This is a genomic window from Kitasatospora sp. NPDC041917 (assembly GCF_055589745.1).
Genome location: NZ_JBVJBI010000009.1, coordinates 57,672 through 113,794, shown reverse-complemented (window position 1 = coordinate 113,794; position 56,123 = coordinate 57,672). Strand labels below are relative to the sequence as shown.

The 56,123-nt window shown below is 76.0% G+C and carries 49 protein-coding genes and 1 pseudogene (2 of these 50 cut by a window edge); 17 read left to right on the top strand and 33 right to left on the bottom strand.

All coding sequences use genetic code 11. The features are described 5' to 3' along the window. From ACZ6EM_RS13565 to ACZ6EM_RS13555, 3 genes are all read right to left on the bottom strand, one after another. Nucleotides 1-116, bottom strand: partial view of a PRC-barrel domain containing protein gene (locus tag ACZ6EM_RS13565; RefSeq protein ID WP_359899332.1) — the 5' portion only. The gene continues 181 nt to the left of window position 1, outside the view; the window shows 116 of its 297 coding nt (coding positions 1-116); it begins with the start codon at nt 114-116; its stop codon lies off the left edge, out of view. 4 nt (nt 117-120) lie between these two features. Continuing rightward, nucleotides 121-534, bottom strand: a complete 414-nt coding sequence (locus tag ACZ6EM_RS13560) for a hypothetical protein (RefSeq protein WP_401053035.1) — start codon at nt 532-534, stop codon at nt 121-123. Between the two features lie 65 nt (nt 535-599). Continuing rightward, complete coding sequence (locus ACZ6EM_RS13555) at nt 600-1,076, bottom strand: HAD family hydrolase (protein WP_387733130.1); 477 nt, start codon at nt 1,074-1,076, stop codon at nt 600-602. 165 nt (nt 1,077-1,241) lie between these two features. On the opposite strand from ACZ6EM_RS13555, the gene ACZ6EM_RS13550 reads away from it, so the two are divergent. Next, the gene (locus ACZ6EM_RS13550; RefSeq protein ID WP_452180268.1) at nt 1,242-1,946 is read left to right on the top strand and encodes a DUF4328 domain-containing protein; all 705 of its coding nucleotides are present in this window, start codon (nt 1,242-1,244) and stop codon (nt 1,944-1,946) included. A gap of 35 nt (nt 1,947-1,981) precedes the next feature. On the opposite strand, the gene ACZ6EM_RS13545 is transcribed toward ACZ6EM_RS13550, so the two are convergent. The 6 genes from ACZ6EM_RS13545 to ACZ6EM_RS13520 all read right to left on the bottom strand — a co-directional run bounded on the left by ACZ6EM_RS13545 (nt 1,982) and on the right by ACZ6EM_RS13520 (nt 8,908). Then, entirely contained in the window at nt 1,982-2,581 is a 600-nt protein-coding gene (locus tag ACZ6EM_RS13545; protein ID WP_465772408.1) for a GNAT family N-acetyltransferase, read from the bottom strand. Between the two features lie 56 nt (nt 2,582-2,637). Beyond that, nucleotides 2,638-3,294, bottom strand: coding sequence for a TNT domain-containing protein (locus tag ACZ6EM_RS13540; protein ID WP_401053686.1), 657 nt, complete (start codon nt 3,292-3,294; stop codon nt 2,638-2,640). Nucleotides 3,295-3,519: 225 nt separating this feature from the next. After that, nucleotides 3,520-4,845, bottom strand: a complete 1,326-nt coding sequence (locus tag ACZ6EM_RS13535; RefSeq protein ID WP_465772407.1) for a geranylgeranyl reductase family protein — start codon at nt 4,843-4,845, stop codon at nt 3,520-3,522. A gap of 583 nt (nt 4,846-5,428) precedes the next feature. Further along, nucleotides 5,429-6,529, bottom strand: coding sequence for a calcium:cation antiporter (locus ACZ6EM_RS13530; RefSeq protein WP_452180270.1), 1,101 nt, complete (start codon nt 6,527-6,529; stop codon nt 5,429-5,431). A 91-nt stretch (nt 6,530-6,620) separates the two neighbouring features. Further along, the gene (locus tag ACZ6EM_RS13525) at nt 6,621-8,150 is read right to left on the bottom strand and encodes a protein kinase domain-containing protein (protein ID WP_465772406.1); all 1,530 of its coding nucleotides are present in this window, start codon (nt 8,148-8,150) and stop codon (nt 6,621-6,623) included. Then, entirely contained in the window at nt 8,147-8,908 is a 762-nt protein-coding gene (locus tag ACZ6EM_RS13520; protein WP_359899347.1) for a serine/threonine protein kinase, read from the bottom strand. Before ACZ6EM_RS13520 ends, ACZ6EM_RS13525 begins: the two co-directional genes overlap by 4 nt. Nucleotides 8,909-9,234: 326 nt before the next feature. On the opposite strand from ACZ6EM_RS13520, the gene ACZ6EM_RS13515 reads away from it, so the two are divergent. Then, on the top strand, nt 9,235-9,642 hold the full coding sequence (locus ACZ6EM_RS13515; protein ID WP_465772405.1) for a hypothetical protein: 408 nt from the start codon (nt 9,235-9,237) through the stop codon (nt 9,640-9,642). A gap of 288 nt (nt 9,643-9,930) precedes the next feature. Beyond that, complete coding sequence (gene nagB, locus ACZ6EM_RS13510) at nt 9,931-10,713, top strand: glucosamine-6-phosphate deaminase (RefSeq protein WP_359899350.1); 783 nt, start codon at nt 9,931-9,933, stop codon at nt 10,711-10,713. A gap of 120 nt (nt 10,714-10,833) precedes the next feature. Here the strand turns inward: nagB and ACZ6EM_RS13505 are convergent, their stop codons facing one another. The 3 genes from ACZ6EM_RS13505 to ACZ6EM_RS13495 form a co-directional block, all read right to left on the bottom strand. Next, nucleotides 10,834-11,964 (bottom strand): aminotransferase class I/II-fold pyridoxal phosphate-dependent enzyme, encoded by a 1,131-nt coding sequence (locus tag ACZ6EM_RS13505; RefSeq protein WP_452179906.1) that lies wholly within the window; start codon nt 11,962-11,964, stop codon nt 10,834-10,836. Next, nucleotides 11,961-12,617, bottom strand: a complete 657-nt coding sequence (locus tag ACZ6EM_RS13500; protein WP_380353810.1) for a helix-turn-helix transcriptional regulator — start codon at nt 12,615-12,617, stop codon at nt 11,961-11,963. The genes ACZ6EM_RS13505 and ACZ6EM_RS13500 overlap by 4 nt, the downstream gene beginning before the upstream one ends. A 112-nt stretch (nt 12,618-12,729) precedes the next feature. Then, a complete protein-coding gene (locus ACZ6EM_RS13495; protein ID WP_465772404.1) occupies nt 12,730-14,340 on the bottom strand; it encodes a beta-propeller fold lactonase family protein in 1,611 nt (536 codons plus the stop codon). 313 nt (nt 14,341-14,653) lie between these two features. On the opposite strand from ACZ6EM_RS13495, the gene ACZ6EM_RS13490 reads away from it, so the two are divergent. The 3 genes and pseudogenes from ACZ6EM_RS13490 to ACZ6EM_RS13480 all read left to right on the top strand — a co-directional run. After that, nucleotides 14,654-15,115, top strand: a complete 462-nt coding sequence (locus tag ACZ6EM_RS13490; protein WP_452179905.1) for an RrF2 family transcriptional regulator — start codon at nt 14,654-14,656, stop codon at nt 15,113-15,115. Between the two features lie 73 nt (nt 15,116-15,188). Further along, nucleotides 15,189-16,370, top strand: coding sequence for a globin domain-containing protein (locus ACZ6EM_RS13485; RefSeq protein WP_401055947.1), 1,182 nt, complete (start codon nt 15,189-15,191; stop codon nt 16,368-16,370). Between the two features lie 69 nt (nt 16,371-16,439). Next, nucleotides 16,440-16,880: pseudogene (locus ACZ6EM_RS13480) on the top strand (LutC/YkgG family protein); the annotation flags it as partial. Between the two features lie 6 nt (nt 16,881-16,886). Here the strand turns inward: ACZ6EM_RS13480 and ddaH are convergent. Next, on the bottom strand, nt 16,887-17,714 hold the full coding sequence (gene ddaH, locus ACZ6EM_RS13475) for a dimethylargininase (RefSeq protein ID WP_452179903.1): 828 nt from the start codon (nt 17,712-17,714) through the stop codon (nt 16,887-16,889). A gap of 251 nt (nt 17,715-17,965) precedes the next feature. Next, on the bottom strand, nt 17,966-18,859 hold the full coding sequence (locus tag ACZ6EM_RS13470; RefSeq protein ID WP_401054668.1) for a 4Fe-4S domain-containing protein: 894 nt from the start codon (nt 18,857-18,859) through the stop codon (nt 17,966-17,968). Nucleotides 18,860-19,077: 218 nt separating this feature from the next. On the opposite strand from ACZ6EM_RS13470, the gene ACZ6EM_RS13465 reads away from it, so the two are divergent. Beyond that, the gene (locus ACZ6EM_RS13465) at nt 19,078-19,860 is read left to right on the top strand and encodes an SGNH/GDSL hydrolase family protein (protein ID WP_359899372.1); all 783 of its coding nucleotides are present in this window, start codon (nt 19,078-19,080) and stop codon (nt 19,858-19,860) included. A gap of 12 nt (nt 19,861-19,872) precedes the next feature. Here the strand turns inward: ACZ6EM_RS13465 and ACZ6EM_RS13460 are convergent, their stop codons facing one another. Next, nucleotides 19,873-20,310, bottom strand: coding sequence for a ribosomal maturation YjgA family protein (locus ACZ6EM_RS13460; protein ID WP_465772403.1), 438 nt, complete (start codon nt 20,308-20,310; stop codon nt 19,873-19,875). Between the two features lie 234 nt (nt 20,311-20,544). On the opposite strand from ACZ6EM_RS13460, the gene ACZ6EM_RS13455 reads away from it, so the two are divergent. Next, a complete protein-coding gene (locus ACZ6EM_RS13455; protein WP_465772402.1) occupies nt 20,545-21,993 on the top strand; it encodes a DUF2252 domain-containing protein in 1,449 nt (482 codons plus the stop codon). 40 nt (nt 21,994-22,033) lie between these two features. Here ACZ6EM_RS13455 and ACZ6EM_RS13450 read toward each other — a convergent pair whose 3' ends face one another. The 3 genes from ACZ6EM_RS13450 to ACZ6EM_RS13440 are packed head-to-tail and all read right to left on the bottom strand — an operon-like array spanning nt 22,034 to nt 24,862. Beyond that, nucleotides 22,034-22,729, bottom strand: coding sequence for an alpha/beta fold hydrolase (locus ACZ6EM_RS13450; protein ID WP_452179900.1), 696 nt, complete (start codon nt 22,727-22,729; stop codon nt 22,034-22,036). A 28-nt stretch (nt 22,730-22,757) separates the two neighbouring features. Next, entirely contained in the window at nt 22,758-24,302 is a 1,545-nt protein-coding gene (locus ACZ6EM_RS13445) for an MFS transporter (RefSeq protein WP_465772401.1), read from the bottom strand. After that, nucleotides 24,299-24,862 (bottom strand): helix-turn-helix domain-containing protein, encoded by a 564-nt coding sequence (locus tag ACZ6EM_RS13440; protein ID WP_401053333.1) that lies wholly within the window; start codon nt 24,860-24,862, stop codon nt 24,299-24,301. Before ACZ6EM_RS13440 ends, ACZ6EM_RS13445 begins: the two co-directional genes overlap by 4 nt. A gap of 257 nt (nt 24,863-25,119) precedes the next feature. On the opposite strand from ACZ6EM_RS13440, the gene ACZ6EM_RS13435 reads away from it, so the two are divergent. Further along, complete coding sequence (locus ACZ6EM_RS13435; RefSeq protein ID WP_401049032.1) at nt 25,120-26,370, top strand: DUF5685 family protein; 1,251 nt, start codon at nt 25,120-25,122, stop codon at nt 26,368-26,370. 4 nt (nt 26,371-26,374) lie between these two features. Here the strand turns inward: ACZ6EM_RS13435 and ACZ6EM_RS13430 are convergent, their stop codons facing one another. The 3 genes from ACZ6EM_RS13430 to ACZ6EM_RS13420 all read right to left on the bottom strand — a co-directional run bounded on the left by ACZ6EM_RS13430 (nt 26,375) and on the right by ACZ6EM_RS13420 (nt 27,527). Next, complete coding sequence (locus tag ACZ6EM_RS13430) at nt 26,375-26,572, bottom strand: hypothetical protein (protein ID WP_401049034.1); 198 nt, start codon at nt 26,570-26,572, stop codon at nt 26,375-26,377. Further along, nucleotides 26,565-26,708, bottom strand: coding sequence for a hypothetical protein (locus ACZ6EM_RS13425; protein ID WP_401049036.1), 144 nt, complete (start codon nt 26,706-26,708; stop codon nt 26,565-26,567). Before ACZ6EM_RS13425 ends, ACZ6EM_RS13430 begins: the two co-directional genes overlap by 8 nt. Before the next feature lie 255 nt (nt 26,709-26,963). Further along, nucleotides 26,964-27,527 carry a TetR/AcrR family transcriptional regulator gene (locus tag ACZ6EM_RS13420; protein WP_401049037.1) on the bottom strand — a complete coding sequence of 188 codons (564 nt, stop codon included), beginning with the start codon at nt 27,525-27,527 and terminating at the stop codon, nt 26,964-26,966. Nucleotides 27,528-27,627: 100 nt separating this feature from the next. Here ACZ6EM_RS13420 and ACZ6EM_RS13415 point away from each other — a divergent pair, with 100 nt between their 5' ends. The 3 genes from ACZ6EM_RS13415 (at nt 27,628) to ACZ6EM_RS13405 (ending at nt 30,528) form a co-directional block, all read left to right on the top strand. Further along, nucleotides 27,628-28,110 carry a nuclear transport factor 2 family protein gene (locus ACZ6EM_RS13415; RefSeq protein WP_401049039.1) on the top strand — a complete coding sequence of 161 codons (483 nt, stop codon included), beginning with the start codon at nt 27,628-27,630 and terminating at the stop codon, nt 28,108-28,110. A gap of 137 nt (nt 28,111-28,247) precedes the next feature. Then, on the top strand, nt 28,248-29,330 hold the full coding sequence (locus ACZ6EM_RS13410) for a TolB family protein (RefSeq protein WP_465772400.1): 1,083 nt from the start codon (nt 28,248-28,250) through the stop codon (nt 29,328-29,330). Between the two features lie 130 nt (nt 29,331-29,460). After that, nucleotides 29,461-30,528 carry a trypsin-like serine peptidase gene (locus tag ACZ6EM_RS13405; protein WP_465772399.1) on the top strand — a complete coding sequence of 356 codons (1,068 nt, stop codon included), beginning with the start codon at nt 29,461-29,463 and terminating at the stop codon, nt 30,526-30,528. 72 nt (nt 30,529-30,600) lie between these two features. Here the strand turns inward: ACZ6EM_RS13405 and ACZ6EM_RS13400 are convergent, their stop codons facing one another. Then, nucleotides 30,601-31,185 (bottom strand): hypothetical protein, encoded by a 585-nt coding sequence (locus tag ACZ6EM_RS13400; RefSeq protein ID WP_465772398.1) that lies wholly within the window; start codon nt 31,183-31,185, stop codon nt 30,601-30,603. 59 nt (nt 31,186-31,244) lie between these two features. Further along, the gene (locus ACZ6EM_RS13395) at nt 31,245-31,856 is read right to left on the bottom strand and encodes a MarR family winged helix-turn-helix transcriptional regulator (RefSeq protein ID WP_452179894.1); all 612 of its coding nucleotides are present in this window, start codon (nt 31,854-31,856) and stop codon (nt 31,245-31,247) included. 84 nt (nt 31,857-31,940) lie between these two features. On the opposite strand from ACZ6EM_RS13395, the gene ACZ6EM_RS13390 reads away from it, so the two are divergent. Next, entirely contained in the window at nt 31,941-33,296 is a 1,356-nt protein-coding gene (locus ACZ6EM_RS13390; RefSeq protein WP_452179893.1) for an MFS transporter, read from the top strand. Nucleotides 33,297-33,306: 10 nt separating this feature from the next. Here the strand turns inward: ACZ6EM_RS13390 and ACZ6EM_RS13385 are convergent, their stop codons facing one another. Then, on the bottom strand, nt 33,307-34,203 hold the full coding sequence (locus ACZ6EM_RS13385; protein WP_465772397.1) for an alkaline phosphatase family protein: 897 nt from the start codon (nt 34,201-34,203) through the stop codon (nt 33,307-33,309). 334 nt (nt 34,204-34,537) lie between these two features. Here ACZ6EM_RS13385 and ACZ6EM_RS13380 point away from each other — a divergent pair, with 334 nt between their 5' ends. Beyond that, complete coding sequence (locus ACZ6EM_RS13380; protein WP_465772396.1) at nt 34,538-35,812, top strand: serine hydrolase domain-containing protein; 1,275 nt, start codon at nt 34,538-34,540, stop codon at nt 35,810-35,812. 128 nt (nt 35,813-35,940) lie between these two features. Here the strand turns inward: ACZ6EM_RS13380 and ACZ6EM_RS13375 are convergent, their stop codons facing one another. Both ACZ6EM_RS13375 and ACZ6EM_RS13370 read right to left on the bottom strand, forming a co-directional pair. Continuing rightward, nucleotides 35,941-38,310 (bottom strand): ATP-binding protein, encoded by a 2,370-nt coding sequence (locus ACZ6EM_RS13375; RefSeq protein ID WP_465772395.1) that lies wholly within the window; start codon nt 38,308-38,310, stop codon nt 35,941-35,943. Nucleotides 38,311-38,629: 319 nt separating this feature from the next. Beyond that, entirely contained in the window at nt 38,630-41,278 is a 2,649-nt protein-coding gene (locus ACZ6EM_RS13370; protein WP_401046756.1) for an AfsR/SARP family transcriptional regulator, read from the bottom strand. A 325-nt stretch (nt 41,279-41,603) separates the two neighbouring features. Here ACZ6EM_RS13370 and ACZ6EM_RS13365 point away from each other — a divergent pair, with 325 nt between their 5' ends. Then, entirely contained in the window at nt 41,604-44,465 is a 2,862-nt protein-coding gene (locus ACZ6EM_RS13365) for an AfsR/SARP family transcriptional regulator (protein ID WP_465772394.1), read from the top strand. A gap of 69 nt (nt 44,466-44,534) precedes the next feature. On the opposite strand, the gene ACZ6EM_RS13360 is transcribed toward ACZ6EM_RS13365, so the two are convergent. After that, complete coding sequence (locus ACZ6EM_RS13360; protein ID WP_359899411.1) at nt 44,535-45,173, bottom strand: sigma-70 family RNA polymerase sigma factor; 639 nt, start codon at nt 45,171-45,173, stop codon at nt 44,535-44,537. A gap of 273 nt (nt 45,174-45,446) precedes the next feature. After that, the gene (locus ACZ6EM_RS13355) at nt 45,447-45,824 is read right to left on the bottom strand and encodes a hypothetical protein (protein WP_465772393.1); all 378 of its coding nucleotides are present in this window, start codon (nt 45,822-45,824) and stop codon (nt 45,447-45,449) included. Between the two features lie 273 nt (nt 45,825-46,097). Here ACZ6EM_RS13355 and ACZ6EM_RS13350 point away from each other — a divergent pair, with 273 nt between their 5' ends. Continuing rightward, nucleotides 46,098-47,087 carry a hypothetical protein gene (locus ACZ6EM_RS13350; RefSeq protein ID WP_465772392.1) on the top strand — a complete coding sequence of 330 codons (990 nt, stop codon included), beginning with the start codon at nt 46,098-46,100 and terminating at the stop codon, nt 47,085-47,087. 187 nt (nt 47,088-47,274) lie between these two features. On the opposite strand, the gene ACZ6EM_RS13345 is transcribed toward ACZ6EM_RS13350, so the two are convergent. The 4 genes from ACZ6EM_RS13345 to ACZ6EM_RS13330 form a co-directional block, all read right to left on the bottom strand. Next, nucleotides 47,275-48,519, bottom strand: coding sequence for a S8 family serine peptidase (locus tag ACZ6EM_RS13345; protein ID WP_465772391.1), 1,245 nt, complete (start codon nt 48,517-48,519; stop codon nt 47,275-47,277). Beyond that, on the bottom strand, nt 48,516-51,866 hold the full coding sequence (locus tag ACZ6EM_RS13340) for a right-handed parallel beta-helix repeat-containing protein (RefSeq protein ID WP_465772390.1): 3,351 nt from the start codon (nt 51,864-51,866) through the stop codon (nt 48,516-48,518). Before ACZ6EM_RS13340 ends, ACZ6EM_RS13345 begins: the two co-directional genes overlap by 4 nt. 83 nt (nt 51,867-51,949) lie before the next feature. After that, nucleotides 51,950-53,428: a hypothetical protein gene (locus ACZ6EM_RS13335; protein ID WP_465772389.1), complete on the bottom strand. Its 1,479-nt coding sequence runs from the start codon at nt 53,426-53,428 to the stop codon at nt 51,950-51,952. Nucleotides 53,429-53,520: 92 nt separating this feature from the next. Further along, nucleotides 53,521-53,958, bottom strand: a complete 438-nt coding sequence (locus tag ACZ6EM_RS13330; RefSeq protein WP_380355891.1) for a hypothetical protein — start codon at nt 53,956-53,958, stop codon at nt 53,521-53,523. Here ACZ6EM_RS13330 and ACZ6EM_RS13325 point away from each other — a divergent pair. Further along, complete coding sequence (locus ACZ6EM_RS13325) at nt 53,845-54,240, top strand: DUF4259 domain-containing protein (RefSeq protein WP_465772492.1); 396 nt, start codon at nt 53,845-53,847, stop codon at nt 54,238-54,240. The genes ACZ6EM_RS13330 and ACZ6EM_RS13325 overlap by 114 nt on opposite strands. 13 nt (nt 54,241-54,253) lie before the next feature. Here the strand turns inward: ACZ6EM_RS13325 and ACZ6EM_RS13320 are convergent, their stop codons facing one another. Beyond that, a protein-coding gene (locus ACZ6EM_RS13320; protein WP_465772388.1) for a hypothetical protein crosses the window boundary here: on the bottom strand, nt 54,254-56,123 show its 3' portion. It continues 578 nt past the right edge of the window; only the last 1,870 of its 2,448 coding nucleotides appear in the window; its start codon lies beyond the right edge, outside the window; it ends in the stop codon at nt 54,254-54,256.

The following is a 56,123-nucleotide window of genomic DNA, read 5'->3' as shown; positions in this document are numbered from 1 at the left end:
GCGTCCTGCTCGACCCGGCCGACCGGGCCGTCGGTGGCGTGCACCTCGTACCCGACCAGCGCGAGGTCGGCGGCGGGATGGGAGCCCGGGCGGTACTCCCACAGGTCGGTGGTCATGGCGTCACGCCTCCGGCCGGTCCCAGGGGCGCCGATCGCGGCGCTCCCGGCGTTCCCGGAACTCCGTCGGGTCCGCCGGTGCGATACCGCTGCGGGCCTCGCGCCGGCGGCGCAGCAGTTCGGAGGCGGCGACCGCGGCCCCCACCGTCGCCGCCCAGACCACCCCGAGCGCGACCAGCACGGCGGTGGCCGGTGTCCGGGCGCCCACGCCGAAACAGATCGCCGTCATCACCAGGGCGGTCAGCGTCACCCCCGCCGTGACCCTGCGTCCGACCCCGCGGAGCACGCGCCGGACCCGGCTCGGCGCTTTGGCGCCCATCGTGCTCAGCTTCCGGTCGAGCCGTGTGTCCTGGCGCAGATCGGACTCGATCTCCTCGAGGAGCCGCCGCTCCCATCCGCTCAAAGCGGGACCGTCCATCTCGGTCACCTCCGACACTTCCGGTGACGTGCTCGCACCCGGCGGTTGCCCGGTACGGGCCGGCACTAACCGTTGCGGGCACCGCCTGTTCCGGCGCCGACGGGCCCGAAGGCCCGGGGGCGGGCGAGCAGGCTGTCGTCCAGGACCCCCAACAGGGCGGCGGCGTCGCGGTGGACCTCGGCCGCGCCCGCCGCCCGCAGTTCCGGGCCGGTGTCCCGGCCGGCCGTCAGGGCGACGCACGGCACCCCGGCCCGCCGCACGGCCCGTACCTCGCGCACGCTCCCGGCGACGGCCACGGCGTGCCAGGGCCTGCCGTCCACCAGGTCCAGCGCGGCTCTCACCGGATCGCCCCCGGGATCGGCCACGGTGAGCGCCGGAGCCCCGGCGGGACCGGGGCCGGTCAGCACCACCGTCCACCCCCGGGCGGCGCACTCGCGCAGCAACTCGGCACCGCCGGGCAGCGTGGGCTGCCACCAGTCGGTACCGAAGAGGGCCGCCGAGACCACCGTCATGACCACCGCTTCCGTTCGCGGGCGACGCACCGAATGCTCCCTTCCAGGTTAGGTCGCTCCTCCGCCGCGCGCGCAGCCTGCGCCCGGGCCCCCGGAATCCTTTCGACGGCCCGGAAAAGTAGCTGGTCAGGGGTGATCGTTTGGCCCTAGGGTGTCGCTCCATCACATTGGTCCAGTCCAGGAGCCCGATCCCCGATGCCTTCGCCCGCCGTGTACCGCTCGCCCAGAGCCAGCGCCACCGCCGCCACCGTTCTGCTCGCCGTGAGCGCCGCCACGACCCTCGCCCCGCTCGGCGTGGGCCTGCGCCTGTACGGGGAGGCCGGCGATCTCGCCACCGGCGCCGAGTCCGACGGCTCCGCGCTGATGGACACGGCGCAGCTCTACGACAACGTCGGCTACCTCCAGCTGGTGGCCCTGGTCGCGTCCGCGGTCACGTTCGTCATCTGGTTCCACCGGGTCCGGGTGAACGCCGAGGTCTTCGACCCGCGCGGGCACCGGTTCAAGCGCGGCTGGGCGATCGGCGCCTGGTTCACCCCCGTGGTCGCGCTCTGGTTCCCCCGCCAGATCGCGGGCGACATCTGGCAGGCCGGCGCCCGGCCGGACGCCTCGGGCGTGCGCCCGCAGCTCCCGCAGACGCTGCTCAACCTCTGGTGGGCCACCTTCTGGATCTCCAACGCGACCGGCCGGGTCGGCTCCCAGTACCTCGGCTCGGCCTCGGCGCAGTACGCGGACGGCTACCAGCAGGCCGTCGGCTGGCTGATCGCCTCCGACCTGCTGCTGGTGGTGGCCGCCGTCCTCGCCGTCCTGGTGGTCCGCGGGCTGACCGCCATGCAGGAGGAGCGCTTCACCGAGTCCGCCGCCCCCGCGTTCGGGCTCCACGGCGGCACCGTCCGGGGCTGAGCCCGCTCGGTCGGCCGGGCCCGCGGGCGGGGCGCTCAGTCCGTGAACGGGTCGGAGGCCAGCCGGGCGTGCAGGTGCTCGTCCGTGTAGACGCCCCCGCCGTAGGTGTAGGAGGCGCGCAGGGTGCCCTCGTACGGGAAGCCGGCCCGCGCCGCGACCCGGCAGGAGTCCTCGTTGCCGACGGCGTGGTAGAGCTCGATGCGGCGGGCGTCGGCCTGCTCCACCGCCCAGCGGGTGGCGGCGGTGGCGGCCCGGGTGGCCAGGCCCCGGCCGCGGGCGGCGGCGAGCAGCCAGTAGCCGACCATGACCACGCCGTCGTCCCGGTTGGTCCACTCCAGGTAGGCGTTGCCGCACAGGCGGCCGTCAGCGGCGTCGACGACGGCGAAGGGGGCCGCGGTGCCGTCGGCCCAGCGGGCCTCGCAGCGGTCGAGGTAGGCCTCGGCGTCGACCGGGCCGGAGCCGCTGAGCGGGGTCCAGCGGGCGACGGCCGGGTCGGCCCCGGCGGCGACCAGGGCGGGCACGATGCCGCCGGGCACGTCGAGGCCGTGCCCGAACGGGCGCAGCAGGGCGTCGCCGAGGTCGAGGACGGCGGGGCGGAAGACCCGCCGGTCGGTGGCGGGATCGCTGATGGTCATCCCGTCTTCCTATCCCCGGCGCCCCCGGGCCCGCCAGCGAATTTCCCGGAGCGGGGTCAGATCCGGGCCAGGTAGCCGTTCTCGACCAGCCAGAGCACGTTCGGCCTGGCCGGGCCGCCGGGCAGCAGGGCGCCGTCGAGCTGGTACTGGAGGCCCCAGCCGGGCTGGTTGAACCACGGCGCGATCGGGCCGGCGTGCACCGTGAAGGCCTTGACCACCTTGTAGTCGTGGTAGTTGCAGGCGGCCGGCGGGTTGCTGTCCAGGCTCTGCGGCGGGAGCGCGCGGTTGGCGTAGGGCAGGCCCTCGGGGGCGAGGTAGGCGCCGTACTCGCTGCCGTAGCGGTCGATGTTCTGGTTCGGGTACAGCGTGAGGTCGAACTCGATCGGGCTGCCGTCGGGCAGGGTGACGTAGCCGTCGGCCGGCGGGTAGATCCAGCCGCCCTTGCCGCCGTTGCCGGCCGGGTCGTAGTACTGGGCCAGGAAGGCCTGGTCGCTCGCGCCGCCGGTGCGCTGGTAGCCGGCGAGCTGGCGGCCGACCGGGCCGGTGGTCGGGAGGTCGGCGGGGCCGAGGCGGGCGTCGTCGTGGCGGAAGGCGGCGGAGCACTGGTCGGAGGGGGTGGCCGCCGGGGCCGCGAGGGCGGCGGGGGTGCTCACGGCGGTGAGGGCGGCGGCCGCGGCGAGCGGCGCGACGAGCAGGCGAAGGCGAAGGCGCACGGTGTCTCCGTCGAACGGGTCAGCGGTCGAAAGGGGAGCCACGGAGGGGCGTTGTGCTCACCCTCCGTGGCTGGTTCGACACCAGGCAATCGGATCTTCTGATCATTCGTCAATATGATCCGTACGACTGCCCGTTCGACTGCGCGGATTAGGCCGAACCCGGGACAGCGGGGCCGCCCGTCCAGGAGGATGAACGGTCCGGCGCCACCGGGTCACTTTCCCGGGTCACTTTCCCGGGGCGACCCGCCCGAGCAGGTGGAGCAGCCGGTCGAGGGCGTCCTTGGAGTTCGGCTCGGTCAGGTTGACCATCAGCCGGAACGCCACCTTCAGCAGCGCCGGGTGGCCCAGCCCGGCGGCCCCGGCCGCGCCGAGCAGCTTCGGGCGGCCCAGCAGGTCGGCGGCCAGGCGGCCGAGCGCGAAGTAGCCGGCGTACGCGGAGCGCAGCGCCTGCGGGTAGGCGCGCAGGGCGAGTTCGCGGCCGCGGTCGGTGCGGCGGGCGAGGGCCTGGACGACGGCCTCGGCGGCGAACCGGCCGGACTCCATCGCGTAGGCGATGCCCTCGCCGGTGCCCGGGCTGACCGTGCCGCCCGCGTCGCCGACCAGCAGCAGGCCGTCGGCGTAGTGGGGCCGGCGGTTGAGGCCCATCGGCAGGGCGGCGCCGCGGATCGGCTCGGTGACCCCGTCGGGGGTGTAGCCGTACTCCGGGGGCAGGCCGTCGCACCAGCGGCGCAGCAGTTCCCGCCAGTCCACCTCGGTCCCGGTGGTGTCGAGGACCCCGAGGCCGACGTTGGCGGTGCCGTCGCCCATGCCGAACACCCAGGCGTAGCCGGGCAGCAGGCCCCGGGCCGGGTCGTCGGGGTCGCGCAGGTCGAGCCAGGCCTCCAGGTAGCGGTCGTCGTGGCGCGGGGTGGTGAAGTACGTCCGGTACGCGACGCCCATCGCGCGGTCGGTACGGCGGTGGCGCTTCATCGCCACCGACAGCCGGGTGGAGTTGCCGTCGGCGGCGACCACGACCGGGGCCCGGTAGGCGACCGGCCGGCGCTCCTCCCCCGACCTGGCGGTGACGCCGGTGATCCGGCCGGTCCGCTCGTCCAGCAGCGGGCCCGTCACAGTGACGCGTTCGACCAGCCGGGCACCGGCCGAGGCGGCCTTGCGGGCGAGCAGTTCGTCGAAGTCGGCACGGCGCCGGACCAGTCCGTACCCGGGGTAGGCGGAGAGCTCGGGCCAGTCGAACTCCAGCGAGCGGCGCCCGGAGATCAGCCGCAGGCCCCGGTTGTGCAGCCAGCCGACTCCCTCGGAGACGTCGATGCCGAGGTCGGTCAGCTGCTTGACGGCGCGCGGGGTGAGGCCGTCGCCGCAGACCTTCTCGCGCGGGAAGGCGGACTTCTCCAGCAGCAGGACGTCCAGCCCGGTCCGGGCGAGGTGGGCGGCGGCGGTGGAGCCCGCCGGTCCGGCGCCGACCACGATGACGTCGGCGCTCTCCGCGGCCCGGACGGCCTCCTCGTCCCTGTCGGTCTCCTCGGGCCGGACGGTCTGCTCTGGGCCGGGCATCGCACTCTCCCACGGGTCGGATCGGCTGTACTCGCGACGGATTCCTCGGACTGGGCGGTTCCGGACGGGACGATAGAGAACCCCGGCACCCGCCCGCCGCCCCGACACGCAGGCCGCCGCCGGGAACCGGTCAATACCGGCCACCACGGCCGTCCGGGTTCACCCACCGGACCGGGGAGCGGAGTCGACAACTCGGGCCGCTCGTGCCGCTCGGCGACACCCGGCACCATGACAAGCGGGTGATCGAGTCCCTGCGGGGCGCCGCGGCCGGGCCGAGGCGCCACTGAGCCCCCGGCCCGCGAGCAGCTGCGGGACCAGGGGCTCCTTGTCGTTCCACGGTGCGCACCCCCTGGTCAGGGGGTTCACCGGCGGTCGCACCGGATTCGACGAGGGTCCCCGGCCACGGGGGCGGACCAGGGGCCCTCACCCGGTACCACGGCCGCCGCCGCTCCCCGGGTTCACCCACGGCCCCATCGGCCCCGCCGGCCACACGAGCCACACCGGGCCCGGGAACGCCGGAAGCCCCTGGCCGCACGGGGGAACGGGCCAGGGGCTTCCACTCCGGACTACGGACGGCGGGCCCTCACGGGTTCAACGCCAGCACCACGTACCCCGCCAGCACCGCCAGGTGCACCGCGCCCTGGAGCGGGGTCGCCCGGCGCGGGATGACCGTGAGGGTGAGCAGCATGATCGTCAGGGTCATCAGCACCATGTGCGCCGGGTCGAGGCCGAGGACGAGGGGGCCGGAGAGCCAGCTGGAGGCGATCGCGACCGCCGGGATGGTCAGGCCGATGCTGGCGAGCGCCGAGCCGAGGGCGAGGTTGAGGCTGGTCTGCACCCGGTTGCGGACGGCCGCGCGCAGCGCCGCGATGGTCTCCGGCAGCAGCACCATCAGGGCGATCACCACGCCGACGACCGCGTGCGGGAGCCCGGCGTCGTCCACCGCCTTCTCGATGGTCGGCGACACGCCCTTGGCCAGGCCCACCACCGCCACCAGGGCGACGGCGAGCAGCAGCAGGCTGACCCCGGCGGCCCGGACGGTCGGCGGGGAGGCGTGCTCCTCCTCGTCCAGCACCCGGCCCTCGGGGGTGACGGGCAGGAAGTAGTCCCGGTGCCGGACGGTCTGGGTGGCCACGAACAGCCCGTACACCACCAGCGAGGCGGTGGCCGCGAAGGTGAGCTGGGTGGTGGAGAACTGCGGGCCGGGCGAGCTGGTGGTGAAGGTCGGCAGCACGAGACTGAGGGTCGCGAGGGTGGCGATGCAGGCGACCGCGGCGCCGGTGCCCTCGGCGTTGAACACGGCGGTCCGGTACTTGACGGCGGCGACCAGGATGGACAGTCCGAGGATGCCGTTGCAGGTGATCATCACGGCGGCGAAGACGGTGTCCCGGGCCAGTGTGGAGGACTTGTCCCCGCCGTCGGCCATCAGCGTCACGATCAGCGCGACCTCGATCACGGTGACCGCCACCGCGAGGACCAGCGACCCGAACGGCTCCCCCGACCAGTGCGCGATGACCTCGGCGTGGTGCACGGCGGACAGCACGGCGCCCACCAGGAAGCAGGCGACCACCGCCACCACCCAGCCGGGCAGTTCCTTGTGCCAGGTCAGGACGAGGACGAGGAACGACACCACCGGAACGACGACGGTCCATTGCGCGACGGCCGCGCGGAGCTTCGTGATCATGCCGCCGAGGATCCCAGACCGGAGGCCCGTCACCCGGGTGCCCGCGCCGGGATTCGTAGGGATGTGGCATAACTCATCCCATTTCGCGGCGTCACCCTCCGTAGCCACCAAGGTACTGAAGCACTTTGTCGACATGTGGTCGAACCCGTTCCGGCACGCCCCCGGCGGCCACCACGCTCTTGTCACTGGTGCGGTAGGCCGCCGCGACCAGGGCGGGCAGGTCGCGGGTCAGGCCGCGGTGCTTTATCTGCTGGTCGAGCCAGCAGACGTAGTTGCCCATCGCGGCGATCGCGTCGCCCGGGTCCCAGTACGACGTGGCTCCGGGGTGGGTGGCGGCCTTGCCCCAGGCCTCGAAGACCGAGGGCGTCCACATCGCGATGCCGTACTCGCCGGTCCCCGGGCGGGCCGCGTTCGGGTCGAAGCCGCTCTCGGCCTTCAGCATGGCGGCCAGCAGCACCGGGGTGACCTCCGGCTCGGGGCAGCGCCGCGCCGCGGTCTCGATCATTCCCCGGTAGGCCACCGGGACGTCCGAGCCGGCCGGGATCGCACCGGGCAGCGGGGGCACCGCGCGCCGGGCGGCGCCCGGCCCGCCCGGCTCCGGTCCGCCGGTCAGGGCGAGGACGGCGAGCCCGCAGGCCAGCAGGCCCGCGCCGGCCCGGACGGCGGCGCGGCGGCGCCGGCCCGGCGGGGCGGCGGCCCGGGCGACCAGCAGGGCCAGCCCGGTCCGGGTCCGCTCCTCCCGCCCGGGGGCGAGGCAGGCGGTGACCACGGGCCGCCAGCGCGCCGGCAGCGCCTCGTCCAGCCGCAGCGGCGCGGCGCCCCGCGCGTACGCCTGGGCGGCCAGCGAGCGGGCCCGGGCGGTCGCGCCGAGGAAGGGGTGCAGGCCGCCGGTGAGCAGTTGGTGGGCGATCACGCCGAAGGCCCAGACGTCGGCGCTGGGGCGCACCGCGACGCCGCGGGCACCGGTGCGCTCGGACCACCACTCGGGCGGGACGTGGTCGGGCGAGCCGAGCGGAGGGGCGTAGGCGTGGGTGCCCTCCAGCTCGGCGGTGAGGCCGAAGTCGGCGATCTTGGCGGTGCCGTCGGGCATCAGCAGGACATTGGCCGGTTTCAGGTCCCCGTGCACCCAGCCGGCCCGGTGCATGTGGGTCAGCCCGGCGCAGACCTCGGTCAGGATGCGTTCGGCTCCGGGCGCCGCCGTACCGGGGCGGGCCTCGGCCAGCAGGTCCTGGAGGTTGCGGGCGGCGCGTTCCATCACCAGGGCGACGGCGCCGTCGAGCGCCGGGTGGTCCGGGTCCTCGACGGTGGCCACGGCGAAGGTGCGGATCAGGTGGGGATGGTCGGCGCGGCGGCTGAAGCGCTGCTCGCTGCGGGCCATCCGGGCCACGGTCCGGCGCTGGCCGGGGCTGAACCGGGCCGCGCCGAGGATCTTGACGGCGGCCGGGCCGCCGTCGGGGCCCTCGGCGGCGTACACGCTGCCCCAGGCGCCCGCGCCGAGGAAGGCGCCGAGGCGGTAGCCGGCGATCGGGTAGCCCGCCGGGACCGCGAACGGCGGGCCACCGGGCGCGGGCCCGCCGCCGGGCGGCTCGGGCTCCGGCCCGGGCGGGGCACCGGGCGTCACGGCCGGGCGGCCGGGCGCCGGGGCGGGAGCAGTGCGAGGTGCTCCTCCCGGACGAGGTCGAACCTCAGCGCCAGCGCCACCAGTTCCTCGCGCTTTCCGCCGCCCGGGCCCTCCTCGTACGGCTCGCGCAGCCGCAGCTTGGTCGCCACCAGGTAGTCGATGTGGTAGTTGACCGCCGAGCGGCTCAGTCCGCGGCAGCCGGGCAGGGCGCGCAGCCGGGCGAGCACCTCGGTCACCCCGGGGACGGCCGCGGCGGAGGGCGAGCGCAGTCTGGGCTCGCAGAGCGCGAGCAGGACCAGGAAGTACTTGGCGGTCGGGTCCAGGGCGAACGGGCTGACGGTGCGCTCGCCCTCGGCGCCGCCGGGCCGGCCGTCGAGGTAGGCGTGCTGCGGGGCGAAGACCTTGAAGGCGGCGGGCCCGCCGAGGGCGGGCAGCAGCACCCGGGAGAGTTCGAACGGGACGGGCGCGCCGATCCGGCCGGGCGCGACCTTGACGTGCTCCCCCGCGCCCTCCAGGTTCTCCACCACGTAGGTGGCCGAGGTGCTGAAGTTGGACAGCCGCCAGTAGTCCTCGGCCGCGACCACCTCTCCCGCCCGGCGGGAGACGCCCTGGTCGGGCAGCGGGATGGGGACCGGCCGGCCGGGCTCCCCGCGCCCGAACACCGCGGTCTCGCCCGGGCCCATCCGCAGCAGGCCGGGGGTTTCGCCGGGCGCCACCTCGGGCCCCGGACCGGGAAGTTGCACGATGACCGTGTCCACGCGGCACCTCCGTGGGATCGGGTCGATGGTATCCGTCCGATTCGCCCCGGGGGCAACCCGCCACCCGGACGGGTGAGAGGAGCGCCGGGGCACCGCCAACCCCGCCGGGCCGTGGGCGGGTTGCCGATGCCACCCGCCGCTTCCCGATGAACCGATCGTCCGTCAGGACTGGAGTTGTCCGTGTGCTGAACGGGCGGCAAATGGTTGCAGGATGTAGTTGAACCGTCACCATGAGTGTGACGCAACGCACACACGCCGAGTTCACAATGTGTGCAAGACTCATCTCAAGGAGTGAGATTCCCTTAATTTCCAAGGAGGTTCGCATCATGCGCACTCGGATCGCAGCTGTGGTCATGGCAGCGGCAGGGATAGCTGGCCTGTCGGCGGCCCCGGCCATAGCGGCCACGGCGACGCCCGGAACCGACGGCGCGGCCTGCGCCGCGGTGCTCAACCGACCCTGCGTCTCGCACCAGGCCGACGGCGGGGGCATCGTGGGAGTCGCCCGGGTCAGCGCCGACCGGGGCCAGTTGACGCTGGTTCGGGTCGAGATCCGCACCCAGGCCGCCTGGGGCAGCCCGTGGAAGACGGTCGCCGCCGCGACCACCGTGCGGTTCGGCTCCGCCGAGGCGGTCACCCCGCGGGTGACCACCACCGCCCCCCGCATGATCTGCGCGACCGCCGGCCCCGCGCTGGACGTCGCCCAGCAGGTCACCACCTGTACCAACCCGTTCTGACCGCGGGGCCGCCGAGGCGCCGCACCCGCCCACCCCACGCCGTCCGTACGACCGGGCAGCCGTCCGGACGACCGGTGAGCAGGAAGCCGTAGCGGACACGAACACCGGGCCGGCCGTCGGGACATCCCCCGACGGCCGGCCCCGGCCGTTCCCACCCGGCAGAACGGGCCGGGGCGGAAGATCGCCCGCCAGTCGGACCCGGGTGGACCTGGGGCACCCCTTCACGGCAAACTGGTCTAGACCTCGGAGGTCTAGACCTCAGACTCGCCTCAGAACGGTGGACCCAGTATGGAAATCGTGATCGTCCCTGACGCCCGTGCGGCCGGCGACCTCATCGCCGCGGCGATCACCGATCTGCTGACCGACAAGCCCGACGCCCTGCTCGGCGTGGCGACCGGCTCGACCCCGCTGCCGATCTACCAGGCCCTGGCCGAGCGGGTCCGCGACGGCCGGCTGGACGCCGCCGAGGCGCGCATCTGCCAGCTGGACGAGTACGTCGGCCTGCCCGCCGGCCACCCCGAGTCGTACCGGTCGGTGGTGCTGCGCGAGGTCGTGGAGCCGCTCGGCCTGACCGAGGACTCCTTCCTGGGCCCGGACGGCAACGCGTCCGACATCGCTGCGGCGGCCGTCGCCTACGACCGCGCGCTGGCCGAGGCCGGCGGCGTCGACCTCCAGCTGCTCGGCATCGGCACGGACGGCCACATCGGCTTCAACGAGCCCTGCTCCTCGCTCTCCTCCCGGACCCGGATCAAGACCCTCACCCGGCAGACCCGGGTGGACAACGCCCGCTTCTTCGACAGCATCGACGAGGTCCCGCACCACGTCATCACCCAGGGCATCGGCACCATCCTGGAGGCCCGCCACCTGGTGCTGCTCGCCACCGGCGAGGCCAAGGCCGAGGCCGTCGCGCTCGCCGTCGAGGGCCCGCTGTCCGCGGTCGTCCCCGCCTCGGCGCTCCAGCTGCACCCGCACGCCACCGTGGTGGTGGACGAGGCGGCCGCCTCCCGCCTCAAGCTCGCCGACTACTTCCGCGACACCTACGCGGCCAAGCCGGCCTGGCAGAAGCTCTGACCACTCCCGGGCGGCACCCCTGACGGGCCGGGGTGCCGGCCGCCGACTCCCCTCGGTGGCCGGCGCCCCGGCCGCTTCGCGTCCGCCCCGGGTGCGCACCGGGTCCGCCCCGAGTGCGCCTCAGCGCTTGCGGAGCCAGTCGCCGAAGGCCGCCAGGCCGGGGCCCGGGTCGCGGCGGCCGACGCCGATCCGGAAACGGTCGGCCGGGGTCGGGGTCAGCTCCGAGCGGAAGACGTCGGCGGGCAGCAGCAGCACGCCCGCCTGTTCGACCAGGGCGGTGCAGAACTCCGCCACGTCGCCCGGGCCCCGGTAGCGCGGGTAGGCGACGCAGCCGCCGTCCGGCGCGCGCCACTCGAAGAGGTCGGCGAACTCGGCGAAGAAGGCGTCGAACCGCGGCAGGTTCTCGGCGATGATCGCGCGGTTGCGGGCCAGGATGTGCTCGCGGGCGGTGATCGCGATCCGGGCCAGCACCTCGCTCGGCGCCGAGTTGCAGATCGTGGTGTAGTGCTTGGCCCGCTCCAGGCGCGAGCGCAGTTCCCGGTCCCGGCAGGCGATCCAGCCGATCCGCAGGCCGGGCAGGCCGAGCGACTTGGAGGTGACGTTGAGCGACAGGGCCCGCTCGGAGAGGTCGGCGGCCTGCGGCAGGGTGCGGGCCCGGTCGTGCTCCAGGCCGCGGTAGACCTCGTCCGAGAAGAGCCGGATGCCGCGCTCGTCGCAGAGTTCGGCCAGCCGGACGAAGTCGGCGGCGTCGATCACCTTGCCGGTCGGGTTGTTCGGGAAGTTGACCGACAGCACCCTGGTGTTGGGGCGCAGCGCCGCCTCGACCGCGTCCAGGTCCAGCGCCCAGTCCCGCTCCGCGTCCAGCGCGACGCCGGTGACCTCGCACAGCGAGAGCGGAACGGTCTCGGCGGACTGGTAGTTGGGGGTCAGCACCACCGCGTGGTCGCCCGGTTCGAGCAGCACCTGCATGGCGAGGTTGAGCCCCTCCTGGGCGCCGCCGAAGCAGATCACGTCGTCCTCGCCGACCTGTTCGTACATCCCGGCGACGGCACGGCGCAGCCCGGGGTCGCCGAAGGTCTCGGTGTAGCCGAGGGCCAGGGTGTCCCAGGCCTCGCGGTCCTCGGGGCCGGCCAGGGCGAGCAGTTCGGCCATCGTCATGGTCTGCGCGTCGGAGGCGGTGAGGTGGTACCGGGCGGTGAACTCCCAGCGCGAGAAGTGGGTTTCGAGCCGGAAGTCGGGGAGCTGGGTCACTGGTGGTACTCCTTGGCGGGGCCCGCCGGGTGCTGCTTGAGCTCGGCGAGCAGGCTGTACGCGGTGGAACGGGAGATCCGCAGCGCGGTGGCGACGACCGGGACGGCGCGCCGGACGGCGAACACCCCGGCCCGGTCGAGTTCGGTCAGGACGGCGAGCCGGTCCTCGCGGGTGAACCGCTCCAACGGGCGGCCCCGGTCGCGGACGTACCCGCCGACCACGTCGTTGATCCGCTCGGTCCAGTCGCGCTCGAAGAGCGGTTCGGGGCGCGGCGCGGTGGGGGCGGCGAAGCCGGCCAGCAGGGCGGCGGCCTGCTCCAGCGGGCCCCGGTCGAGGTTGACGCAGAGCACCGCCGTGGGCTTCCCGGCCTCGTCGCGCAGCACGGCGCTGACCGAGGAGAGCCGCCGGCCGTCGGGCAGCAGCTTCTCGTAGGGGCCGTAGACGTCGGGGGCGGAGGGGTCGATCCCGTCCAGTTCGCCGAGCAGCGAGGGGTCGCCGGGGGCCCGGGGGGTCATCGGGTTCCAGATGGCGAGGACCCGGTCGGTGGCGGTGTCGTGCAGCACCACCTCGGCGTACGGGCCGAGCAGCAGGGCCACGGCGCGGCAGACCGGGGACCAGGTCGGCACGCGTGGGTCGGGGTTTTCCGCAGACATGATCGGACTGTACGTCCGGATCGGACACTTCGTCCAGGACTTTCGCGCACCGGGCCCCGCCGAAGGATCTCGGCGGGGCCCGGTGCGGCTGCCCGTGTGCGGCGGGCGGGCGCTACTTGCAGGTGATCAGCAGCCCCAGGACCGCGGAGCAGCTGCGGGTGGCCCGGCTGGTGGCGGGCGACGGGTCGGCGGGCGCCCCGGCGGTGCGGGCCACGGTGACGTCCCAGCTGCGGAGCAGCGAGAACAGGCCGACCCCGACCGAGAAGTGCCGGGTGGTGCTCGCGCCCTTGGCCAGGGGCGTGGTCAGCGCGCAGCCGAGCTTCCCGGCGGCGACGGTGCAGTCGCCGGAGGTCGTGGTCAGTCCGGCGGGCAGGTCGGCGGTGACGGTGGCCGCGGTGACCGGGTCGGGGCCCTGGCCGGTGAGGGTGACGGTGTAGTCGACCCGGCTGGACAGCAGCCCGGTCACCGGGGTCGCGGTGAGCGCGACGCCCAGGTGGGCGGCGGGGGCGGTGTAGGTGAAGCGGTCGGCGGCGACGGCCGCGCTGGTGCCGCCGGGCCCGGTGACCCGCACGTCCACCGGCCCGGTGACGGTGGTCGCGGGGGCGGTCGCGGTGCAGCTGGTCCGGGTGCAGCTGAACGAGGCCGCGGCGCCGGCCGCGCCGAAGGTCACGGCGGTGGCGCCGGCCAGGTCGGTGCCGGTGACGGTCACCGTGGTGCCGCCCGTCCCGGAGCCGCCGTTCGGGCTGATCGCGGTCACGTCCGGCACCGGCAGCGGGAAGTCCACCACGTCGACGGCGTTGCCGGTGAAGTCGGCGAGGTAGCCGTGCCGCCCGTCGGCGGTCAGGGCCAGGCTGTACGGAGCGGCGCCCACCGGGACGGTCGTGGTGACCGTCCGGCTCGCGGTGTCCACCACGCTCAGGGTGTTGTCGGCGTAGTTGGAGACGTAGGCCGCCGCGCCGTCCGGGGAGAGGGTCACGGCGTAGGGGCCGGAGCCGACCGCGACGGTGCCGAGGACCGTACCGGCCGCGGTGTCGATCACCGCGGCGGTGCCGTCGTCGCCGTCGGCGGCCCACAGCCGGGTGCCGTCCGGGCTGAGCGCGAGCCCGAAGGCGCCGTGGCCGACCGGAACGGTGCCGCTCACCGTGCCGCTCGCGGTGTCGACGACGGTGACGGCCTTGTCCCCGGAGGCCGCGACGTACAGCCGCGCGCCGTCCGCGGAGACGGCCAGCCCGTGCGGTTCGGCGCCGACCGGCACGGTCGCGGTCACGGTTCCGGACGAAGTGTCCAGCACGCTCACCGTGTTGGCGGCGACGTTGCTCACGTAGGCCCGGGAGCCGTCCGGCGCGAGGGCGAGGCCCCAGGGCTGGGCGCCGACCGGGACGGTCGCGGTGACGGCGTTGGTCGCGGTGTCCACGACGCTGACGGTGTTGTCCAGATGGTGCGTCAGGTAGGCCCGGTGCCCGTCGCGCGACACGGCGACGGCGTAGGAGCCGCTCCCGGCGGTGAAGGTGCCGGACACCGTGTTGGTCGCGGTGTCCAGCACGCTGACGGCGCCGCTGCTCTGGCTGGTCACGTAGGCGTGGCCGCCGTCCGGCGTCAGCGCGACGCCCGCCGGGTAGGGCGCCACCGCCACGTGCGCGGCCACGGCCGGCGGCGGCGTGACGGCCACGGCCGTCGCGGGCAGCGACAGCAGTGCGGCCGTGGTCGCGACTGTCGCGGCCACGGCCGTCCGGGTACGGGGTGCACGGGGTATGCGGGGCGCACGGGATGTGCGGGGTGTTCTCATGGATCTCTCCTGCTGCTCGGCACGTGCGGGTGGTGCGGATGTGGTGGTGCTCGGAGCAGGGGGAAGCGTAGGAGGCTCTCTGACTTTCCGTCAGGGAGTGACTACTAATGTCGCCAAATGTTCAGATCCGATCGCAGCGCGACACAGCCAGGCCCCGCGCCCGCCTCCCCGGGGGCAACGTGACCACGGTCGCGGTCGGAGTCGTGCAGAAAATTGGAGTTCGAGATTCGTATTCGGTAGCGTTCCGAACGTGAGGCTGACCAAGAGCACCGACATCGCCCTGCGGATCGCCATGCGACTGGCCGTCCTGGGCGAGGGCGACAACCCGACCACCCGCGAGGTGGCCGAGTCGGTCGGTGTGCCGTACACCCACGCGGCGAAGGTGGTCAGCCGGCTGCAGCACCTGGGGGTGGTGGAGGCCCGGCGCGGTCGCGGCGGTGGGCTGATGCTCACCTTCGCCGGGCGCACCGGCTCGCTCGGACTACTGCTGCGGGAGCTGGAGGGGGTCGGCGACGTGGTCGGCTGCGAGGACGACCCGCCGTGCCCGCTGCGGGCCGCGTGCCGGCTGCGCGGGGCGCTGCGGAACGCCCAGGAGGCGTTCTTCGCGGCGCTCGACCACCTCTCCGTCGCCGACCTGGTGGCCTCCCCCACCGGACCGGTCCTGCTCAGCCTCACCGCCGGACCCCCTGACGCCGCCGGACCCACCGGCTGATCGGGCCACCCGGGGCCGCGCACCCCCTTGCGGCCTTTAATGCGAATCTCAGATACCAATAAGGAGTCGTCTGATGCTGTCCGCGAAGTCCGCCGAGGTCATCGAGGCCACCCTGCCCGTCGTGGGCGCCGCCATCGGGGACATCACCCCGCGCTTCTACGACCGGATGTTCGCCGCACACCCGGAGCTGCTGCGCGACCTCTTCAACCGGGGCAACCAGGCCAACGGCAGCCAGCGCGAGGCCCTGGCCGGGTCGATAGCCGCCTTCGCCACCGCCCTGATCGCCAACCCGGACCAGCGGCCGGACGCGATGCTCGCCCGCATCGCCCACAAGCACGTCTCCGTCGGCATCGCCGACGACCAGTACAAGATCGTCCACGAGCACCTGTTCGCCGCCATCGTGGAGGTGCTCGGCGAGGCCGTCACCCCCGAGGTCGCCGCCGCCTGGGACGAGGTCTACTGGCTGATGGCCAACGCGCTGATCGCCGTCGAGGACCGGCTGCGCGCCGAGGTCGCCGCCGGCGGCGACCCGGCCGACCTGTGGCGCCCCTGCACCGTGGTCGCCCGCGTCCAGGAGACCGAGGCCGTCACCACCTACCTGGTCCGCCCGACCGACGGCCGTCCGGTGCCGGCCTTCCGCCCCGGCCAGTACGTCTCCGTGCGCACCGAACTGGCCGACGGCGCCCACCAGATCCGCCAGTACAGCCTCTCCGGCGGCGCCGACGGCGCGCTGCGCTTCAGCGTCAAGCGCGAGGACGGCGGCGAGGTCTCCGGCCACCTGCACGACCACCTGAAGGCCGGCGACCCGATCGACCTGGCGCCCCCGCTGGGCGACATCGCGCTGGCCGACGGCGACGGGCCGGTGCTGCTCGCCTCCGCCGGCATCGGCAACACCCCGATGACCGCCATGCTCGACCACCTGGCCACCACCGGCTCCACCCGGCGGATCGTCTCCGTGCACGGCGACCGCGACCAGCTGAGCCACGCCTTCCGGGCCGAGCTGGCACGGCTCACCACCACGCTGCCGAACGCCACCTCGCACGTCTTCTACGAGCAGCCGCTCGGCGAGTGGCCGGCCGAACGCACCGGCCTGGTGGACCTCTCCACCGTCGAGGTCCCGGCCGGCACCACCGCCTACCTGTGCGGCCCGCTCCCCTTCCTGCGCGCCGTCCGCGAGCAGCTGCTGACCGCGGGCGTCCCGGCGGCGGACATCCACTACGAGGTGTTCGGCCCGGACCTCTGGCTCGGCGCCTGAGATCCCGGGGCCCTGAGGCCTTGAGGTCCTGAGGTCCCCCCGCGGCACCGGTCCGCTCGGTACGATCACGAGCGGGGCAGCCGGACGGTCGTGGTGCCGGCCGGTCTGCCGGCCGGCTGGCTCGCCGCCGCCGAGGCCGAGGGGGTCGCGCTCCTCCCGGACGACGGGACGCCGACCGCCGCCCGGCTGGACACCGCGGACAGCGTGGTGACCGGCTGTGCGCTGGCCGTCGCCGAGACCGGGACGATCGTGCTGGACGCCGGTCCGGGCCGGGGCCGGCGGCTGCTCTCGCTCGTCCCCGACCACCACGTCTGCGTGGTGCGGGCGCCGGAGCAGGTCGTCGCCTCGGTGCCGCTCGCCCTGCCGCGGCTCGATCCGGTGCGCCCGCGGACCTGGATCTCGGGGCCGTCCGCCACCAGCGACATCGAACTGGACCGGGTGGAGGGGGTGCACGGGCCGCGCACCCTGGAGGTGCTGCTGGTCACGGCGGCGGAACGGGACGCCGGGTAGGGCGTGTCACCGCGGCCTGAGTTCCAGGGTGCAGCACTTCGCCCCGCCACCGCCCTTCAGCAGCTCCGAGACGTCCACCGGGACCGGCTGGTAGCCGTGCTCGGCCAGGCGGCCGGCCAGGTTCTTGGCCGCCTCCGGCAGCAGCACCCGGCGACCGTCCGAGACCGCGTTGAGCCCGAACACCTCGGCGTCGGCCCGGTCGGCGAGGACCGCGTCCGGGTACAGCGCGCGCAGCACCGAGCGGCTGTCGGCGTCGAACGCCTCCGGGTAGTACATGACGTGGTCGTCGGCGAGCACCGCCAGTGCGGTGTCCAGGTGGTAGAAGCGCGGGTCGACCAGGGTCAGGCTGACCACCGGGACGCCGAACAGCTCCCCGGCCTCGGCGTGCGCGGCGCGCGAGGTGCGGAAGCCCGTCCCGGCGAGCACCCGGCGGCCCACCACCAGGTGGTCGCCCTCGCCCTCGTTGACATGCCCGGCCCGGCGCACCTCGCGGTAGCCGTGCTCGCGGAACCAGGCCAGGTAGGCGTCCGACTCGGCGGCCCGCTCCGGGTGGCGGAAGGTGGCGACCAGGGCCCGGCCGTCCAGCACCGTGGCGCCGTTGGCGGCGTACACCATGTCGGGCAGGCCGGGCACCGGGTCGATCAGCTCGACGGTGTGGCCGAGCCGGCGGTACGTCCAGTAGAGCCGCTCCCACTGGCGCAGGGCGAGCGCGGTGTCGGTGGGCTGGGACGGGTCCATCCACGGGTTGATCGCGTAGTCCACGGTGAAGTGCGTCGGCCGGCACATCAGGTAGCGCCGCGGCCGGGCCTGGCGCTCCGGTGTCTGCGTGAGCATGACTCAACCATCCTTGGATCGCGGGGAGTTCGTCGCACGGAGTTCGGGGTTCGCGAGGCCGAACACCTTCGTTCCCAAGGCGGCTGCCCCGGCGGAACCGTTCGCACACCCGGGCGGGCGCTCCCGGCGGTCGCACGCCCCCGCGCACCCGGCGCAGGCACCGGCGCACCGGCCCTCCGGCGCCCGCGGGCGGGCCGCGCCGCCCGCGAACCCCGGCCGCCGCAGCGAGCCGCCCTGCCCGTGGACCCCGGCTACCAGCGGACCGCGCCGAAGTCCACCGGCCCGGGCCGCAGCTCCCGGCACCGCTCCGCCAGCGCCCGCAGCCGGCGGTCCGCCTCCTCGGCGGACATCCGGCGCCGCCCGCCGTGGCCGGGCAGCAGCCACTCGAAGCGCAGTACGCCGAGGCCGCGCCGCAGCGAGGCGGCGAGCTCCTCGATCGAGTACCAGGTCACCGATTCCGCCACCTCGATGTCCCCGGTGGTGCGGGACCAGTACAGGCTGTCGCCGCTGAAGCAGTACCGCTGGTCCGCGAGGTAGAGCACGCTGCCCCGGGTGTGGCCGGGGAACGGGTGGGCGACCAGGCCGGGCGAGACCTCCGTCGGCCCGGTGCCGCGCAGCACCCGGTCGGCGTCGGGCGCGGCCTCCAGGTCGCCCTCGTGGATCCAGAGCCGGGCCCCGAGGCGGTCGGCGTACGCCCGGCCGTGCGCGGCGTGGTCGCGGTGGGTGAGCAGGACGTCGGTGACCGGGCCGAGCGCGGCGTACCGGGCGGCCAGGGCCTCGCTGTAGCGCGGCGTATCGACCATCACCCAGCCGGTCGGGCGGCGGCAGAGGTAGGAGTTGGCGCCCGCGATGCGGCGGGAGTTGTGGCCGAGCAGCAGCAGGTCGTCGGCGAGGGCCAGCGGGAACGGGTCCTCGGCCGGGTCCAGCGGCCCGGTGCCGGGGCGGATGGAGCGGGTCGGGCAGGCGTGGGCGGCGGCCAGCAGCTGTCGGCGCTCGGCCGCGTCGCGCGGCTGGCGGACCAGCTCGGAGCGGCCCTCGTGCTCGCGGACCAGGCCGGGCGCGAGCTGCCGGGCGACGTCGCAGTTGGTGCAGCGGTCGTCGATGGACCAGTTCTCGGGCGGGCCGGAGCGCAGGTCGGTGGTCATGGATGCCTTCCCCCAGGAGGACTGCGGCCGGAGCCGGCCGCTCCCTTCGAGCATCCGCCGGACGGGCCGGAAAGCGGAAGGGGGTGCCGATCTTGCGCTTTCCGGGGACCGGGTCTCTGCGGGCGGAAGCGCCCGGTGCGGGTACGTGGCCCATCTCACGTGCCGCCGGGGTCACCTACGGTGGCGTAGGTCACTTGATTGGGTGAACTATCTCTTTCATGCCGAATCTCCAGGAGACCCTTGACCTCGATTCGTACGCCGCCCTCGGGGACAGCTTCACCGAGGGTCTGAACGACCCCGGCATCGATGGCAGGTTCGCCGGCTGGGCCGACCGGCTCGCCGGAATCCTCGCCGACGGACGCCCGCCGGGCGACTTCCGCTACGCCAACCTCGCCGTGCGCGGCCGGCTGCTGGACCAGATCACCGCCGAGCAGGTGCCGCAGGTCCGCCGCCTCCAGCCCGACCTGGTCACCTTCTGCGCGGGCGGCAACGACATCCTCCGGCCGGGCAGCGACCCGGACGAGGTGGCCGGACGCTTCGAGGCCGCCGTCGTCCAGCTCACCGAGAACGCCGGGACGGTGCTGGTCTGCACCGGCTTCGACACCAAGGACGTGCCGCTGCTGAAGCACCTGCGCGGCAAGATCGCCACCTACAACGGACACGTGCGCGCCGTCGCCGACCGCAACGGCTGCCAGGTGGCCGACCTGTGGTCGCTGCGCGCGGTGCAGGACCGCCGCGCGTGGAGCGAGGACCGCCTGCACCTGTCCCCCGAGGGCCACCAGCGGGTCGCCCTGCTGGCCGCCCGCTCGCTGGGCCTGCGCACCGCGCAGGACCCGGAGGCCCCGTGGCCGGACGCCCGCGTGCTCACCCCGGCCGACCAGCGGCGGGAGAACATCCAGTGGGCCCGCGAGCACCTGCTGCCCTGGGTCGGCCGGCGCCTGCGCGGCGAGTCCTCGGGCGACCATGTCGAGCCCAAGCGGCCGGAGCTGCTTCCGCTCTGACGGTCCGTCGGCTCACTCCGCCGGACGGCTGCACCGAACGGCTCCGCCGACCTCTGCGACTCGGGAGGTCCGCAGCAGCCGGTGGAGCGCTCCGGCACAGCCCGCGCCGACCAGGTACCAGAACAGGTCCGGCGGGTTGAAGGTCGAGCCCAGCACCAGCCGGGCCAGGACGCTGTGCCGCCCCCAGGCGTCCGGCAGGCCGGTGAGCTGGAACAGCTCCACGGCCCAGCTCAGCGCGGCGGCCAGGACGGCGGCCCGGCCGGGGCGCAGCCCCGGCGCGGCCAGCACGAGCAGGGCGTACAGCAGGACGGTGTAGAGCGCGTCCCCGGCGTCCTTGGCGAGGTCTCCGCCCAGCGCCGCCCGCACCCCCAGCCCGGCCGCCACGGTCAGCGCGGCGGCGGCCCCTGCCGCCAGGCGCACCCGAAGGCCTTTCCCCCCAAGATCGTTCACCCGCCCCACGCTACCCCGCGCCGCACGCACTCCGCCCCGGCCGCCCGCCGCCCGCCGCCCGCCCCCGGAGCCCACACGCTCCGCGCCGCGCCCGATCCCGACCCGCGCCACCTGCGCCCCGCAACCGGACCTCCTTCCCCCGGAACCACCGCGCGACGCCGCACGTCACTCCCCCCGACGAACGTCCGCGCAGGTCGCGGGCGGGATGAGGACCGGAAGGGACGGGCGGGACACGTGGCGCACGTGGGTGGGGCCGAGGCGGCCGAGGATCGGTCGGGGCCGGCGGCGGGGCGGGACGAGCGGACCCGGCGCGGGTTCGCGGTGGCCGGGTTCGCCCCGGCGCAGGACGGGAGGGCGCGGGAGCGCGGCAAGGAGCTGCGGGCAACGTTGCCCCGGGAGCGGCACGCGGAGTTCGCGCCCGCGCCCGACCGGCCGACCGCCGTGTCCGCGCTGGAGACCTCCAACACGGGCCGAATAGCCCGACTGGTACCGATCCGGGTCGGCCGGATGGCCGCGAGCCCGTTCGCGTTCCTGCGCGGGTCGGCCGGGCTGATGGCCGCCGACCTCGCGGGCACCCCGGTGACCGGGGTCGGCGCGCAGCTGTGCGGGGACGCGCACGCCGCCAACTTCGGTCTGTACGGCGACGCCCGCGGCCAGATCGTGCTGGACATCAACGACTTCGACGAGACCGTCCCCGGCCCCTGGGAGTGGGACCTCAAGCGGCTGGCCGCCAGCCTGGTGCTGGCCGCCCGCGAGGCCGGGGCGAGCGAGAGCACCGCGCGCGAGGCCGCCCAGCACGCGGCCGGCTCCTACCGCCGGACGGTGCGCACGCTCGCCAAACTCCCCGGGCTGGACGCCTGGAACGCCATCGCGGACGAGCAGCTGGTCTCCTTCGCCGAGGCGCACGACCTCGCCGAGGTGCTGCGCAAGGTCGGCGCGAAGGCGCTCGGCAACACCAGCGCGCGGTTCGCCGCCCGCAGCACCGCCCGTACCGCGGACGGCGGTTGGCGCTTCACGGCCGCTCCCCCGGTGCTCACCGAGGTGACCGACGCGACCGCCCGCGCCGTCGCGCACGCGCTCGGCCCGTACGTCGAGACGGTGCCGGCCGAGGTGCGCACCCTGCTGTCCCGCTACCGGGTGCAGGACGTGGCGTTCCGGGTGGTGGGCACCGGCAGCGTGGGCACCCGCTCGTACGTGGTGCTGCTCACCGACCACCGGGACCAGCCGCTGGTGCTGCAGGTGAAGGAGGCGCGTCCCTCCGCGCTTTTGCCGTACCTGCCGGCCGGGCCGCGGTCCGTGCCGGACGGGCACGAGGGCCGCCGGGTGGTGCTCGGGCAGAAGCACATGCAGGTGGTGAGCGACACCCTGCTGGGCTGGACCACGGTCGACGGACTCCCCTACCAGGTGCGGCAGTTCCGCAACCGCAAGGGCAGCGTCGACCCGGCCGCCCTGCAGCCGTCCCAGCTGGACGACTACGCCCGGATCACCGGCGCCCTGCTGGCCCGGGCGCACTCCCACACCGCCGACCCGGGCCTGCTGGCCGGGTACTGCGGCAAGGGCGAGACGCTGGACGAGGCGGTCGCCGCCTTCGCGGTCGCCTACGCGGACCGCACCGAGGCCGACCACGCCGACCTGCTGACGGCGGTGCGCAACGGGCGGCTGCCCGTCGAGCACGGCGTCTGACCCGCCCGGCCGCGGCCTCGCGGCTCACCGGGCCGGCGGCTCACCGGGCCAGGAACGGCGCCACCGCGGCGACGAACTCGGCGGGCCGGGCACCGTGCACCAGGTGCCCGGCCTCGACGGTGACCAGGCGGCAGTCCGGGATCAGCCGGGCGAGTTCGGCGATCCGCTCCTGCGGGATGTGGCTGGCCGGGCCGCCGGCCACCGCCAGGGTGCGGGCCGTGATCCTCGCCAGCCCCGCCCGCCAGGCCGGGTCGGGGTCGTCGAGCTGGGCCCTGACGGCCCGGACCATCGCCCAGTCGAAGTGCACGTCCGGGTCCGGATCCTCGGGCAGCGCGCTCGCCGGGCGCGGGTACAGCGCGGGGATGTCCTCCAGGACCAGCCGGTCGATCCGCTCCGGCGCGGCCTGGGCGAGCAGGTAGGCGACGGCGCCGCCCATCGAGTGGCCGACCAGGTCGACGCGGGCGAGTCCGAGGGCGTCGAGGAAGGCCAGCACGTCGTCCCGCATCGCCTCCAGCGAGTAGGCGGCGGTGCGGGAGCTGCCGCCGTGGCCGCGCAGGTCGAGCGCGTACACGTGGTGGCCGGGGGCGAGCCCGGGCAGGACGGGTGCCCAGTCGGCGGCGCGTTCGCCGAGGGCGTGCAGCAGGACGAGGGGAGGGCCGCCGGGGCGTCCGCTCTCCCGGTAGGCGAGCGTCACCCCGGGCAGGTCCACGGTCCGGTTCCGTACGGCGTCGGTCATGCCCGCCACGGTACGCACGGACCACCGGCTAGCGGACCGGCGTTCGCCCTCGGCGGATCGCGACCCGCTCGCCCTCGCGCTGCTCGCGGGCCGCGGCGCGGCCGGCGAGCACCGAGGCGAGGACGGCGAGTCCGGCCACCGCGGCGCACACCGTGCTCGCCGTCAGGAAGGCCGAGCGGTGCCCGCCGCCGCCGGCGGTCTCCCGCAGGTAGACGCCGGACAGGGCCGAGATCGCGACGGCCGCCGCGATCCGCTGCGCCATCTGCAGGATCGCCCCGCTCACCCCGGCCGCCTCGGCGGGCGCGTGGCGCAGCACGAACGCCTGGTTGGTGGAGCCCATCAGTCCGACCGAGGCGCCGCCGAGCAGTTGCAGCAGCGCCAGCAGCCAGGGCAGGACGGCGGCGGGCGCCCAGTGCGCGAGCAGCCCGCTGAGCAGCATGGCGAGCGCCGAGCCGACCATCCCGGCGGTGACGGTGCGCCGGCCGTAGCGCTGGACGACCCGCCAGGCGAGCGCGGAGGCCGTGCCCATGGCCACGGCGGAGGGCAGCGCGACCAGCGCGGCGCCCATCGGGGACAGGCCGAGGCCGTCCTGCAGGAACATGGTCAGGACCAGCGAGGCCGCGAGCGAGGAGCCGAACTGGGCCATCGCGGTGGCCGTTCCGAGCGCGTACGGCGCGGAGCGGGTGAGGGCCGGGTGGATCAGCGGCCGGCCGCCGGCCCGGGCGTAGCGGCGCTGCCACCAGGCGAGCGCGCCGAGCAGCAGCAGGGCGGTGGCCGCGAAGGCGAGCCAGCCGGTCCAGCCGGGCGGCCGGACGAAGGGCAGCATCAGGGCGAGGGTGAGCGCCCCGACCAGCAGCAGGCCGAGGAGGTCGAGGTTGGCGTCGCGCGCGCTGGGGCGGGGCTTCGGCAGGTGGCGGGCCGCCAGGGCGACGGTGGCCAGGCCGAAGGGGACGTTGAGCAGGAAGGTCAGTCGCCAGCCGTTCTCGGGGCCGGCCAGGGCCAGCACGGCGCCGCCGATCGGCGGGCCGAGCGCGAAGGCGAGGCCGCCGGTGACGGCGTACATGCCGAGGGCGCGGGCCCGCAGCTGGCCGTCGAAGACGTCCTGGAGGGTGCCGATCATCTGGGAGTTGACCAGGCCGGCGCCCGCGCCCTGGAGCAGCCGGGCGGCGATCAGCACCCCGGGCTCGGTGGCGGTCGCGGAGACCAGGCTGACCAGGGTGAACAGGGCGAGGCCGGTGACGAAGAACCACTTGCGGCCCTTGACGTCGCCCAGCCGCCCGCCGGGGATCAGCGCGAGGCCGAAGGCCAGCGAGTAGCCGGCGACGATCCACTGGAGGTCGGCGGGCCCGGCGTGCAGGGTCTCGCGCAGGGCGGGGATGGAGGTGTTGAGGACGGACTGGTCGAGCAGCGTGGTGAAGCCGCCCGCGACGCAGACCAGCAGGATCCGGCGCCCGGCGGCGTCGAAGCGCTCCTTGGGCTTTCCGGATCCTCCGGGCTTCCTGCCGTCCTCGGCCTCCCCGCTGTCCTCGGGCTTCCCGGGCTCCCCGGCTATCGGGTCGGCGGCGGCGCTCACGGCTCGACCACCACCAGCGCGTACCGGGCCTCGCCCGGGCCGAGGCTGCGGAAGCGGCTGGTGACGCCGACGTGGCGCAGGCAGTCGCCGGGGCCGAGCGGCTGCGGCTCGCCGTCCACGGTCAGCTCCAGGTTCCCCTCGAACAGCCACAGGTGGTGCTCCCGGCCGGGCGTACAGGCGCGGTCGTAGGCGATGTCCGCGCCGGCCGGCAGCCGGCCCTCGATGATCTCCGCCCGCAGCGAGCCGTGCGGCGGCGAGACCGACCGGCGGACGAACCCGGTCGTCCCGTCCCGCCAGACCTGCTGCTCCCCGGCCCGCACCAGCCGGGCCGGGCCGGACTCCACCTCGGCGAGCAGCCGCGACATGGTCCGCCCGTACACGGCGCACAGCCGACCGAGCAGCGCGGCCGTCGGACTGACCTCCGCCCGTTCCACCCGGGACAGCGTCGAGCGGCTGACGTCCGCCAGCCGCGCCAACTCCTCCAGGGTCCATCCGCGTTCCAGCCTCAGCTCGGCGAGCCGTTGCGCCAGCCGCTCGTCGGCGGCCGTGTCGATTCCCATATTCGCGATGCTATCCCGGATCTGAGATCATCTCACCGGCTCCGGGCCCACGACTCCGGCCGGCCGGCGCAGCCGGGACGGCGGCCAGGGGGCGGGGCGGGCGGCGGGCGGCGAGTGGCGCACCCCTGGGGAGGTGCGTCCGTCACCTCCGCCCGGTCTCCGGGGCTTGACGGGGCCTCGGCCCGAACGGGGCGCCGATCATATGATGTGCGGCGGATCGTGGCCGGTCGGCGGCCCGTGAAGCAAGGGGGACCAGCGTGTTCGGCATCATCAGACCGTGCAGGCACCGATTGTCGGAGCGCCTGCAGACGTCCTGGATGGCCCACCTGTGCGGGCTCTGCCTCGCGCTGCGGGACGACCACGGGCAGCTGGCGCGAACGGCGACCAACTACGACGGTCTGATCATCTCCGTGCTGGTCGAGGCCCAGGCCGCCCGGGAGGACTCCTCCTGGCGCCGCACCGCCGGGCCCTGCCCGCTGCGCGGCATGCGGACCGCCTCCGTCGCCAAGGGCGAGGGCGCCCGGCTCGCCGCCGCCGTCTCGCTGGCACTCGCCTCGGTCAAGATCCGCGACCACGTCGAGGACCGCGACGGCGTCTTCGCCCGCCGCCCGGTCGCGGCCGGAGCCCGTGCCGTCACCCGGCGCTGGGACCGGCAGAGCGCGGGCAGCGCCTCCACGGTCGGCTTCGACACCGCGGTGCTGCTCGACGCGGCCTCCCGGCAGGGCGAGTTGGAGCGCTCACTGCGGCCCGGCGGGTCCGTCCTGCTGGTCACCGAGCCCACCGAGACCGCCACCTCGGCCGCCTTCGCGCACACCGCCGTGATCGCCGGGCGCCCCGGCAACGCCGCCCCGCTCGCCGAGGCCGGACGGCTGTTCGGCCGGCTCGCCCACCTCCTCGACGCCGCCGAGGACCAGGCCGCCGACGCGGCCTCGGGCGCCTGGAACCCGCTGACCGCCACCGGCACCGACCACGCCGAGGCCGAACGGCTCTGCCGCGACGCCGTCCACGGCATCCGGCTCGCGCTGCGCGAGGTCGAACTCGCCGACCGCACCCTCGTGCACGTACTGCTCGCGCACGAGACCGAGCGGGCGGTGGAGCGGGTCTTCGGACCGGCCCGGCACGGGGCGGCCTGCCGCCGCCCGGACGCGGCGGGCGCCGCCACCGGCGACCACCCGCACCAGGCGCCGCCGCAGCAGACGCCGCCCGGGCAGGCGCCGATCCCGCCGTGGGTGCCGCAGGGCCCGGGCTTCACCCCGCCCGGCCAGAAGCCGCCGAACCCCCGCAACCTGCTCGCCGGGTGCGCGATGTGGGCACTGATGGCCTGCACCTGCCAGCTGCTCTGCTGCGACCACGAGGACCCGTTCAGCCGCGAGCGCCGCGAGGGCTTCTGCGTGCGGAACGACTGCGAGTGCGGTGACTGCAGCGGCTGCGGCGACTGCTGCCAGTGCTGCGACGGGGGTTGCTGCGACGGGTGCGACTGCTGCTCGTGCGACTGCGGCTGCAGCTGACCGGTCAGTCCCTCCGGTCGGCGCCGCCCTCCCGCTCCCGACCGCCCACCACCGGCCCGGGGTGCCCCCGCAGCACCCCGGGCCGGTCCGCGTTCCGCTCCTGCCCGGCCTCCCCGCGCCGCCAGAGCGGCAGGACGGCCACCGGCAGCACCGCCACCGGACCCGGCCCGGCGCACTCGGGCGGCTCGGCGCACTCAGACATCGCGCCCCGCCGCCTTCCGGTCCACCACCAGCGAGTCCTCCAGCCGCGCCAGCAACCGCCGGAACCGCTCGGTGTCCTGCTCCGTCATCCGCCCCTCGGGCGACGCCCCCGGCCGCTCGGCCGCTCTCTCGTCCATGCGCCCGAGGCTAGGCGGTGGCGATCAATGGGCGATAAACGCGCGTTCGGGCGAAAAGCACTCGCCCGGTGCGGTTCGGCCGGGAACGGTCGCCCCTCATGGCGTCCCCTCCGCACCGCCGGCACCGCCGACACCCTCGGCACCACCCGCTGCCGCCCGGCACCGCCCGAGGCCGACGGGCAACGACGGCCTGTACGCGGCGGTCGCCACGGGCGACGGGGTGCGCTCGCCCCCGCCCCCGGCTCCCTCCCCCGACTACCGCCCCGGCGTCGCGGCCAGCAGCAGCCGGGCGGCCTCCCTCGCGTCGGCGGCGGCCGTCGGATCGCCGTGGACGGCGGCGCTGGTGATCGCCCCCTCGGCCAGCAGGGTCAGGTGGACGGCCGTGGCGGGCGGGGCTCCGGCGGCCCGGGCCAGGCCCGCGAGGTAGCTTCCGAACTCCGCCTTGTGGTGCCGGGCGGCGGCCACCACCGCGGGGCTGACGGCGCCCAGTTCGCCGAGCGAGTTGACGAAGGCGCAGCCCCGGAAACCGGGTTCGGCGAACCACCGGCCGAGCCAGTCGTAGACCGCGAGCAGCTGCTCCCGCGGGTCGCCACCGGTGCGCGAGACGTACTCGGCGAGGCTCGCCCGCCAACGGCCGTCGCGGCGCAGCAGGTAGGCCTCGACGAGCTCGCCCTTGGACGGGAAGTGCTGGTAGACGCGGCGCATGGTCATGCCGGAGGCGGCCCGGACGGCGTCCATGCCGACCGCCTGGATGCCCTGCCCGTAGAACAGCTCCTCGGCCGCGTCGAGGATCCGGGTCCGCGGGTCTTCCTGCTCCATCTGCCGTGCCCTTTGCGTGAGAACGATGGTTCTCCTATCGTAGCCACCAGAGTGAGAACGATCGTTCTCACCAGCGGAACGCCCATTCCGAGGAGCATCCATGCCCGAGACCGGCACCGAGCAGCGCCCGCCCCTGCCCCCGTTCACCGAGGAGACCGCCCGCCGTAAGGTCCGGGCCGCCGAGGACGCCTGGAACACCCGCGACCCCCGGCGGGTCGCCCTCGCCTACACCCCGGACAGCCGCTGGCGCAACCGCTCCGAGTTCCTCGCCGGCCGCGAGCGGATCGCCGACTTCCTCACCCGCAAGTGGCAGCGCGAGCTCGACTACCGCCTGATCAAGGAACTCTGGGCGTACGACGGCGACCGCATCGCGGTCCGCTTCGCGTACGAGTGGCATGACGGCGACGGCCGCTGGTACCGCTCCTACGGCAACGAGAACTGGGAGTTCGACCGCGACGGCCTGATGGCCCGCCGGCACGCCTCCATCAACGACCTGCCGATCACCGCCGAGGAGCGCCTGTTCCACTGGCCGCTCGGCCGCCGCCCGGACGACCACCCGGGCCTCACCGAACTCGGCCTCTGAACCGCCCCCGCCACGGGGCCACGGCGCTCCCCCCGCTGTTCCACGGCTGTGACACGGCACGCATCCGCCGCTGACCTCGCACTGCGAGGCTCCTGGTCGAAGGCGAACAGCACACAAGGGGGACCAGGAAGATGTCCGTGCGCAACAGTTCCGTGCGAAACCGGTTCGGCACCACCGCGGCGATCGCCCTGGTGGTCGGCGTCGGCGCCGTCCTGGTCTCCGCCTGCGGCCCCGAGAACGGCGACTCCGCCCCCACCGCCGCTCCGACCGGCGGCGCCGCACCGACCGGCTCCACCCCCGGGGCGGCGTCGCCGGGAACGGCCGCGCCCGGCCCCTCCGCCCCCTCCGGCAGCGCCGCGCCCGGCGGCGGCAAGGAGGTCAACGGCACCTCGGCCGCCAACCACCTGACCATCTCCACCGGCACGGCGACCGTCGCACTGAACGGCACCACCGTCGACTTCGGCACCGTCGTCCGCGACCTGGCCTGGTCCCCCGACGGAAAGAAGGCCGCCTTCGTCAACGGCGACGGCGACCTGATGACCGCCAACCCGGACGGCACCGGCAAGGTCGTCCTCGCCAAGAACCCCGGCGGCGAGACCTGGTCCCACCCCACCTGGCAGCACGCCACCGCCGACCCGAGCGTCACCGCCGGCGGCGAGGCGCTGGATCGGTTCGCCGCGATCGTCCTCACCTCCGACAAGGGCGGCACGCTGCGGCTGGAGAAGGTCCCCAGCAAGTCCCCCGGCGCCACCCCCGAGGTGCTCACCCCGCACATCTCCGAGGGCGGCGGCGATCCGGTGCCGCAGCCGCCGCAGACCGGCAACACCTGGGCCAACGCGGGCGGCCACCGGGGCGAGATCGTCTACGCCAACACCCCGACCAACGAGGTGTACCTGTACGACGACTACATCCGCCCGGCGACCCGGGACCTGGGCAAGGGCTCGCAGCCGGCCCTCGCCCCGGACGGCGAGCACCTCGTCTTCGTCCGCTCGGTGAACGGGCACGACCACCTGTTCACCCGCTCCACCCAGATCGACCAGAAGGCCGAGAAGGACCTCACCCCGTCGGCCACCACCGACTACACCCAGCCCGCCTGGTCCCCCGACGGCAGGACCATCGCGGTCCGCACCTCGGACGGCATCAGCACCCTGCCCGCCGACGGCTCGGCCGCGCCGACCCAGGTCTCCACCGTCAAGGGCCTGCCCTCCTACCGGCCCTGACGGCCGCCCGGCCCGGTCGTCGGCCACCGGTACAGGACCGAGACGCCGTTACCGGAACCTGATCGTTTCGACGGCCGGCCGAGACCCGATCCACACGGGAGCCTGACGTCCCGTGCCTACGGTGCCGTGCATGCCGAAGACACCCGGAACACCGACCACCGGCCGCGTACTGCCCCGCAGGCTCGCCGCCGTGGGCGCCCTCCTGCTGAGCGCGACCACGGCGGCGGTGCTGCTGCCGAACGCCGCCCTCGCCGCGGATCGGGAGACCGTCACGACGCACGCCGGCGCCACCACCGCACCGGAGCGCGACCTGGTCGACGCCTACTGGACCCCCGCCCGGATGAAGCTGGCGGGGGCCATGGTCCCCGAGATCACGCCCGTACCCGAGGACGACAACACACCCGACGACCCGCGGCCGCTGCCCGCGGACACCCCGGACCCCGGGGCCGTGTGGACCCACGGCGGAGCGGTGACCCGCAGCGTCGGCCGGCTCTTCTTCACCTTCTCCGACGGCTACGACGGCAGTTGCACCGCGACGGTCGTCGCCGGCGCGAACCGCAGCACCGTCGTCACGTCGGCCCACTGCCTGCGGGGGGTCGGAGCGCCCGCCGCCGCCGACACCTGGAACCACAACCTCTACTTCGTGCCCGGGTACCGCAACGGGACCAAGCCGCTCGGCGGCTTCAGCATCAGGACCATGGCCACCTCCTCCCGCTGGGACTCCGCGCCGAGCGGGACCGGGTCGGACGAGGTCGCCGTGGCCGGCCACGACACCGCGGTCCTGGTGGCGAACCGTTCGGCCGAGGGGCGGCGGGTCGCGGACGTGACCGGCAGCCAGCGGATCGCGTTCACCCCGCCCGTCGAGGGCGAGTTCGTCCACGCCTTCGGGTATCCGAAGGACCGGCTGAACAACCCCGACGGCAAGTACACCGGTTCGCGCCTGATCCACTGCGCCGGACCGAGCCACCCCGGGCCCAAGGCCCCGCTGCTGTGGGGCGAGCCCTGCGACATGTCGCACGGGGCCAGCGGCGGCCCCCACTTCACCGGGTTCGACCCCGCCACCGGGACCGGCACCCTCGTCGGCGTCACCACCACCTCCGAGGAACTCGCGGGCGGCCCGGCCGGCACCTCGTACGCCACCCGTCTCGGTGACGGCGCCCGCCGCCTCTACGACTGGGCGCAGACCCGGGCGGTCTGACCCCTCGGCCCCGAACCCGCCCGGCCGGCAACTCCGCCGGCCGGGCCACCGGGGCCGCAGGGGCCATGGGAGCTACAGAGGCTTCGCCAACTCGGCGCGCAGCTCGGCCAGGTGCTCGTCGGCCGACTCGTGCGGCAGGAACTCGACCACGTCGAGGAAGCGGAACAGCACCCGGGTCCCGGTGACGGCGTACTCGTAGTCGCCGAACCCGACCACCGCGCCCGTGCCGCCGCGCGCCGCGCCCCGGACGGCGGCCGAGGTCAGCTCGTCCGCCGTGTCCCCGGCGCTCGCCCGCCGCCGGGCGTTGGGGCGCGCCAGGTACGGGCAGACCATGGCGGCGTAGAGCATGCAGGGCCGGTGGCCGGGGCCCTCCATGGTGGGCGCGAGGTTGCGGTACGGCTGCCCGGCCGCGAGCGCCCCGGCGATCGCCGCGCTCTCGGCGGCGCCGACCACCCGCCAGACCGGTCCGCGGTCCATGAACCGCCCGCACACCGAGCACCGCCGCTCCAGCGCGCAGTCGGCGCTGCGCCTGTAGTCGGTCAGCGCGAACTGCGGGACGTCGCCCTGCCACGGCGTGATCGCCGGCACCGGGTAGCCCCGCCCGTCCCTGGGCCGCGCCCCCACGCCGTCCGGCACCGGCACGAGTTCGAATCGCACGCCCCTATCGATACCAGGGGCGGACGCCGCGGGTCGACCCCGGCCGGCTGCCCGGGGGCCTACCGCTCGCCCTCCTGAGCGAGCATCACCTTCCGCAGCAGGTCCGCCAGCGTGCGCCGTTCCTCCTCGGAGAGCACTCCCAGCAGCCGCCGCTCCTCCCGGCCCACCACGTCCAGGGCCTCCTGCCAGGCGGCGCGGCCGGCCTCGGTCAGCACGATGTCGACCTTCCGGCGGTCCTCCGTGGACGGCGTGCGCAGGACGAAGCCGCGCCGTTCCAGGGTCTCCAGCCGGCCGGTGACCGAGGCGGGGGCGAGGTTGAGGTCGGCCCGGAGGTCGGAGGGGGCGGCGTGGCCGCCGCGGCCGGCGAGCACGTGCAGGGTGTCGAACTCGTGCTTGTGCAGGCCGTAGTCGGCGACGCCCTGTTCGCGGACCCGGCCGAGGTGGCGGGTGAGTCGCGACATCCGGGTGACGGAGGCCTCGATGTCCGGGTCGAGGCCGGGCAGCACCGGCTGCCAGCGGTCGAGGTGGCCGTCCGTCCAGTCCCGGGCCTCCGTCCAGTCCCGGGCCTCCGTCCGGTCGGACGTCCCCGTCCGGTCCCGGGCCTCCGTCCGGTCACGGCTGTCCGTCCGGTCGCGGGGCGCAGTGGGCTGCTCTGGAGGGTGCTCGGCCATGGGAGGAGTCTACAAACCGCGGCGGAAACAACGGCACCAAAATATTCGTTGCCGAAATTTTGGCAGCGAAATACAGTGCGGCGCGTGACACGACACCCCTTGAACCTGAGCGGCTTCCGCCTGCTCTTCGTCGGACGGACCCTCTCCACCCTCGGCGACGCCGTCGTCCCGGCCGCCCTGGCCATCGCCGTCACCCGCGCCACCGGCTCGGCCGGCGCACTCGGCCTCGTCCTGGGCTGCGCGATGGTGCCGAGACTGCTCCTGCTGCCGGTCGGCGGCGTGGTCGGGGACCGCTTCGACCCACGTCTCGTCGCCCTCACCACCGACCTGGTCCGGGCCGCCGCCCAACTGCTGGTCGGACTCGAACTGCTCCGCGGGGACCCGGACCTGACGCACGTCGCGCTCGCCTCGGCGGTCGGCGGCACCGCCTCCGCCTTCGCCATGCCCACCGCCTCGCCGCTGGTCGCCGCCACCGTCCGGGGCGAGCTGCGGCTGCGCGCCAACGCCCTGCTCGGCTCCACGACCGCCGCCGCCCGGCTCGGCGGCCCGGCCCTCGCCGGGCTGCTGGTGTACACCGCCGGGCCCGGCTGGGCGTTCGTGCTGGACGGCGCCTCCTTCGCGCTGAGCGCCGCACTGCTCACCCGGCTCCGCATCGACCACGTGCCCGGCGAACCGCGCTCGCTGCGCCGGGACCTCGCCGAGGGCTGGAGCGAGGTGCGCTCCCGGGACTGGTACTGGACCAGCCTGATCGCCCACGGGGTGTGGAACGGTGCGAGCTCCGTGCTGCTCACCCTCGGCCCGCTGATCGCCGCCACCCGGCTCGGCGGGGACGGCGCCTGGGTGGCGCTGACCCAGGCGGGCGCGGTGGGTCTGCTGGTCGGCTCGCTGATCGCCGGACGGCTGCGGCCCCGCCGCCCGGTGCTGGCCGGGAACCTCGCCCTCGCGCTGTACGGGCTGCCGCTGCTCGCGCTCGCCCTCCCGGCCCCGGCGCCGCTCGCGGTGGCCGCACAGGCGGTGGCGATGGCCGGGCTGGGCTTCCTCAACCCGGTCTGGGAGACGGTGGTCCAGCAGGAGTTCCCGCCCGGGGCGCTGGCCCGGGTCACCTCGTACGACTGGCTGCTGTCGCTGGCCGGAGCCCCGCTCGGGTACGTCCTGGCGCCGTTGGCCGCCGACGCCTGGGGCGACCGGGTGCCGCTGCTGGCGGTGGCGGGGCTGGTGACGGCGGTCTGCGCGGGCACGGCGGCGGTGCCCGGCGTCCGGCGGTACGGCGCCCGGCGGGCCGCCGGAACCGGGTCCGGACCGGCGGCCGAACGGCCACCGGCCCGGACCCGGGCTCACGATCGGGCTCGGACCCCGGATCAGGAGCCGGACCAGGCCCGGGAACAGGCCCCGGGACGGGACCGGACCCCGGAACAGGACCCGGCCGGGATCAGGGCCTGACCGCCGCCGTTCAGTTCCAGATGCCGGTGATGTCGGCGGCGGAGGCCGCGTTGCCCGCGTGGCCGGAGGTACCGGCCAGGTCCTCCAGGGTGCGCAGCACGTTGTAGTGGTTGTAGGTGGTGGCGCTGCTGCTGCCGGGCGTCACGTGGGCGCCGTAGATCACGGTCGGGATCCGGTTGCCGGACAGCTTGTTGTCCTCGTCGAAGGTGACGACCAGCAGGCTGTTGTGGGTCTGCGCCCAGGTGGCGTACGCGCCCAGGTTGTTCTTGATCCAGGTGTCGCCGGTGCCGACCGAGCAGTCGTGCATGTCGCTGCAGAGGTTCGGCACCACGAAGGAGACGTTCGGCAGGGTGCTGTAGTCGGTCGGGAACTGGGCGAAGGTCTTGGCGGAGCCGAGCGGGACGTTGCCGAAGCCGAACCAGGGGTTGTGCTTCTGGGCGTAGCTGCCGCTGCTGCACACGGTGCTGCCCTGGCCGGGCAGGGACTCGTTGTAGCTGCCCCAGGTCTTGCCGGCGGCGATCACCTCGGAGGCGAGGTTGGCGGCCTGGAAGCCGCCGACCGTCACACAGCTGTCGTCGACGGTGCCCTGGGTGGAGCCGGAGAACAGCGCGTAGTAGTTCGGCTCGCTCGGGTGGGTGATGCCGAAGGACTGGGTGAGGTTGGCCCCGCCCGCCTTCAGGGTGTTGTTGATGTACGGGGCGTTGCTGCTGCCGATGACCTGGGTGTAGGCGTGGTTCTCCATCACCACGACGACGATGTGGTCGGGCGTGGGCAGCGCGGCGGCCTGGGCGGTGGTGGCGGTGGCCGCCCAGAGGCCGGCGGAGGCGGCGAGCAGGGCGACGGCGGAGCCGATCGCGGTCGCGGTGCGGCGGGAGCGGGGGCTCAGGGCCTTCGTGGACGAAGTCATGACAATTCCTCGGGTGGAAGACGGCCCGGCGAGCCGGGCTCGGGACGGGAGGTGCCTGCCGCCGGTATGCGGCGTCCGGGGTGCGGCGCCCGGGGTACGACCGGGCGCAAAGCGCCCGAACAGCATCGGGCGCCGAGTTCGACGCGGGTAGACGACGGCAGGTGAAACCTTGGCCCCGGCGCGGGAAACGAACGGTGCGGCCGCCGACCGCCGCATCGACAACGCGAAATGCGGGCGAACCGGTTCACATTGCCACGGACCGCCCGGGCCGGTGATAGTGATCTTCGAACGACGCGGTCCGACACCGCGTCAGCTCACGAGAGAACCGAGGAACATGGCGAAGACCAGCCTTCTGCGCCCGCTCGCGGTGGCCGCCGCCGGCGCCGTCCTGGTGGCGACCGGTGCCCTGCCCGCCGCGGCCGCCGGCCAGGACACCACCGCCGCGACCGCCCCCGACCTCGCCGGTGTGCGCGCCGCCCTCCAGGCCACCGTCTCGGCCGGCGCCCCGGGCGCCTTCGCGGTGATCCGCGACCACGACGGCGGCGACCGGACCCGCTCGGTGAACGTCGGCCTGGCCGACCTGGACGGGACCCCGATGAACTCCTCGTGGAGGTTCCGGGTCGGCAGCAACAGCAAGATGTTCACCGCCGTTCTCGTGATGCAGCTGGCGCAGGAGGGCCGGATCGACCTCGACCGGCCGCTGCGCGAGTACCTGCCCGCGGGCACCCTCCCGGAGGGCTGGACCATGACGGGCCGCCAGGTGCTGGAGCACCGGGCCGGGATCTTCGACCACACCAACGACCTGCTGGAGCAGGCCGGCGAGGAGACCACCAGCGCCTTCGAGGCCCGCATCCGCAGCACGGTCTACGACCCGCGCGAGCTGGTCGCGATGTCGGTCAAGCACGGCCTGCAGTACACCCCCGGCACCCGCTACTCCTACTCCAACACCGACTTCGTGCTGATGGGCCTGGCGGTCGAGCACCTCACCGGCCAGCCCTTCCCGGAGGTGCTGAACGAGCGGATCATCCAGCCGCTCGGCCTGCGCAAGACCTCCTTCGTGGTGCCCGACCAGGCGATCCGCGGCGCCCACGTCACCGGCTACCTCACCAACGACGACCGCACCAAGCCGCTGCTGAACTCCACCGAGCAGAACGGTTCCTGGGTCTGGGCCGCCGGGGCCGTCATCTCCACCGCCGAGGACCTCGACCGCTTCCTCACCGCGCTGACGGCCGGCGACAACGGCGGGCTCGTCTCGACCGCCTCGCTCCAGCAGATGACCGCCGCCCTGCCCACCCCCACCGCGAAGATCTCCTACGGCCTGGGCCTGCGCCGCATCTCGCTCTCCTGCGGGGACGTGTACGGGCACGGCGGCATCGTGCAGGGCTTCAACAGCCAGTCCTTCACCACCCCGGACGGTCGGCGCAGCGTGGTGGTCTTCGCCAACGCCTCCAACAACGGCTCGGTGACCCAGGGTCTGATGAACACCCTGGAGCCGGCCTTCTGCGGCAAGCAGCCCACCGTCGCCCCGCGGACGGCCTTCGCACCCGCCTCGGCACCGGCCTCGGCACCGGTCGACTCGCTGCCGGTGGTGGAGGACACCCGGATCTGACCGGTCCCACCGGCCGCTCCGGCCCGCGCGCCCGCCCGCTTCCGGTGAGACCGGAGGCGGGCGGGGGCGTTTCCGGCTACGGCCGACCGGCTCTGGGCGCCACCGGCCGGGCCCCTCGGGAGAACCGGTCAGTGCCGGGCGCCCGCCGCGCGGGGGCCCTCCGCGCTCAGGTCGGTGAGCGCCTCGGTCAGCAGCTCGCGGGCCTCCTCGGCGCGGCCCTGCTCGATCATCGCGGTGCCCAGTTCGGTCAGCGTCTTGGTCATGCTGTCCGGGCGGCCCACCGCCTCGAAGTGCACCAGGGCCTGCCGGTAGGCCTTCTCGGCGGCCGGCCAGCGCCTCAACGCCGCGCGGTCCAGGCCGAGTTCGTGCGCGGTCATGGCCGCCAGCAGGTGCATCAGCGGCGAGGACCAGCGCTCCACCAGCTCCAGCGCCCCGGCCAGGGCCCGCCGGCGCGAATCCACCGCCTCCTCCGCCCGGCCGGACTCCCGCAGGCAGTTGGCCGCGCCCCGCAGGGTGACCAGCCGGCCGATCATCGCCGAGCGGCTGGCGAGCTCGGCGAAGGCGTCCGCCGCCCGATGGAAGGCGTCGGTCGCCTCCCGGTGCCGCTGGAGGTAGCGCAGGCCCGAGGCGAGGTAGGTGAGCGCCCAGCCCTGCTGCTCCCGGTCGCCCACCGCGAGGGCCAGCTCCAGCCCCTCGGTGGCCAGTTCGATGCCGCGCTGGTAGCGGTGCAGGCAGGTGATGTACGTCCAGGCCAGGTAGTTGACGTGCACCGCCTCCACCCGCCGGTCCCCGGTCGCGCGGGCGGCGTCCGCCGAGAGCTGGAACACCTCGGCCCAGATGCCCCAGCTCAGCAGCCGGTCGGAGAACCAGTGCATCGCCTCGGCGGTGTCCACCACCTCCCGGTAGCGGCCGGCCCGTTGCGCCTGGTGCAGGGCGGCCAGCCACTCGGGGTGCTCGTACTCCAGCCAGGCGGCCGCCTCGGTGAGGTGCGGGGGCGCGGCGCCGCCGGTGCTGGCCGCGTCCGTGGCGTGGTCGGGGTCGAACCGCAGTCCGTACTCGGCCGCCCGGCCGAGGATCCAGCGGCCGGCCCGGGTGCGGGCCTCGGCCAGCTCCTGGCCCGTCTCGTCGGCGGTCAGCCGCTCGCCCGCGTAGAGCCGCACCAGGTCGTGCAGGCGGTAGCGGTCCGGGGTGGCCGCCTGCATCAGCCCGGCGTCGACGAGCTGCTCCAGCACCAGCTCGGTGCGGGCCGCCGACAGGCCCGCGTAGGCCGCGGCGATCTCCGCGGTGAAGTCCTGCCCGGCGGTCAGCGCGCAGCGGCGCAGGACCAGTTGGGACTCGGCGGGCAGTCGCCGGTAGGACAGCTCGAAGGCCGGGCGGACGGCCAGGTCGCCGGTCTCCAGCAGGTCCAGCCGGTTCTCCTCGGCGGTGAGCTGGCGCACCAGGTGGGCGACCGGCTGCTGCGGGCGGGCGACCAGGCGCTGCCCGGCGATCCGCAGCGCGAGCGGCAGGTAGCCGCAGAGCCTGGCCAGCTCGGCGGTGGCGTCGGGCGCGGCCTCGATCCGCTCGCGGCCGGCGATCCGGGCCAGCAGTCCGGCCGCCTCCGCCGGGGAGAGCACGTCCAGGCTCAACCGGTGCACCGACTCCAGGCCGGGCAGCACGTTGCGGCTGGTCACGATGGTCACGGCCGGGCCGGAGCCGGGCAGCAGCGGACGCACCTGGCCCTCGTCGGCGGCGTTGTCCAGCACCAGGACGAGCCGCCGCTCGCGCACCAGCGCCCGGTAGAGGCCGGCCCGCTCCTCCGTCCCGGCGGGCACCGCGGCATCGGCCACGCCCAGGGCGCGCAGCACCTGGCCGAGCGCGTCCCGGGCGGGCAGCGGCTGCGAGGACATGCCGCCGAGGTCCAGCGAGAGCTGGCCGTCCGGGAAGCGCGGGGCCAGGACGTGGGCGGCGTGCAGGGCGAAGGAGGTCTTGCCGAGGCCGGGCTGGCCGCTGACCAGCACCACGCGCGGGTGGGCCGGGCGCTCGTCCTCGGCCAGCCGGGCGAGCAGGGCGAGGGCGTCCTCGCGGGCGGTGAAGTCGGCGATGTCGCGGGGCAGCGCGAGGGCGCTCTGGCCGGTCTCGGCGGCGGGCACCGGCGGGGCCGCGGCGCGCGGCGCGTCCGTACGGGCGGCGGCCTCGTGCGCGGCGGACCGGCGGGGCCGGGCGCGGCCCCCGGCGGGCGCCGAGCCCGGCCGCACCCCGCGCGGGCGTCCGGACTGCGCGGCCCGGTCCAGCGCCTCCGCCTGCACGCCGTCCAGCCCGAGCGCCTCGGCCAGGGCCCGCACGGTGCGCCGCTGCGGGCCGCGGGTGCGACCGCGCTCCATGTCCCCGAGGGCGCGCAGGCTGACCCCGGCGGCCGCGGCGAGCTCCTCCTGGGTCAGGCCCGCCACCACCCGGTGCCCTGCCAGCAGACAGCTGAACTCGTTCGCGTCCGTGTCCGTACCGCCCCCGGCCGCCATGCCCCGCCCCCACTCACTCGGTCCTGCGCAGTTCCGCACTTCTGCCTGGAGTCGCCTCCGGCGGTTCGTTCCAGGCAGAAGTATGCCCGGGCGGACGGATTCCTCCCAGTCGCCCCTCCCTCAGGATATCCGCCCAGGTCAGGAGGGATGCTTGCGGGCGGGGCGACGCAGGCGGGGGCGGTTGCGCGGGAGCGGACCGCCGATAGTTCCGCCTGTGGTTCCGCCGGCCGATCAGCGGTTTTCCGCCACGGACGGCCGGTCTCCGGCGGCGGTTTCCCGCCACGGGGGCGGCCGGGGCAGGGCCCGGCGGGCGACGGCCCTACACCAGGCGTCTCGCCTCCGCGCCCTCGACGGTGCGGCCGAGGGCGTCCAGCAGGTCGGCGAGCAGGCCGTGGGAGCGGGCTTCGAGGGCCGGGTCGCCGACGGTGCGGCCGAGGGCGACGGCGAGCCGGGCCGACGAGAGCGCGGCGTCCCGGCGGCCGAGCGCGTGCAGGGCGCGGGCCCGGCTGTGGGTGGCGAGGACGGCCTCGGCGCCGCCGGAGCGGGCGGTGGCGGCGCGCACCGCCTCGTCGGCGTGGCGCAGGGCGGGCCCGGGATCGCCGGCCAGGACGAGCGCGTCGGCGAGGTCGGTGAGCGCGCGGACCAGCAGGTGGTCGGTGGCCGGGGTGCGGGCGGCGGCCACCAGGTCGCCGAGCATGGGCACCGCCCGCTCGTACCGGCCGGTCCGCAGCAGCGCGGCCGCCACCCGGCTGCGGCAGTGGTGGCGCAGCGCCGCGTCGCCGGCCCGGTCGGCGGCGTCGACCGCCCGCTCCAACTGGTCGGCGGCGGTGCGGTGGGCCGCGCGGTCGACGTGCAGGACGGCGAGGTCGGTGCCGAGCCGGGCGACCGCCGCCTCGTCCCGGTCCGCGTGCGCGGCGCGCAGCCCGGCCTCGACCACGGCCCGCCAGTGCGTCCGGTCGTGGCCGGTGGTCTCGTACAACCGGCCGACCCGGTGGGCGAGTCGCCAGGCCGCGGTGGGCCGTCCCTTCTGCTCGGCGCAGAGCACGACGGCGCGCAGGGCGCTCTCCTCGCGGCGGAACCAGGCCGCCGCCGACCCACTGCTCCCGGCCGCCGCGCCCCCGGCCTCCGCCCCCTCGCCCGCCCAGTCCGCGGTGACGTCCAGGTAGTGGGCGATCAACCGGTCGAGGGCCAGGTACCGCTCGTCGCAGGCGAGTTCGGCGGCCTGCGCGGCGGCGTGGCGGCGGACCAGCTCGCGCCGGGCGTACCGGCCGGGGCTGGTCTCCTCCAGCAGGTGCACGGCGTCGAGCCGGGTCAGCAGGGTGCGGGCGGTCGCGGGCGGGAGGTCGGCGAGGGCGGCGGCGGTGTCGGTGCCGATCTCCGCGCCGGGGTGCAGGCCGAGCAGGGTGAACAGCCGGGCGGCGTCCGGGGCCAGCGCGCGGTACGTGCGGTCCAGCGCCGTGGTGAGGCCGAGCGGGCCGCGGTCGGTGCCGGCGCCGGCACCGGAGAGGGCGGCCAGGCCGGTCTGCTCGTCGGCGAGTTCGGCGGCGAGGTCGGCCGCGGACCAGTCGGGCCGGGCGGCCAGGCGGGCGGCGGCCAGGCGCAGCGCGAGCGGCAGGTGGTCGCAGCGCTCGGCGAGTTCGGCGACGGCCTCCGGCTCACCGGCCGTGCGGTCCGGGCCGAGGATGCGGGCGAGCAGGTCGGCGGCCTCGTCGGCGCCGAGCGCGCCGAGCGGCACCGGTATGCCGCCGGTACGGACCAGCAGGTGGCGCAGCCGGCTGCGGCTGGTGACGATCGCGACCGGGGCGGGCTCGCTGTCGGTGGCCGGCGGGTCGGGCAGCAGCGGGGCGAGCTGCTCGTAGGAGGCGGCGTCGTCCAGGACGACCAGCATCCGCCGGCCGCCGATCAGTTCGCGGTAGCGGCGGGCGCGGTCCTCGGCTTCGGCGGGCAGCGCGTCCGGGTCGACGCCGAGGGCGGTGAGGAGCTCCCCGAGCACCTCGCCGGGTTCGCGCGCCCCGTCCGGGTCGAAGCCGCGCAGTTCGGCGCGGAGGACGCCGTCCGGGAAGTAGGCGTCGCCGCGCCGGGCCGTCCACTGCCGGACCAGGCTGGTCTTGCCGACCCCCGCGGGCCCGGTGACCAGGATCGGCCGGCCGTCCCGAGCGGCGGGCAACACCTGCTCCAGCCGGGCGAGTTCGACGCTCCGGCCGACGAACCGGCGGTCGGCGGCGGGCCGGGCGCCGGCCAGCTCGCCGGCCCGTCGCAGTTCGGGGCCGGGCGGCCAGCTGAGCCGGGCCACCGCCCGCTCGTAGCGCTCCCGCGCCTCGGCGCTCCGCCCGTCCTGCTCCAGGCAGCGCACCAGCCGGGCGGCCAGCGGCTGCCGGGCGGGGTGGCCGTCGGCGGCCTCGTCGAGTTCGGCGGCCAGCTCGCCGCCCCGGCCGGCCCGGAGCAGGCCGTCGGCCAGGAGCTCCAGGGCGCGCAGCCGCAGGTCGGTCAGGTACGGGAGGGTCCGCTCGCGCAGCAGGGCGGAGCCGCAGTCGGCGAGCGCCGGACCGCGCCAGAGGTCCAGCGCGGCGCGCAGCAGGGGCAGTGCCCGGTCCGGCGCGGCGCCCCGCGGCGGGCCGGCGGGCTCGGGGAGCAGCACGCCCGCCTGCTCGCAGAACCGGGCGAAGCGCAGCACGTCGATCCGGTCGGGCTCACCGGCCAGCAGGTAGCCGGAGCCGCGGGTGTCGAGTTCCAGTCCGGAGCCGTCCAGCAGCTGGCGCAGCGCCGCGACATGGCCCTGCAGGGCGGCCCGCGCGGTGGGCGGCGCGCAGCCCTCCCAGACCAGCTCGATCAGCTCCTCGGTGGCCACCGTCCGGTTCAGCCGCACGGCGAGCGCGCTCAGCAGCGCCCGGCGCTTGGGCGCCGAGGGCGTCACCGCCGTCCCGTCCTCCCGCCGCACCACCACCGGTCCGAGCAGATCGATGTGCACGCGCCCGTTCCCCTCCCCCGTCCTCGACTCCCCGGCCCGACCGAGGATAGGGCCGGTCAGGCCCTTCGCACCGGTCCGGGGCCGTCCTCGGGCACCGTACCGCGGGGGTACGACACGGCGCCCCGGCCGAACCGAGGGGTACGACACGGTGTTCCGGCCCGATCCCCCGCCGGCGCAACCATCCGCCGCTCCCGACGCGTCAACCGGGGGCAGGGACAACCGACCGACATGACCGGACATCTTCTCGCACTACACTGCTCCACCCCGAGGGCCGATGGCCGCTTCGGGGCGTGATGCGCGGTTCTGCGGTGAAGTGGGGGTACTGGTGCGGATTCGGCTGCTCGGGCCGGTGGAGTTGCGGATCGGGGCAGGCGGCTTCACGAGCGTGGCGGGCGCGCAGCGGCGGGCCGTGCTGGCGCTGCTGGCGCTGCGGCTGGGGCACCTGGTCACCGTGGACCAGCTGTGCGAGCTGCTGTGGGACGAGCAGCCGCCGCCGAGCGCGCGGGCGGCCGTGCAGGGCCACGTCGCCGCGCTGCGCAAGGTGCTCGCCGGCACCCCGTTCGAGCTGCACACCCGGGACTCCGGCTACCTGCTGGCCGGGCCGGCCGACGAGGTGGACGCGCTGCGCTTCGAGGAACTCACCGGCGCCGCCGACCGGCAGGCCGGCCACGGCGACTGCGCCACGGCGGTCGCGCTGCTGGAGGGGGCACTGCGGCTGTGGCGCGGCGAGGCGCTGGCCGACCTGCCCGACACCCCGCTGCGCTCCGCCGCGGTGGACCGGCTGCGGCAGTCCCGCACCGCCGCCCTGCTCCGCTGGGCCGGGCTGCGGCTGGGCCAGGGCGCCGGGGCGTCGGCCGTGCCGGTGCTGGAGCAGGGCGTCCGGACGGACGGGCTGCGCGAGGAACTGGTGGCGCTGCTGATGCGCTGCCTGCACCAGGCGGGCCGGCCCGCCGAGGCGCTGACCGCCTACCACCAGGCCCGGATGCGGCTCGCCCAGGAGCTGGGCATCCACCCCGGCCCGGCGCTGCGGGCGGCGCTCGCCGAAGTGCTGGCCGACGACCGCACGGTGGAGCCGCCGGCCGCCGCTCCCCCGGCCGCCGAGCCGGCGCCGCAGACCCCGCCGGCCCCGCCGGTCCCGCTGGTTCCGCGCCAACTACCGCGTCGCCAACCGGACTTCGTCGGCCGCACCGGCGACCTGGCCCGTCTCGACCGGGCCTGCGGGCCGGGCCCCGACGGGGGCGGCCGGGCCGGGGACGGCCCGGTGCTGGTGGTCGGCCCGGCCGGGGTGGGCAAGAGCGCGCTGGTCACCGCCTGGGCGCACCGGGTCGCCGACCGCTTCCCGGACGGCCTGCTCCACGCCGAGCTGCACGGCCTCGCCCCGGACGGCCCGGCCCGGCCCGAGGCCGTCCTGGCCGGCTTCCTGCGCGCGCTCGGCGTGCCGCAGGACGGCATCCCCGCCGGGCGCGCCGCCCGGGCGGCGCTCTACCGCGAACGCACCGGGGGCCGGCGGCTGCTGGTGCTGCTGGACGACGCCGCCGACGCCGACCAGGTCGCCGACCTGCTGCCCGCGGGCCCGGCCGGCACCGCCGTGGTCACCGGCCGGGGCGCGCTGGAGGGCCTGGTCGCACTGGAGGGAGCGACCCTGCTGCGCCTGGCCGCACTGCCCGAGGACGACGCCCTGGACCTGCTGGAGCGCGCGCTGACGCCCGAGCGGCTGCGCGCCGAGCCGGAGGCCGCCGCCCGGCTCGCCGGGCTCTGCGACCGTCTGCCGCTCGCCCTGCGGATCGCCGCCGCCCGGCTGGCCACCCGGCCGGACTGGACGATCGCCGGGCTGGTCGCCGAACTCGCCGACGAGCGGACCGGGCTGGCCGCCCTGGACGCCGACGGCACGCTCTCCGTCGCGGGCCGGCTCCGGCTGACCCACCGCCGGCTCTCCGAACCCGCGGCCGAACTGCTGACCGTCCAGGCCGCCCACCCCGGCCGCGAGCTGGACGCTTCGGCGAGCGCCGCGCTGCTCGGCAGCGACACCGCCACCGCCCACCGGGCGCTCGGCGAGCTGACCTCCCACCACCTGCTCACCGGCACCGCCCCCGGGCGCCACGTCCGTACCGACCTGGTCCGGCGCTACGGCGCCGGGCTGCTCGCCGAACGGCCCGAGCGGCACCGGCGGCTGCTGCGCGAACGCCTGGCCGACCACTACCTCACGGCCCTGCGGCACTGCGGCTCCTTCCTCGACCCCGGCCAGGAGGACACCGCCCCGCCCGCCGGCCCGGCGCAGTCCCTGCTGGCCGCCGTCGACATCCGCACCGCGCTCGACTGGTTCGACGCCGAGGAGCCGGCGGTCTCCGCGCTGGTCGCCTCCCCCGACACCGACCCGGCCCGCGCCTGGCGGCTCGCGCTGACCTGCGGCTCGCTCTACTACGGCGCCGGCCGCTTCACCGACTGGCTCGCCTGCGCCCGGCTCGGGCAGGCGGCGGCCGAACGGTGCGGCGACCCGGTCGCGCTCGCCCTGCTGCTCAACTGCCGGGCGCAGGCCCTGGTCGCGCTGGAACGCCGGCAGGAGTCCGCGGAGGCGGCCCGGCGGGCGGTGGCCGCCGCCGAGTCCGGGACCGGGCCCGCGGCCGTGTCCGCGCACGTCCGGGCGCTCGCCACGCTGGCCATGGTCACCGCGATGCTCGGCCACGGCGCCGAGGCCGAACGGCTGGCGGCCGGCGCCACCGCGCTCGCGCTGGAGTCCGGCGACCGCCGGCGGCTGGTCGACGCCAAGGTGCACCAGGGCTGGGTGAGCCTGGCCGTCGGGGACCGGGAGGGCGCCCAGCGCCGGTCCCGCGAGGCCCGGGAGCTGCTGCCGGCCACGCCCGTCACCCAGGTCCACCTCTGGTCGCTGCTGACCGAGGCGCAGGCCCTCCCGCCGACCGTCCGCGACGTCGCCGCCGACCTCGCCTGGCACCGGCTGCTCGCCGCGTGCGAGGAGGCCGGCCTGCTGTACCTGCACGCCCTGGCCGAACAGTCCTACGCCGCCCACCTGTCGGCCCGGGGCCGGGAACCGGAGGTGGGTGCCAGGCTGCGCTCGGCGCTGGAGCGCTTCCGCTCGCACGACCGGCGCGCGGGCTACCGGAGCGGGTTCACCACCGGCCTGGAGGCGTCGCTCAAGCTCCGTACCGGGCGGCGGCCGGCGGACGACTGACCCGGGCGGCGGCCGGCCCTGGCGGAGGCCGGCCGGCGGCCCGTGCCGCCCGACGGGACGGCGGCCCGGTCAGCCCGCGGCCGAGGCGGCCCCGCGCTCCGTCGGGGCGTACCCGTGCTCCGCCGCCAGCACCGGGCGCAGCGCCCGGATCGCGTAGAAGTTGCGGGACTTGACCGTCCCCGGCGGCACCCCCAGCCGGGCCGAGGCCTCCAGCACCGAGCGGTCCTTGAGGTGCAGCTCGACCAGCACCTCGCGGTGGTGCTTCTGCACCCGGCGCAGCGCCAGCGCGATGTCCCGGGCCACCACCACCCGCTCGTAGGGGTCGTCGGCGACCGGCCGGTCCTCCATCGGCTCGCCGATCACCTCCTTGGCGCGGGCGGCGGCCATCCGGTAGTGGTCGATCGCGATCCGGCGGGCGACCGTGAACAGCCAGGGCCGGCTCGCCTCCGGCCCGGCGGACAGCGCCTCCGGGTGCTGCCAGGCGCGCAGCAGGGTCTCCTGGAGGATGTCCTCGGCCTTGCCGCGGTCCCCGCCCGTGGCCCGCAGCAGCGCGCGCAGCAGGTAGCCGCCGTGCAGCCGGTGGATCTCGGCGAGCGTGTCCGGGTCGAGGGTCGGACGGGCCGGGGCGGTGACGCCTTCCGGCGCGTCCGCCGGACCCTCGGACGACGGGGTGACGGACGTGGGCTGGGCGACGGACGGCTTCGACACGCGCTACCTCTCAGGTCGGGCAGGGGCGCAGCACGGGCAGGGCGTGCTGGGCAGCGACCGGACATCCCCCGGCGGTGGCTGCAACAGCACACTGCCGGAGGCCGCCAAGTCCGCACCAAGGCAGCACCAACGCCCCCGCCCGGGGCACTCGGACCGGTCCCGGGTGCCACTGTTGGCGGGCGCCGACGACTGTTGGCCGGTCGTTAGCGGCCGTGAGCCGCGGCGCCCGCGCCGCCGCCCGGACGGCGCCCCGACCGCCCGGGCCCGGCGGTCTCAGCCCCCGCCGAGCGCCCGGAGCAGCTCCTGCACCCCGTCCTCGCCCCGGTGCTCGATCAGCACCGCGACCCAGCCCGTCAGCCGCTGCCGCTCCGCCGCCGACCACCGCGGGGCCGACGGGTGCTCGTCCACCACCAGCGCCGTCGCCATGTCCAGCAGCGCCGTCGCGGGCCGCGGCCACCACCGGCCCTCCGGCACCACGCGCAGCGCCAGCCGTCGGGCGACCGCGATCACCTCCTCCGCCTCCGCCTCGGGCACCGCCAGCGCGGCCGGCCCGTCCGCGCTCAGCGCCCCGGCCCGCACCAGGGCCGCGACGAACTCCCGCGCCTCCGGCCCGTCCGCGGCCATGCCGCGTCCCTCCCCCGTCCCGTTCACGGGACTCACGCTCCTTCCGACTCGGTGGCACTCGGCAGGCGCCGGGTGCCACCGGATGACGGTACCGATCGGTAGCCGGTGGGGCGGAGGGTTTTCCGATGCGGACCTCCCGATGCGACCAGGGGTGCTCCGTGCACCCTGCCCCGCTCAACGGGCCCCCCACCGAGGGCGGTTCAGTGAACCGGAGGGGCGCCTTCAGCCGTACTCCCGGCTGTACGGGCCGGCCGGACCGGAGGCACCGGCCCGGCGCACCCTGGACCGGGAGGTCATCCGATGGCTTTCTCCGACGGCACCGCGGGCGCGGGCAGCACCACCCCGGCCGCACCCGACTACTCGCCCGCCGCCTGGCCCGAGCCGGTCGCCCTGCTGCCCCGGCGCCCGCTCGACCCGCTCGGCACCGTCCTCATCCCGCCCGCCGAACGGCAGCTGTTCACCCGCGCCCTGACCGCCGAACCCCCCTCGGCGGCGCCCTCGGCCGTCCCTCCGGCGGAGCCGCCGGCCCGGGGCACCGACACCGGCGCGGCCCCCGGACCGCTGCCCGACCCGCCCGCACAACGCCCCGGCACGGACCTCCCGCGCGCCCTGCGGCTCGTCCTGCCCGGCGGCGGGGAGGCACGGCGGCGGCGCCTGGTCGAACGCGTCCGGGTGCCGCTGCGGGCCTGCCACCGGATCGCCGTCCTGGGCGGCCCCGCCGAGGGGGCCGCCGCCGTCCTCGGCGCCCTGCTCGCCGAGCACCGGGCCGACCCGGTGCTCGTCCTGTCCACCGCCGGGCCCGCCGGGAGCGAGTGCCGTACCGGCGGCCGGCTCGTACTGCGATCCGTACGACCCGACCCGGCCGCCCTGCGGGAGGCCCTCGACGAGGCCCGCGGCCACTACCCGGTCGTCCTCGCCGACACCACCGGCGCCCCGGCCGAGGTCCAGCTCGCCACCGTCGACCGGGCCGACCAGCTGATCCTCTGCGCCCCGGCCAGCGCCGACGGCGCCCGCACCACCGAAGCCCTCCTCGACCACCTCACCGCCCTCGGCCACGACCGGCTGGCCCGCGGGGCGACCGCCGTCTTCACCCCCGCCCCGCCCACCGACCGCCCGGTCGCCGGCCGCGACCTCCTCCCCCACTTCCGCACCCGCTGCCGCGGCGCCCTCGCCCTCCCCCTCCCGGGCCGCCCCCAGGCGGCCCCCGCCGCCCTGCGCCCCCGGGCCCGCCTCGACTACCTCGAACTCGCCGCCCTCATCGGCGACGCCATGGCCGAACGCCGGGGCTGAGGGAGGCCGCAGAAGGAGCGACCCACCGCCCGCCCGCGCCCTACCGGACGGGCGCAGGCCACGCCTCTTCCAGGCCTCCCGGCGGGCGCCGGGAGGCCTGGAGGCCGGGAAGAGGACGGCGATCCGCCGCAGGGCACCGCCTCACCCACTCACGAGGAGGCCTTCCCCCGCGGTCCAGGCCGACCCGTCAGCTCTCCTCCGCCCGGCCCGGGCGCCAGCCCCGGGCGCGGGCGCGGGGGGCCACCGCGCCCGCCGCCGCGACCAGGGCGACGAGGGCGAGGAAGGACAGCGCGATCAGACCCGCCCGGTGGCCGGCGTCGCTGGGGGGCGGGACGGGGGGCATGGTGGGGGCGGCGGCCGCGGTCGGCGGGGCCGGGGCGCCGGGGGCCGCGAGGCGGGTGACGGCGGCGACGGGGTCGACGGTGCCGTGGCCGTACTGGGGGTCGGGGCTGCGGTAGGCGGTGGCTTCCAGGCGCTGGGTCAGCTGGTCGACGGTCAGGTCCGGGCGGTAGCCGAGGACGAGGGCGGCGGTGCCGGCCACGAAGGCGGTGGCGAAGCTGGGGCCGGCGCCGGTGTAGTAGCCGCCGGGGGCCGGGCCGGGGCCGGTGACGGCGTCGCCCGGGGCCGCGAGGTCGACCCGGCCGCCGACCGGGACAGCCGAGGGGCCGTCCGGGAGCGCGCCGCCGGGGGCGAGGTCGCGGACGGCGAGCACCTCGGGGTAGGCCGCCGGGTAGACCGCCGGGACGGGTTTGGCGGTTCCGGAGCCGTCGGTCGGGACGGTGTCGGGTGCGGCCGGGGCGACGATCAGCGCGCCCTTGCCGCGCGCCGCGCGGACCGCGGCGGCCAGGGCGTCGGTGCCGTTCGGCAGCGCCACCCCGACCGCGATGACCCGCGCGCCGCGGTCGGCGGCCGCGGTGATGCCCTGGGCCAGCAGGTCCGCCGAGGGGGTTCCGGCCTCGTTGGTGACCGGGACGGCGAGGATCCGGGCGCGCGGCGCGAGGCCGGCGAAGCCCGCGCCCTCGCGCTGGTCGGCGGCGATCAGGCCGGCCAGGAAGGTGCCGTGGCCGACGCAGTCCTGGGCGGGGTCGGGGCCGCCGGGCAGCTGGGCCAGGTCGAGTCGGCCGGCCAGCAGGCCGCTGCCGTCCTTGACCCCGGAGCCGAGGACGGCGACGGTGACGCCCTCGCCGCGGCTGAGCGGCCAGACCCGGTCGGGCCTCAGGAAGGTCTGCGGCCAGGGGGTGAGCTGGGTGCCCTTGGTGGACGGCGGCAGGCAGCCGGCCGACCGGCCGCTCGCGTCGCGCCGCTGCTGGCTGACGCCGGGCAGGGCGTCGGGGCCGGCGGGCGTGTCGGCGGCGGCCGGGCCCGCCACGGGCAGCAGCAGCCCGGCCAGGAGCGGTGCGGCCACCGCCCGGGCCAGGGGCGCCCGCTTCATGCGAGGCTGCCGATCCGCTCGGCCGGGATGTCCTGCGGCAGCAGCAGGCTGAGCTCGTCGAGGTCCGCGATGTCCAGCCGGGACAGCCGGCCCGCCTGCCGGGTGATCATCGCCTCCAGCACCTGCCGGGCGAACCGCCCGTTGCCGAAGGAGCGGTCGCGCGGGACGGCCGCGAACAGCGTGCCGAGCGCGGCCAGGGTCTCCGGGGTGCAGGTGTAGCCGGCGGCCTCGGCCTGCACCCGGACGATGGTGACGAGTTCGTCGTCCGCGTAGTGGTCGAAGGTGATCTCCCGGGAGAACCGGGACGCCAGGCCGGGGTTGGAGGCGAGGAAGCCGCGCATCTCCTCCTGGTATCCGGCCACGATCACCACGACCTCGTCGCGGTGGTCCTCCATCAGCTTCATCAGGGTGTCGACGGCCTCCTGCCCGAAGTCCCCGCCGGAGCCGTTGCGGGGCGTCAGGGTGTACGCCTCGTCGATGAACAGCACGCCGCCGCGGGCGCGTTCGAAGGCGTCCCGGGTGAGCTGGGCGGTGTGGCCGATGTAGCGGCCGACCAGGTCGGCGCGGGCGGTCTCGATCAGCTGGCCCGAGGGCAGCACGTCGAGTTCGGCGAGGAGTTCGCCGTACAGCCGGGCGACGGTGGTCTTGCCGGTGCCGGGCGGGCCCGAGAACACCAGGTGGTGGCTGATGGTGGCGGCGGGCAGCCCGGCCTCGACCCGGCGCCGGGTCTGCCGGGTCAGGTTGACCAGGTCCTCGACCTGCTCCTTGGCGGCGGCGAGGCCGACCATGGCGCGCAGCCGGTCGAGCAGGCCGGGTTCGTCGGCCTTCGCCTCGTCGGCGGCGGCCTGCTCGCCCACGTCGGCGGGCAGCAGCCGGGTGAGCGCCTCGTTGTCGAAGTGCTCCAGTTCGGCGAGCCTGGAGGCCTGCCGGTCGACCATCTCCTCGAACACCTTGCGGGCGGCCCGGCCGTTGCCGAAGTCGGCGCCCTTGGGCATCCGGTCGAAGTGCGCGGCGAGCGCCTCCCGGGTGCCCTCGACGAGTTCGTAGCCGTGCCCGGCGGCGGCGTGCTCGACGATCGTGGTGAGCTCCTCGTCGCTGTAGTTCCGGAACTCGACGGTGCGGCTGAACCGGGAGGCCAGGCCCGGGTTCGAGGCCAGGAACTCGCGGATCTCGGCCTCGTACCCGGCGACGATCACCACCAGGTCGTCGCGGTGGTCCTCCATCAGCTTGACCAGGGTGTCGATGGCCTCGCGGCCGAAGTCCGGTCCGGTGCCGCCGGAGCCCGCCGACAGGGTGTACGCCTCGTCGATGAACAGCACCCCGCCGAGCGCCTCCTTGACCACCTCGGTGGTCTTCAGGGCCGTTCCGCCGATGATCGAGGCGACCAGGTCGGCCCGGGCGACCTCGACCAGGTGGCCGCTGCGCAGCACGCCGAGCTCGGCGAGGATCGCGCCGTAGAGCCGGGCGACGGTGGTCTTGCCGGTGCCGGGCGGGCCGGCGAAGACGAGGTGCCGGCTCATCGGCAGGGCGGGCAGCCCGGCCTGCTCCCGGCGCCGGGCCAGTTTGTTGAGGTTGACCAGGGTGGCGACCTGCTCCTTGACGCCCTGCAGCCCGACCAGGGTCTGGAGGACGGCCTGCGGGCCCTGCGGTGCGGCCGGGGCGGGAGCCGCGGCGCCCTCGGCCGGGGCGTCCGACCCGTCGCCGGCGGGGGCCGCGCCGGGCTCGGTGGTGGCGACGGCCGCCGCGCCGTGGGCGTCCGGAGAGCGGTTGTCCCGGCTGTCGAGGTTCTCCACGGCGAGACGGTCGGTCGGCTCGGTCTGCCGCAGCCCGGCGCCCTGGTTCTCGGCGGCCACGCAGTCGGTGAGCCGCACGGGCTCCACGGAGTCGGAGCGCAGCCCGTCCACGGTGTTGTCGCTGAGCTGGCAGGCGGTCAGGGTGGCGCGGGCGCCGGACCGCAGGTGCAGCCCGTGCCGCCGGTTGGTCCGCAGCCGGGTGCGGGTGGCGGTCAGGTCGCCGCCGTGCTCGACCTCGGCGCCGTCCAGGGCGTTGTCGGCGGACTCGACGTCGCGCAGGGTGACGATGCCCTCGGCGCCGATCGAGATCCCGCAGGATCCGCTGCCGCGCACCAGGCTGCCACCGAGGTAGGTGTTGGCCCCGTCGGCGATCCGCACCCCGTGCCCACCGGCGTCGACGACGGTGACGTCCTCCAGCCGGCCGCGCCCGTCGCGCAGCGCCTCGATCCCGTGGCCGCCGGCGGCGGTGACGGTGCTGCGGCGCAGCAGCGGGTTGGCGCCGTCGCGCACCACGATGCCGACGCCGGCCGCGTCCCGGACCTCCAGGCGGTCGAACTCGGCGGCGCTCTCCCCGGTGAGTTCGACGCCGTCCGTCCCGGCGTCGCGCACCACCGCCCGCACCAGGCTGGGCCCGGCCGACTCGCCGACGTGGATGCCGGCCAGGGCGGGGGCGGTCACCTCGCTGTCCTCCAGGGTGCCCCGGGCCCGGCCGGCGATGTGCAGGCCGTGGCCCTGGGGGCGGACGGCGCGGCAGCGGCGCAGCAGCGGGTCGGTGCCGTTGGTGAGGACGTAGCCGTGGGCGCGCACGGCGGTGACGGTGCAGTCCTCCAGCACGACCCGGGCGGTGGAGCCGATGAAGACGCCGAGCGCGCTGTCCCGGATCTCGGTGCGCAGCAGCCGGGTGGTGCTCTGCTCCTCCAGGGCGACGGCGGGCTTGTCGGTGGCGGAGATCTCGCAGTCCTCGACGAGGCCGCGCGCCTCGCCGTTGGCGCACAGGCCGTTGCCGCGCGCGTCGCGCAGCACGCAGCGCCGGACGGTCGGGTTGGCCCGCTCGCCGATGACCACGGCCGAGGTGCCCAGGTGCTCGATGACGCTGTCCTCGATCACGCTGGTGCCGGTGGAGGTCTCCACCAGCCCGGCTCCGGCCGGGTTGGTCACCCGGCTGCCGCGCATGGCGAGTTCGCCCTGCTGGCGGGTGAGCACGGCGGTCCACGCGTTGCCGATCACCTCGCAGTCCTGCATGGCCAGTTGGCCGCGCGGGACGTCGACGGCGGGCAGGTCGTCGTCCTGCCCCTGGAGCACCAGGCCGGTGAGCTGGACGGCCTCGGTGAGCACCTGGACCACCGAACCGCGGCGGGGACTGATCCGCACGCTGCCCCGGACGTCCTCGGCGGTGATGCTCACCACCTTGGTGAGCACCAGGTTCTCGTCGTACCGGCCGGGGCGGACCGAGATCACCGCGCCGCTGCGGGCAGCCTGGAGGGCTTCGCCGATCGTGCGGTAGGAGCCGGGCTCCCGCTGCTCCGCGCAGACCGTCAGCACCGGGCGCGACATGCCTGGGGTTCCCTTCGTCGTGGGGCGTTGTTGTTCGGTGGTTCAGGGGTTCGGTGGTTCGGGGGGCGGGGGGTCGGGCGGGGTCAGGCCGTGCAGGTGGCGCGGACGGCGCTGGCGGCGTGGTGGGCGAACGTCTCGGTGCTGCCCGACCAGTCCAGGCCGCGGCTGTGCAGCGTCAACGAGATCGGGCCGCGGTAGGAGAACGGGCCCTGGTTCACCCAACTGCCCCGGCTGGCCGTCTGGTTGATGGAGAACGAGCCGATCTGGCCGCCACCGCTCTGCACCGTGTAGAGGCTGGGGTTGCCGCCGACCTGCTTCACGTCGCCGCTGGCCGGGATGTAGACGGACAGGGTGCAGCTGCTGACCTTGTCCACGGTGAAGGTCCAGACCACCGAGTTGCTGTTGTCGTCCTTGTTCGCGTCGCCGGACATCGGCATCGAGGCGTACGTGCCGTTGCAGCCGTCGCCGCTGTAGCCGCCCGAGTTGTTGCGCCAGCCCTTGGTGCCCTGGTCGTACCAGCCGTTGGGCTTGTACTGGCCGCCGCTTGAGCAGTACGGGCCGGCGATCACGGTGACCGGTGCCGGCGGCTTGGCGGCGGCCGGCGGCGGCGCGGGCTGCTGGGCCGCCGGTGGCGGCGCGGCCGGCGGGTTCGCCGGGGGCTGGTTGGGGGCCGGGTTGGCCGCGCCGCCACCACCCGTGCCGCCGGAGGCCGCGCCGCCCGAGGCGGCCGCCGCACCGCCCTGGGAGCGGTCGGTTCCGCCGCCCGGGGCGGGGTTGGCCGCGCCGCCCCCGGGACGGGCGGCCGCACCGGTGCCGCCGGCGCCGTTGGGGACGACGGCGCCGTTGGGAGCCGAGGCCGCCTGGTCGCCCGGCGAGGGTGCGGCCGAACCGTCGGGCAGCGGGACCACCGCACCCGGCTGCCCGTCCGGCGCGGCGCCCCCGCCGGTGCCGCCGTGCTCGTCGAAGCCGGGGACGTAGCCGTTGCCGCCGTCCCCGCCGCCCTGCCCGTAGCCGGGCGGGACGTCGGCCTGGGCGGGCCCGTGCTTGGGGTCGTTGCCGCCGAGCTGGGTGACCACCACGGAGGTGCCGACCAGTACCAGGCCGACGGCGACGGCCGCGGCGATCATCGGCCGGGAGACCCGGCCGGGGCGCGGCCCCGGGTCCGTGGCGCCGTCACCGGCCGGCTCGGCGGACGCGACGGCGGCGAGTGCCACCGCCTCGGGCGCCCCGGGGGCGGTCGAGGCCGCGACGGGGGACGGCAGCGGCGCCGGCCCGATACCCGTCGGCGCCGCAGACTCGGGCTCCGCCTCGGCCTCGGGCTTCGGTCCGGCCTCGGGCTTCGGTCCGGTCCGTGCCCCGCCCGTCGCGGCGCCCGCGGCACCGGCACCCGCACCGGCACCCGACGGCACCGGGAGCACCGCCGTCGCGGCGCTCGCGGGCTCCTGCGCCGGCTCCGCCGGCTCCCCGGGGTCCGCCTCGGCCGCCAACGCCCAGTTCACCGCCGGGAGCTGGAAGCCGCCCGCCCTCCGCTCCGGCTCGCCGCGCTGCTCCTCGCCCACCATGCATCCCCTGCGTTCGACGACACTCCTGTGGGGAGCTACGGCCCGCGTGGCCGAACCGGTTCAGCCGGACCGGTTCGGCCGGCCGGCGCGCTTCAGGTCCCGACCGTCCAGACCGGCTCCGCGGCCGCCTCCGGCGGGGACAGCACGAAGGACACGGCCTGCTCCAGCACCGCCGCCGAGGGCTGCGTCCACGGCTCGTCGAGCTGCTCGCGCACGTGGGCGAGCAACTCGGGGTCGGGCGCCAGCCCGTACTCCTCCAGGTAGTACGTCACGGTGTCGGTCCAGATCCACCGGCCGTCGGTGCGGAAGCCCATCGGCACGACGCCGCGCCGCCCCGGGTCGACCACGTCGTCCATCAGCATCGGCGTCAGCAGCACCGTCGCCCCGGCCCGCAGGTACCGGGCGACGGCCTCGCGATCCGCCCCCGCCGCCAGCCGCGGCCGGTCCGGTGCGAACCCGGGCCCGGTCACCGGATCCACCGCGTCGAACACCGCCGCCAGCCGGAACCCGCCGTTCACCGTCTCGCCCATCCCCGTACTCCTCCTGCCGATCACCACAGCCCTACGTTCCGTCCGACGGCCGACCGGCGGCCCGGGGTTCACCGGGGCACGCGCGGGGCGCTTCCCGTCCTCGCCACCGACCTGCGGCCGCTCGCCGTCGAGGCACTCGACCGCGTGGTCGCCGGGGGGTCCGAGCTCGCCGAGCTCTGGGACGAGGCGCCCGGCGGCACGAAGTGGCGCCAGGCCGTCAGGCGCCCGCGCGCCGTGCTCGCACCCGATCCCGAGCCGCAGGACGCGCTGTTCGACCTCTAGGAACGATCGACCGTCAGGCGGCGCCCAGGTCCAGGGCGTAGCGGGAGGGGTCGGCGGGGCGGACGCGGTCGGCGGGGGCGACGGCGTCGCGGCGGGCGAGCCAGGTGCGCAGCCGGTCCGGGCCCGGGCGGACGCCGCCGATCTCGTGGAGCAGCACCCGGGCCGGACGGCCCTCCTCCGGGGCGGCCGGCTCGACCTCGACCACCTCGAACTCCGTGCCCGGGGCGAAGATCACCGTCGGCTGGTCGCCCGGACCGCCGAAGGCCGAGCTGCGGCGGCCGCTGACGGACCAGATGGCGAACTCGATCCCGATGTCCTCCCCCAGATCCGCTCCGGGCGCCGCCAGGCCGGTCACCGGGGCCCGCTCGGTCAGCACCGCGCCCGGGGCGTACGCGGCGAGGTCGCAGTCCTGCGCCGGGCCCGCGACCAGCACGCCGCCGTAGTGGCTGGGCAGCCGCCGCAGGCCCGCGGCCAGGCAGCGCAGGTACGGGCCGTAGGGGCCGGGCGCGCCGGACCGGGCCGCCGCGAGGAGTTCGGCGCGCGGGGCCAGCGGGCCGCAGTCGCCGTGCTGCAGCAGGACGGCGACCAGTTCGGGGCCCTGCTCGCCCTCCTCCGCCCGGGCGCGCAGGGCGGGCAGCCGAGAGGCGACGTCCTCGGCCCGCCGCGCCAGGCGCTGGTAGGCGGGGCCGAGTCGGGCGGCCAGGGCCGCGCCGTCCTCGGCGGGGGTGGCGGGGTCCGCCGCCGTCACGGGCGGGGGCGTCACGGGCGGGGGCGGGGGCGTCACGGGCGCCACCGGTGTCACGGGTTCGGGAACCGGGTCGGGCTCGGGCTCGGGGACCGGCTCGGGTTCGGGGACCGGGTCGGGCTCGGGCTCGGGGACCGGCTCGGGCTCGGGCTCGGGGACCGGCTCGGGCTCGGGCTCGGGAGCCGGGCCTGCCTCGGGGGTCGGGGCTTCGGGGGCCGCCTCGGGCTCCTCGCCGATCGCCTCAGGGAGCAATATTGTTCCTTCGCTGGTTTCCCCCGAGGTCTCCGCCACGAAGGCCCCGCCCGAGGTCGACACCCTGGCGGCGGGCGCCGGCACCGTCACCGGTTCGGGATCGGGATCGGGCACGGCCACGGGCGCAGGCACCGGCTCCGGCTCCGGCTCCGGCTCCGGCTCCACCGCAGCCTCGACCTCGGCCTCGGCCTCGGCCTCGGCCTCGGCCCGGGGCCACGGCTCCACCACCGCACCCGCCGCCACCGACTCCGCCCCGATCCAGTCCAGCCCGTACAGCCGCGCGCAGAACCGCCCCACCGCCGCCGACTCCACGTCCAGCATCCCCGCCACCGCGAGCGCGAGCCGCGCCGCCCCGGTCGGGAGCGAGCCCAGCAGCGCACCGAGGTGGTCCCAGACCGTCTCCGGCACCGGCCGGCCCGGCGTGCCGACGACCAGCACCGGCCGCGCCGGGTCCGGCCGGCGCAGCCGGGGTCCGCGGTCCACGGCGGCGGCCGGGCGCAGCCACAGTCCGGCCGCCACCGCCTCCAGCTCCCAGCCGGGGAAGGCCGGGTAGCGGGCCGTCCCGGGGGCCGGGGGCAGGTCGGGTCGGGTGCGCCAGCCGACGGCGGTGACGGTGCGTTCGCTCGGGCGGGCGACCAGCTCGGTGAGGTACGGTTCCCAGCCCTCGCCGCCGTCCGCCGCCACGTGGACGGTCCGCACGTCGGGCCCGGCGGCCCCCGCCGCACTCACCGGCACGCCGATCGCCGCCCGCACCTCCTGTCCGAGCGAGGCCGCCAACACCGCCGCCAGTTCGATGAGTTCGACCGGTGCGGCCCACGGCGCGCTCAGCACGAGGTGGTCCGCCCGTCCGGCCGTCTCCTGCAGCAGCACCGCCGCGTTGGCCAGT

Bases quoted from the DNA above. Each gene is read 5' to 3' on its own strand.
- ACZ6EM_RS13330 (WP_380355891.1), bottom strand. From the start codon at position 53,958: ATGGGCGAGACGGTGAACGGCGGGTTCCGGCTGGCGGCGGTGTTCGAC.
- ACZ6EM_RS13535 (WP_465772407.1), bottom strand. From the start codon at position 4,845: ATGCCCGGCCCAGAGCAGACCGTCCGGCCCGAGGAGACCGACAGGGAC.
- ACZ6EM_RS13560 (WP_401053035.1), bottom strand. From the start codon at position 534: ATGGACGGTCCCGCTTTGAGCGGATGGGAGCGGCGGCTCCTCGAGGAG.
- ACZ6EM_RS13440 (WP_401053333.1), bottom strand. From the start codon at position 24,862: ATGGGAATCGACACGGCCGCCGACGAGCGGCTGGCGCAACGGCTCGCC.
- ACZ6EM_RS13405 (WP_465772399.1), top strand. From the start codon at position 29,461: ATGCCGAAGACACCCGGAACACCGACCACCGGCCGCGTACTGCCCCGC.
- ACZ6EM_RS13350 (WP_465772392.1), top strand. From the start codon at position 46,098: ATGGCTTTCTCCGACGGCACCGCGGGCGCGGGCAGCACCACCCCGGCC.
- ACZ6EM_RS13485 (WP_401055947.1), top strand. From the start codon at position 15,189: ATGCTGTCCGCGAAGTCCGCCGAGGTCATCGAGGCCACCCTGCCCGTC.
- ACZ6EM_RS13395 (WP_452179894.1), bottom strand. From the start codon at position 31,856: ATGGCCGAGCACCCTCCAGAGCAGCCCACTGCGCCCCGCGACCGGACG.
- ACZ6EM_RS13415 (WP_401049039.1), top strand. From the start codon at position 27,628: ATGCCCGAGACCGGCACCGAGCAGCGCCCGCCCCTGCCCCCGTTCACC.
- ACZ6EM_RS13470 (WP_401054668.1), bottom strand. From the start codon at position 18,859: ATGACCACCGACCTGCGCTCCGGCCCGCCCGAGAACTGGTCCATCGAC.
- ACZ6EM_RS13465 (WP_359899372.1), top strand. From the start codon at position 19,078: ATGCCGAATCTCCAGGAGACCCTTGACCTCGATTCGTACGCCGCCCTC.
- ACZ6EM_RS13550 (WP_452180268.1), top strand. From the start codon at position 1,242: ATGCCTTCGCCCGCCGTGTACCGCTCGCCCAGAGCCAGCGCCACCGCC.
- ACZ6EM_RS13345 (WP_465772391.1), bottom strand. From the start codon at position 48,519: ATGAAGCGGGCGCCCCTGGCCCGGGCGGTGGCCGCACCGCTCCTGGCC.
- ACZ6EM_RS13515 (WP_465772405.1), top strand. From the start codon at position 9,235: ATGCGCACTCGGATCGCAGCTGTGGTCATGGCAGCGGCAGGGATAGCT.
- ACZ6EM_RS13375 (WP_465772395.1), bottom strand. From the start codon at position 38,310: ATGGCGGCCGGGGGCGGTACGGACACGGACGCGAACGAGTTCAGCTGT.
- ACZ6EM_RS13430 (WP_401049034.1), bottom strand. From the start codon at position 26,572: ATGTCTGAGTGCGCCGAGCCGCCCGAGTGCGCCGGGCCGGGTCCGGTG.
- ACZ6EM_RS13425 (WP_401049036.1), bottom strand. From the start codon at position 26,708: ATGGACGAGAGAGCGGCCGAGCGGCCGGGGGCGTCGCCCGAGGGGCGG.
- ACZ6EM_RS13530 (WP_452180270.1), bottom strand. From the start codon at position 6,529: ATGATCACGAAGCTCCGCGCGGCCGTCGCGCAATGGACCGTCGTCGTT.
- nagB (WP_359899350.1), top strand. From the start codon at position 9,931: ATGGAAATCGTGATCGTCCCTGACGCCCGTGCGGCCGGCGACCTCATC.
- ACZ6EM_RS13380 (WP_465772396.1), top strand. From the start codon at position 34,538: ATGGCGAAGACCAGCCTTCTGCGCCCGCTCGCGGTGGCCGCCGCCGGC.
- ACZ6EM_RS13420 (WP_401049037.1), bottom strand. From the start codon at position 27,527: ATGGAGCAGGAAGACCCGCGGACCCGGATCCTCGACGCGGCCGAGGAG.
- ACZ6EM_RS13340 (WP_465772390.1), bottom strand. From the start codon at position 51,866: ATGTCGCGCCCGGTGCTGACGGTCTGCGCGGAGCAGCGGGAGCCCGGC.
- ACZ6EM_RS13385 (WP_465772397.1), bottom strand. From the start codon at position 34,203: ATGACTTCGTCCACGAAGGCCCTGAGCCCCCGCTCCCGCCGCACCGCG.
- ACZ6EM_RS13545 (WP_465772408.1), bottom strand. From the start codon at position 2,581: ATGACCATCAGCGATCCCGCCACCGACCGGCGGGTCTTCCGCCCCGCC.
- ACZ6EM_RS13335 (WP_465772389.1), bottom strand. From the start codon at position 53,428: ATGGTGGGCGAGGAGCAGCGCGGCGAGCCGGAGCGGAGGGCGGGCGGC.
- ACZ6EM_RS13500 (WP_380353810.1), bottom strand. From the start codon at position 12,617: ATGTCTGCGGAAAACCCCGACCCACGCGTGCCGACCTGGTCCCCGGTC.
- ddaH (WP_452179903.1), bottom strand. From the start codon at position 17,714: ATGCTCACGCAGACACCGGAGCGCCAGGCCCGGCCGCGGCGCTACCTG.
- ACZ6EM_RS13450 (WP_452179900.1), bottom strand. From the start codon at position 22,729: ATGACCGACGCCGTACGGAACCGGACCGTGGACCTGCCCGGGGTGACG.